The following is a 57,671-nucleotide window of genomic DNA, read 5'->3' on the forward strand; positions in this document are numbered from 1 at the left end:
AACAAAACACACAAAACAATCAAGAAGACAATACAATCATTACAAGCTCAAATCAAGATAAAAACCCTCTAAATGAGTCAAGTATTTCTAATAAAAACAAGACTATTTCTAATAAACCCAAATCCAGCATAGCTCAAAATACCAACAGTAATTCTTTGTCAAACAAGGCTAACAAAAACATTATCAGCAAAACACAACAAGATGAAAGGAAAAATAAATCTTTAAAAGCCAATAGCACTTCAACTGATGAAGCTTTAGCATATTCAAATTTTTCTTCCAAAGGTTCTATTCAAAAATCTACTACTATTGATGCTTCAACAATTCAAAATCCAATCATTAAAAAAGTGGCATCTCCAAAAAAATCTTTGGTAGAAGTCGCTGAAAACCTCAATAATGAAGATGAATTAAAAATTTCAAACTCAGAAAAAAACGCTTGGTTTATTAAACCACAAATCTCCCCTATTTTTTATGGTAATTTAGGCAGTGGAAGTGCCGTTGACCCCAATTTTGCCCAAAACAACGGTCAAGGCGAAGTCAATATGTCTTACGGTATAAATGTGGCCTATCAAATTAACGATAAAATAAAACTCCGAACTGGTGTTAATCGTGTCAATCTTAACTATACCACAAACGACGTGTTTTTAGTGCCAAACCAAGGCACAGCCAATTTAAACAACGTCAAGACTAACCCCAACTTTACAGCATCGGTTTTGAATAGGCAACAATTGCAAAACCTCTCAACAAACGGTAATTTTAACAGGTCTGAAACTGTGCCGTCTGAACTTCAACAAGAATTAGGTTATATTGAATTTCCTATGGAGATAGAATATAAAGTCTTAGACCGTAAAATCGATATCAATCTCATTGGCGGTGCAAGCACACTTTTGTTAAACAATAACAACCTTGATGTAAAAAACCAAAACGGAACAACTTCATTAGGTGAAGCCAACAATATCAACAATCTAAGTTTTTCAACCAACTTTGCTATCGGTTTAGAATACAACTTCACAGAGCGATTTATGTTTAATTTTGAACCGACTTTCAAATATCAAATCAATACTTTTCAAAGCGGAACAACCGATTTTCAACCCTATTTTTTAGGCGTCTATTCTGGAATTGTATTTAAGTTTTAAACTCGCCCTCGTCATAATATATGTTGTTAGTCGAACTCACGTTAAATTATATACGCATAGCAACCTCTCTTACAGAAAAAGATTTAATTATGAAAATCTAATAATTATAAAGGATAAATTATCGTTTAACGAAAAAGTTGCATATGCAACTTAAATCCAGCTTTGAAATAAAAATTTAAAATGTATTTTTAATTTTTATTTCAAAAATCAGAATTTATATGAGCAAAAACAATATTAAAGTCTCCCCACAACAATTTGATGCTATAGTTGTAGGTACAGGTATATCAGGCGGTTGGGCGGCTAAAGAATTATGTGAAAATGGTTTAAAAACTTTAGTATTAGATCGCGGTAGAAATATAGAACATATCACAGACTACAAAACCGCTCATATGGATCCTTGGGACTTTCCTAACGGTATAGCAACAACGCGAAAAACAAAAGAAAGAAAATTTAAACAACACCGAACAGGCTATACGACTCAAGAACCTCACCAACATTTTTTTGTTGATGATATCAAACATCCTTACAACGAAAAGAGACGATTTGACTGGATTCGCGGTTATCACGTAGGTGGCCGATCTTTGGTTTGGGGTCGGCAAAGCTATCGTTTAAGCGATATAGATTTTGAAGCCAACAAAAAGGAAAACATTGGCATAGATTGGCCTGTGCGATACAAAGATATTGAACCTTGGTATGATAAAGTTGAAGAATTTATTGGCATTAGTGGCGAAAATTTAGGATTAAAGCAGTTGCCAGACCAAAAACTGCTCAAGCCTATGAATTTGAATTGTGTAGAACAACATTTAAAGAAAAAAATAAAAGAAAGCTTTGATGATGGTCGATTGCTAACTATTGGTAGAGTTGCACATATCACCGAAGGCACAAAACCTGGAGCTGGACGAACCACGTGTCAATATCGAGACCGATGTATGCGTGGTTGCCCCTATGGTGCTTATTTTAGTAGCAATGCATCAACCTTACCAACAGCAGAAGCAACAGGTAATATGACGTTAAGACCACACTCTATTGTCTATGAAGTTGTTTATGATGAACTTACTCAAAAAGCTTCTGGTGTGAGAATTATAGATGCACAAACTCATGAAAAAATTGAGTATAAAGCCAAAGTTATCTTCCTTTGTGCTTCTGCAATGGCTTCTAATTCTATTTTACTTCAATCAAAATCAAAACGATTTCCAAACGGTTTAGGTAACGATAATGATTTGGTTGGTCGAAACCTTATGGATCATCATTTTTGGGTTGGTGCTACGGCAATTGCTGATGGGTTTGATGATAAATACTACAAAGGACGCCGTGCTAATGGAGTTTTTATTCCACGGTTTAGAAATATTGGGGGCAAAACCAACTCCAAAGATTTTGTTCGTGGTTACAACTACCAAGGCGGTGCTACACGATCAAATATTTCTGAAATGGTAGCCGAACTAAAATATGGACCTAAACTGAAAGAGGTAATTCTCAAACCAGGTGAGTGGAAGATAGATCTCATTGGTTTTGGAGAAACTTTACCTAATCATAATAACAGGTTATTTATGAATTATGATAAAAAAGACGAATGGGGCTTGCCTACTATAACTTTCGATGCTGATTTTGGAGAAAACGAACTGGCTATGCGAAAAGACATGAAAGACCAAGCCGTCAAAATGCTGAAAGCTGCTGGTTTTAAAAATGTAAAAGGCTATGATGTTAAAGAAAACAGAGCAATGGGCTTAGGTATTCATGAAATGGGTGGTGCACAAATGGGACGTGACCCAAAAACATCTGTCCTCAATGCCTACAATCAAGTGCATACTTGTAAAAACGTTTATGTTACCGACGGTGCATTTATGACCTCATCAGGAAGCCAAAACCCTTCGTTGACCTATATGGCTTTTACAGCAAGAGCGACCAATCATGCGGCTAAACAACTTAAAAAGAATTCAATTTAAAGAACCTATTACTCATGAATCGTAGAGAAGTTTTAAAACGTATAGGTATTGCATCAGCGACCGTGGTTGCTACACCAACAGTGTTGAGTATATTAAATAGTTGTACTACAGAACCTCAACTGTGGACACCAAAATTCTTAAGCATTCCACAAGGACAATTTCTCACAAAAATAGTCAATGTGTTTTTACCTAAAACCGATTTACCATCTGCTACAGAATTAAATGTCCCAGAGTTTATTGACCGTTATATAAATGAAGTGTTTAAAATTAAAGACCAGCAACGCTTTAAACTGGCTTTTGACAAAGTGTTATTAAAATTTGAAGATGAATCAAAAAAAGAAATCAATAAAATTGATGCTAAAGATATTCAATTGTTTTTAGATCAACATTTAAAAGTAAAAGGAGAAACAGACACAGAAAGAGAGAACAACCCTGACTTTAAAGGCTTAACCACTTCTGAATGCTTAGACGTCTTGAAAAACTTTAGTATATTAGCCTATTTAACAACCGAAAAAATTGGAGAAGAAGTCTTAGCCTATGACCCTATTCCAGGAACTTATTATTGTGGCAACTTACAAGAATTAACACAAGGCAAATCTTGGTCTTTAGAGTATTCTAATTTTCCTTACACTGATTTGAAATAAACGAAAATTTTAAGAATTGTGAAAAAATTTATTAAAACCTTAAAATGGATTCTTGTCAGCATATTAATTTTAGTCGTAGGACTTTATATTTTAGGTTACGGCTATATATTTAAAGGGATTCAAGTGGTTTATCTCACTGGGCACACCACAGCTTTTATAGATGATTATCCTTATTTTGACAACCGCACTATAGAAACATCAACACCACAACCGTGGAAATTGTCTGACCAATACAATTCGGTTTCTGCATCTAAAAAACTTGAAGAAATCAATGATGAACTAGGAACTGTAGCTTTTCTTATCATAAAAGACGGAAAAATTTGGTATGAAAACTACGCTGAAAACTATAGCAAAACTTCAAAAACCAATTCTTTTTCTGTAGCTAAAAGCTTTACAGTCAGCCTTCTTTTTAAAGCCATTCAAGAGGGTTACATTACAAGTATAGATCAACCCATAACAGATTTCTTTCCAGAATTTAAAGGCAAATTTGCTTCACAATGCACAGTTGGCGATTTGGCTTCAATGTCAAGCGGTTTGAATTGGAATGAGCAATATTACAGTCCATTTTCTATGACGGCAAAGTCCTATTATGACAATAACATCAGAACATTGATAAAAAGCTTAGCTATTGAAGACCAACCAGGTCAATCTTTTAAATATTTAAGCGGGAATACGCAACTTCTCGGAATGATTATAGAAAAAGCAACTCATAAATCTTTATCTGAATATTTGAGCCAAAGTTTTTGGCGTCCACTTGGCATGAATGACTTTGGTTTATGGCAACTCGATAGTGCAGAAAGCGGTATGGAAAAAAGCTATTGTTGCATTGCAACAAACGCTAGAAATTTTGCAAAGCTGGGTCAGCTTTATTTACAAAATGGGTGGTGGAATGGTCAGCAACTTATAGAAGATAAATTTGTAAAAAAAGCAACTCATCCAAGGTTTGAAGAGTCTCCTCAGTATGGTTATGGTTTTTGGTTGAGTGATTATAAAGACAAACACATTTTTGCAATGCGAGGAATTTTAGGCCAATACGTGATAGGCATTCCTAAAGATGATTTGCTTATCGTTCGATTAGGTCACCATAGAAGTCCAAATAGAATCAACTATTTTCCTAAAGATTTTTATGTTTATATAGATGAAGCATATGGGATGTTAGCCTCAGAATTTACAGACAGCACATTTTCTTTTATCAAATAAGAGAAAGTTTAGAGTTAATACGTTAAACACCGCTTTGAAAAAACCCGACGGATAAAATTTAAAAAGGTATTAATCAACAAGGTTTTATTATTAAATGCTGTGAACAACCCAAAACATTGTCTTTAACTGCAGGTGAGTTAGATTTATGGAAAGCTGTAAATCAGATGATTACATCTTTTTGTGAGCAAATTTTGCCATTTCGAACGAAGAATGAGGAGAAATCTCATCCTACTGAGATGTCTCATCACTCATGCTTCGCTCTGTCAACATGACAAATGATTAAATATCTGTATTTTATATGAATATATTTTATTGGAATTTATATCGAATTCACGCTAACTGCTATAACTGACCGTTTACTCGAAGGTTTTTCTTCTAAAAATTGAATATTAAATTATCATAAGTTCGACTATCAAAATTTATGTCAGTCAGATTGCTATGACAAGTAAATTTTTTGAACAAAACTCTAATTCGCTCACATGCTTTAAGACAAAAAGTCATTCATAAATTCAAAAAAACAGCCAAAACGTCACATGTTTTGGCTTGGTATAAGAATTGAATATTTGTTTTTGAAATTAAAAAAAAGTTTAACCTTAAAAAATTTAATTATTATGGGACTAATGACAAGAACAAGTAACGGATGGTTGCCAAATTTATTAGAAGACATTTTTGATGACAGGCTAACCGAAAATGGCTTTAGTGCCTTGAAATCCTTACCAGCTGTAAATATCGAAGAAAAAGAAGATAAATACAGTTTGGAATTGGTCGCTCCTGGTAAATCTAAAAAAGATTTTAACATTGAATTAGACAATGATTTATTGATTATTTCATCTGAAACTAAAGATGAAAAGGAAACAGAAGACAAAAACTTTACTAGAAGAGAGTTTAGTTATGAAAGCTTTAAACGTAGCTTTACATTACCAGATACTGTTGACGCTAACAAAATAAAAGCTAATTACAAAAATGGTATTTTGTATTTAGATTTACCAAAACGCGAGGAAGCTAAAACACAACCTAAGCGTTTGATTGATATAAGCTAAAATTTGAAACGCTTATTAAAAATTCCTACAACCCTGAAGTTTTGAACTTCAGGGTTTTTTGATATAACCTGAAAAAGATTCTATCTATGTAAAGCTAAGACTAAAAATAAATTTGTTGAGCCAACCTGAATGTATTAGCATGTGCCTCGATGATAATTTTAATGTCTTTAGAATAACCACCGCCCATACTAATTTCAACAGGTATATGCTTTTGATGAAGCGTTTCTAAAACAAATTCATCTCTAGCTTTACAGCCTTCAACTGTACAGCTCAATCGGCCTAACTTATCCGTTTTTATAATATCAACGCCGCTCAAATAAAATGCAAAGTCAGGCTTTACTTTGTCAATGAGCTTTGGTAATATAGATTTTAGGGTTTTTAAATACTCATCATCTCCTGTTTTATCATCTAAAGCAATATCAAGATTAGATTTTTCTTTTTGAAAAGGATAGTTGTTTTTGCCATGCATAGAAAAGGTATAAACTTTTGACTCATTTTTGAAAATATCAGCGGTGCCATTTCCCTGATGAACATCCAAATCTATAATTAATACAGAATGTGCCAGATTGTTTTGGAGCAAATAATAAGCACAAATCGCCTGATCATTGAGCATACAAAAGGCTTCGCCTCTCTGCCTAAAAGCGTGGTGAGTTCCTCCTGCTATATTCATTGCAACACCGTTTTTTAAAGCATAATTGCATGCTTCTATACTTCCATTGGCAATAAGTCTTTCGCGTTTAACCAACTGAGCCGTAAGAGGAAATCCTATTTTTTTTGCTTCTTTTCGCTCTAAATCACAATTATAAAGTGTTTTTAAATAGAATTTATCATGAGCGAGTTTAATATAATTTTCATTTTTTAAATCAATTTCTGGTTTAAAAAAATTCTCCGCTTCACAAGTTCCTTCATACAATAATTGTTTGGGCAATAATTCGTATTTTTCCATAGGAAACCTATGTCCTTCAGGAAGTGGGTGTTGGTATATAGAATCAAAAGCAATCTTTAGCATCTAATCGATTCTATCAAAACCCGTATAAGGTTTAAGAACATCAGGGATTTCTATTCCATCTTTGGTTTGAAAGTTTTCAAGTAAACCTGCAATAACGCGAGGTAATGCTAATGAACTTCCGTTTAAAGTGTGAATAAGCTTATTTTTATTAGCCTTATCTTTATACCTGATTTTTAAACGATTGGCTTGATAGGTTTCAAAATTAGAAACAGACGATATTTCTAACCATTTTTTTTGAGCAGTAGAATACACTTCAAAATCGTAGGTTAAAGCTGAGGTAAAGCCCAAATCGCCACCGCATAGTTTAAGAATTCTATAAGGTAAATGAAGTTCTTTAAGAATGTCTTTCACATGCTCTACCATTTGATCTAAAACTTTATATGACAATTCTGGCTTCACAAAATTGACAATTTCAACTTTGTCAAACTGATGTAACCGATTTAAGCCTCTTACGTGAGCACCATAGTCGCCAGCTTCACGTCTAAAACATGGTGTATAGCCTGTTAATTTGATCGGTAAATCAGACTCGTTGATAATGTCGCCCCTGTATATATTAGTGATAGGAACTTCTGCCGTTGGGATTAAATACAAATTATCTTCACCCACATAATACATTTGACCTTCTTTGTCTGGTAGTTGACCTGTACCATAACCAGAAGCTTCATTGATAACAAGTGGCACCTGTACTTCTTGATATCCTCCTGCGATATTTTTATCTAAAAAATATTGTATCAATGCCCGCTGTAGTTTAGCACCTTTATTTTTATACACAGGGAATCCAGCACCTGTGATTTTATTCCCAAGTTCAAAATCTATGATATCATATTTTTTAGCAATTTCCCAATGTGGCAAAGCCTCGTTATGTAGTTTTGGAATATCACCTTCGGCATAAACCTCTACATTATCTTCTTCACTTTGTCCATTAGGGACGCTATCATGAGGCACATTAGGAATTTGATACAATAGCTGTTCAATTTCTGATTCTAATGTATCTTTTTGTTCAGACAGAGATTTACTTTTTTCTTTTAGTTTGCCAGTCTCTTTTTTAAGCTCATTGGCTTCTTGAGTCTGCTTGTTTTTAAAAAGTAGCCCAATTTGTTTTGAAATACTGTTAGATTTGGCTAAAATTTCATCAAGTTCAACTTGAGTAGATCGTCTTTTATTGTCTAATTCAAGCAGTTTGTCAAAAAGTGATTTGGCGTCAAAAGCTCTTTTTGCCAAAGCTTTTTCGTATCTATCACGATGGGTTCTAATATTTTTAATATCTAACATAAAATGAGAAATAGATGAGAATTAATTATTTGCAAATCTAATAAATGCCATACTTATTTTTGACATTACTATTAAAACTTATGTTTAAAATTTTCCGTGATGGTTTAAAGGCTAAAATGAAAATGATAAAACATTAATAATTTTTTCATCAAACCGCTTACAAGGTTAAACCTAAAAATGTAATTTAGTCCAAAATTTTTCGTTAAGACATAAAACTATATCTAATGATGTTTATAAGCCTTTTACAAGAGGTTACTGACCAAGCCAATCCAGTTGCAGAGGTTTCAGAAGAGAAATCTATTTCCCTACTCGAATTGCTGTTTAGTGGTGGTTTAGGCGGTACCATAATTATTATCATCCTTGCCGTTTTGCTTTTTGTCGCGATTTATATTTATTTCGAGCGTTTGTTTGCCATAAAAGCAAGATCCAAAACCGATAAAAACTTTATGTCTCAGATTAAAGATAATGTGAGCAACGGCAATATTGAAGGTGCCAAAGTGCGATGTGCCCAAGAAAATTCGCCAGTAGCAAGGTTAACTGCTAAAGGCATTTCAAGAATTGGCACTCCACTTGAAGATATCAATACTGCCATTGAAAATGCTGGACGACTTGAAGTCTATAAGCTTGAAAAAAACGTCAGTATTCTCGCAACTATTGCTGGTGCAGCTCCTATGATTGGGTTTCTTGGAACGGTTATCGGTATGGTTTTAGCCTTTCATGAGTTAGCAACAAGTAGCGGTCAAGCTGAAATGGGCTTGTTGGCTGAAGGAATTTATACCGCTATGACAACTACTGTTGCTGGACTTATTGTTGGTATCATCGCTTATATTGGTTATAACCATTTGGTGGTTAAAACCGATAAAGTGGTGCATCAAATGGAAGCCACAGCCGTTGATTTCTTAGACTTATTAAACGAACCGACTTGATATGAATTTAAGAGGACGAAATAAAATCAGTGCTGACTTCAGCATGTCGTCTATGACCGACATTGTTTTTCTATTGCTCATCTTTTTTATGTTGACTTCGCCTGTGATTACACCCGAAGCTTTAGATTTAATTTTGCCAAAAGCCAAAGGCAAAACGACTAACAAACACAACATATCGGTAAGCATAAACAAAAACTTAGAAATTTATATCAATCAAGATAAAGTCAGCGAAAGCGGTTTGGAACAAAATTTGATTAATCGTTTAAAAGATATAGAAAATCCAACCATTATTTTAAGAGCTGAGGAAGGCGTTCCTATAGAAAAAGCTGTTAAAGTAATGGATATTGCAAATAGAAACCGATTTAAAGTCGTTTTGGCCGTGAAACCAAATTAGTGTCAGCCTTGAGCCTGCTAACGTTGCATGAATGCTCTGACCGTTTACAGTCAGGATGTATCGAGATGAATTAAACCTATGAAATGTCTTTTTTAGAAACCAAATACGAAAAAAAATCATTTGTCATCACAAGCATTTTGTATGTGATGTTGATTTTGTTATTGTTGCTATTAGGCTTAAAATATTTTGACCCACCAAAAGAAAAAGGTATTCTCGTCAATTTCGGAACCACAGAAATGGGGCAAGGCAATACACAGCCCACCAAGCCCGTAAAAACGACTCCTGAACAAAATATACCTGAACCTACGCCACAGCCACAAACTCAACCTACAAGCTCTGAAGTCAAAGAAGAAGTGGCAACTCAAGAGACCGAAGAAGCTCCAGTGATAAAAGAAGAAGAGCAGAAAAAAGAAATCACACCCGAAAAAAACGAACCTAAAAAAGAAGAGCCTGAAGAAGAAGTCCCAAAAGAGGAAACCAAACCCGTAGAGAAAAAACCCGAAGAAGTTCCAGAAAAAAAACCAGACCCCAAACCTGATAAAGCCGTAACCGATGCTATGGACAACTTACTAAATGGTCCAGAAAATAACGGCGAATCTAAAAACAGCGAAGGCAACGACCAAACCGCAGGCGACAAAGGCGATCCTGACGGTGACCCCGAGGTTAAATCTTATTACGGCACGGGCAAAGGTCTTGACGGCGATGGCAATTATAGGCTTGGTGGTAGAAAAGCTTTAACCAAAACAAAATACACCCAAGACTGCAACGAATCTGGAACCGTGGTTGTGAAAATAGAAGTGGATCAAAATGGGAATGTCATCAAAGCTACACCAGGTGAAAAAGGCACAACCAACAGCGATCCGTGTTTATTAAAACCCGCTCAACGTCTTGCATTAGATACCAAATTCAACAAAGACAGCAACGCTCCTTCAAGGCAGGTTGGCTATATCACTTATGTGTTTAAGTTGTCGGATTAGTTGTGTATTAAAAAACGGACTTAAAACCAAGCATCAAAAATATCTTCTTCATTTAATTTTTCATCTACAGATTTCAAAAACTCCTTAGTGGTTTTTTGGGTTTTGAGTTTTGAGATATTATTGTTTATTTCTTTAGACTCTTTTTTTAATTGCTTCTTGAAGTTTTCAATGTGAAGCAAAATTTTTCTTTCTGATCTACCAAAAAAGTTTTTATAATAAAATTCATTTTCAGGATGTTTTTTGTACACAAATCGTTCTTGCTCTAACTCTTTGGTTTTTTCTAAAAGATTATCAGCAATCTGCTGGAGTTGAGATTTGTTAAGTTCTATGCTTGTATCATTGTTTGGCTCTATTTGAGATTGCAATACCAACAATTGATATAAATCTCGATTTTTCCAAACCATAGACAATTCTTTCATTAATTCTTCACGGCGTTTTCTTTCTGTTTCATCAGTTGTGAGATCTGGATGAACTTTTTTAACTAAGGTTTTATACAGCTTTGTAAATTCTTTGTCTGTAGTAATTACTTGCTGTTTTTTTTCTTCATGTTTTTCAGTTTCTTGTTGCTTTTCTTTGTATTCAAAAAACCGTGCTTTAAATTTATCTTGGAAATTTGGGTCGTTTAAATCTATATCTTTAAAAAATTCATCCTCCAAATCTACGCCCATATTTTCTAACATATGTTTGATCATTTCTTTCTCTATCGACTTTGCAAAACTATCTCCAAATTCATCGTCGTCATTTTCTTCATAGATGCTATCATCTTCATCAAAGCCATAATACTTTTCTTTATATTCATTATATTCATCAATTAAAGAGTCCAAAGTTTCGCTGGTATATTTTTTAAATAAGAGTTGATCAAAATTATCTTCTATCAAATATTCTAAAAGTCGTCTTTGGTGTTCAGAAAAGCTTTTTTGTTTATAGCGTTTTACAAGTTTTTCGGTAAATCGTTCAATATCTTTACATAAGCCATTTAAATCGTCTGGTAGGTTTTTGTGGTAAAGTGTTTTTATTTTATTTAATAATTTTCTGTCTTCCTCTAAAAGAGATTTTTGTTTTTCAATTTTCTTTAGCCTAGAACTGATAAGTTGTTTTAACTTGCTTTCTTTTTTGGTGTCTTCTTCTGAAATTTGAAGCTTATCCAACATTTCGGGAACTTTTATTTTTTCATCATTATTTATTGATTTATGATTAGCTTCTTCTTCAAAGAGACGATATTGTTTGGTTTGGTTTAAAGACATTTAGACTGAGATTTACAATTTAAATTGACCGTAAAATTAAATATTAATATTGGTATAAAAAGTTTTTTTTAATCAATTTTACAGTTTAAAATACGCTGACTATTTAATAGAAATGACTCAGGTAAAAATAATTAGTGATAGAAAGAATTAGAAAACCTGTTTTGTGATTCTATCTCAACCAATATGGATAACTATATTAATCAAAATTGGTATAACATGATGGTATTATGATTTACTTTGTCGAAAAATTGAATGAGTAACATATTAGAAAACCAAAAAACCACTCAGTGAAGAAAACTAAATTTATTTTGCGATTTTAAAAACAAAGATAATTTTATGGAATGCCTAAAAGTGTAAAACATCTCTTGACCTATTCAGAAACCATAAACTGGCTTTTTTCTCAACTTCCTATGTATCAACGTGTGGGACAAGTCGCTTATCGCAAAGACTTACATAACATCAAAGCACTTTCTGCTCATTTGAATCATCCCGAACAGAAATTCAAAAGTATTCACGTTGGTGGTACTAATGGCAAAGGTTCATGTAGCCACATGCTGGCATCTGTTTTGCAAGAATCGGGTTATAAAGTTGGGCTTTATACGTCACCACATTTAAAAGATTTTAGAGAACGAATTCGTGTCAATGGACAAATGATTTCAAAAGAAAATGTTGTTGATTTTATAAGCCAACACAAAGCATTTTTTGAAAAAGAAAATTTGTCTTTTTTTGAAATGACAGTCGGTTTGGCATTTCAAATCTTTGCAGACAAAAAAGTTGACATAGCTATTATTGAAGTAGGAATGGGCGGTCGTTTGGACGCTACCAATATCATTAAACCCGAATTGGCTGTCATCACCAATATCGGTTTAGATCACACCAAATTTCTCGGCGATAATTTGAAACAAATCGCCAAAGAAAAAGCTGGCATCATCAAACCAAAAACCCCTGTTGTGATTGGCGAAAAGCGACCTGAAACCGAACCCGTTTTTAGGCAAACGGCACAAAACACTTCATCCGAAATTTATTTTGCAGAAGACCACAATTTTAAGAGGTTTGTGTCTGATTTAAAAGGTTTGTATCAAACTAAAAATCAACAAACGGTTTTAAAGGCTATTGATATTTTAAAAACCCAAGGCTGGCAAATTTCAGAAGAACAAATCGCTAAAGGTTTATCCAATGTCATAAAAAACACAGGTTTTCAAGGACGTTGGCAGGTTTTAAGTCAAAATCCACTTTGTGTAGCAGACACAGCTCATAATTTGGAAGGCATAAAATATGTTGCCAAACAACTTCAAACTTTAAACTATAAAACCTTACACATGGTTATGGGTTTTGTGAATGATAAAGATGTGAAAAGCACTTTAAAAATATTGCCACAAGATGCCGTTTATTATTTTTCAGCACCAAAAATTCCAAGAGCCAAACGTGTAGAAGACTTAAAAGATGAACTCCAAAATACGTCTTTACAAAAGCAGTTTTTTTTAACTTTAGAAGAAGCCTTTGAAAGTGCAAAATCAGAAGCTCAACTCAAAGATGTTATATTTGTAGGTGGCAGTATTTTTACTGTTGCGGAACTTTTAACTGAGGAAAAGTAATTACCTTTATATAAACGCTAAATTTCATTCGAATTTAAGTTTTAAAAAATTACTTTTTTATATTGCAATGAAAACTAAGATTTAAAAAAAATGTTGAAGAAGACAACTACTTTTGAAAATGTCGATAATCTGAAATTTAAGATTAATATATACGATCCCGATAATACCAAGCAAGCTTCATTTACTCATTTTTTACAAAATCAAGAAAATGTTCACTCAAGCACTTATAAAAATTCTGCTGTTGAATATGTAAAAGAAATTTTAGAAGGCAAATCTACTACCGAAAAAATATCTGATAAAGTAGCAGAAGATGCTCTACAGTATTTATTATTCAATAATACAGAAGATATACCTTATCCAGCACCAAAAAGACCATACTTCAGTTTTATTGATTTATTTGCTGGTGTCGGAGGTTTTCGTATTGCACTACAAAATGTTGGAGGAAAATGTGTTTATACAAGTGAATGGGATGAAAACGCTCAAAAGACTTATTATAAAAATTTTGGTGATATTCCTTTTGGTGATATTACTAAAAAAAGGGTAAAAGAGTTTATCCCACATAAATTTGATATTTTGTGTGCGGGTTTCCCTTGTCAGGCATTTTCTATAGCTGGATACAGAAAAGGATTTTCAGATACTAGAGGAACTTTGTTTTTTGATGTTGAACAAGTCATAGAAAAGCATAACCCAAAAGTTGTTTTTTTAGAAAATGTAAAGAATCTGATTTCTCATGATAAAGGAAAAACATTCAAGGTAATTCTTGAAATATTAGAAAAAAAATTAGGGTATAAAGTTTTTTATGAGGTGCTTAATTCAATGACTCACGCTAATATACCACAAAATAGAGAACGTATTTTTATAGTAGCTTTTGACCCTAAGCAAGTTAAAGATTATAATAAATTCAAATTTCCAAAACAAATTAAACTCACTAAAACCATACATAATATCTTAGAAAAAGATAAAAAAGATGATAAATTTTACTACCCAAATAATCATAAATACTATCCAGAATTAGAAAAAACAATGACCAGTAAAGATACAGTTTACCAATGGCGAAGAGTTTATGTAAGAGAAAACAAAAGTCAAGTTTGCCCAACTTTAACTGCGAATATGGGAACAGGTGGTCATAATGTTCCATTAATTAAAGACGATTTTGGAATAAGAAAACTTACGCCAAAAGAATGTTTTGCTTTTCAAGGCTATCAAGTGGATAAATTTATCCTACCTGATTTGTCTAATAGTAAACTTTACAAACAAGCTGGAAACTCAGTAACAACTACTTTAGTTGAAAGGATTAGTCAAGAAATTATGAAAGTATTATGATATGAAATCATTTCCTAATAAAGATTTCAATAATTACATCACCTTACTATCTGCTATTGCAAAACTATCAGGTTTGTTCAGTGAAAGTTCAATTCCATTTATTAATTATAGAGTTGCAGAAAATATTTTTTGTAAGGCATTTAACGCTGAAAACCTTTCTAAATCAGATACAGCATATGATGCTAAAATGAAAAACACAGGAATTGGTCTCAAGACATTTACTTGTCAATCCAACAACAGTTTGGAAAAAATAGCTGAATTTAACTCAAAAGCTAATGAATTATTAGATATTAAGAATGATGAATTAGCATATAAACTTTCGGAATTTCGAAATGAAAGAATACTTTTAGCAAATAGGCTTTATGATATTAAAGACTCTCTTTATCATATTGTTGCTAGAAAAAACAAACAACTTGTTTTATTTGATACTGATTATGCTGAGATTGATTTAGATAGAATAAGACTTATTAAGGAAACTAAAGCAGGAATTAAATTTTCTGATGGTATTAATGAGTATTCTTTTAATCGATCAAAAAGCACTTTATACAGAAGATTTTATATATCTAAGGATGCTTACTTCAAAGATATAGATATATTAAAAGACCCTTTCGAGTTGATATTAAAACTATTTAAACACGAAAATGAATATTTAGAAGTAGAAAAACAAGTCCCTGGTGTCGATTACGTAGTATTGCCACCATATGGTTATAATAATGGAGATAAATTTGTTTTTCCGAGAAGTGGCTTAAATCAGTGGAATGCTCGTGGTAGAAAAAGAGATTTTAATGAAGTTTATATTCCTGTTTCAGCAATAATTCATCATAAGTTTCCAAATTTTTTCCCCCCTATATTAAAAAATAAAAAATTATATTTTGATTTACATTTACCAAATGGCAAAACTTATAAAGCTAAAATGTGTCAAACTGCAAAGATTAAAATAGATGGAGAATTATTGAACAAAGGAAAAGGTTTAATGACATCATCAAATAAAGGCTTAGGAGAGTGGATACTTAGAAAAGCTCTACAATTAAAGGAAAATGAATTAGTAAAATATAGAATGTTAGAAGTTATTGGTTATGATAGTGTAATTATTGAAAAAGTTGATGAGGATAATTACAAGATAGATGTTTTGCCGTTAGATTCATATGAGGACTTTATTGACAATACATAACGTTCAATAAGGATATCAATATTGGATAACAATTTTTTATGACCTGGCACCAAGCTTTAGACGACTTTAAAATGTATTTGAAAATAGAATGCGGTTTGACTGCAAATTCTGTGCTCAACTACGAGTTTGATATCAAAAAATTGATCAGGTATCTCGACGAGTTTGATATAAAATCTTCACCTGAAACTATCAATGAAGAGGAACTCAAAACCTTTATTTATACGATGTCTAAAGTCATTAATGCCCGAAGCCAAGCCCGATTAATTTCAGGATTAAAACGCTTTTTTAATTATTTAATCTTTGAAAACCAAAGAGCAGACAATCCTATGGCACTGATAGAATCGCCTAAAATTGGTCAAAAATTACCCGAAGTGCTCAGCACCGCAGAAATCGACAAGCTTATCAGCAGTATAGACTTAACACATCCACAAGGCGAACGCAACCGTGCGATTATTGAAACGCTTTACGCCTGTAGCCTACGTGTGAGTGAGTTGACCCATCTAAAATTATCAGACTTATTTTTTGACGAAGGCTTTATCAAAGTCCACGGCAAAGGTCAAAAAGATCGTTTTGTGCCGATTAATTCAAGTGCCATCAAATATATCAACCTTTATAAAAATGACGTCCGCATTCATCAAGAACCCAAACCTGGCGAAACAGATATTTTATTTCTCAATCGACGGGGCAAACGCTTAACTAGAGCTATGGTTTTTACCATTATAAAACAACTGACTAAAGCCATAAACCTTCAAAAGACCGTCAGTCCTCATACGTTTAGACATTCTTTTGCCACACACTTGCTAGAAAATGGGGCAGATTTAAGAGCCATTCAACAAATGCTAGGGCACGAAAGCATCATCACGACTGAAATTTACACACATTTAGACAAAACGCATTTAAAAAATGTCATTGATAAATTTCATCCTATGGCAAAATTTTAGGAAAAACTCTCTAATGATAAAATAATGGTATGCCAACGACAGAAGCTTGAAATTGTTGAAAATAAATTGTCAGCTTAAATCAAACTCACGTTAAATTAAGATGTTTGCTAAAATGAGCTTTGAATAGCGTTAGTAATTCTATAACTTTAAATTCTGACTTTCTGAGGAAACCCTATTTAGAGAGTAACACTTTAATGTGTTGAATATCATCATGTTACATAACAAAAACGAAATTATTTTGTTGATTTGTAAGTGTTTAAACCTTTTTTTTTCGAATCACAATATCTCTATCGTCCTTTTCTGAACCTCAGCTTCGCTCTAATATTCAAATAAAACATCGCAGGTACAACGATTAAAGTTAAGAAAGTGGCGAAAATCAATCCAAAAATAACTGTCCATGCCAAAGGTCCCAAAAACATAACGTTGTCACCACCGATATAAATTTGTGGGTCAAGGTCTGCGATTAGCGTGTAAAAGTTGATGTTTAAACCGATAGCTAAGGGAATCAAACCTAAAACTGTTGTGATGGCGGTTAGTAACACTGGTCTTAATCTAGATTTTCCACCAGCGACAATGCTCACAAAATAATCGTGTTTGCTGAGGATATCATCTTTTTCAAGACCTAATGCTTGTTTTTTACGGTCGATTAAAATTTGGGTATAATCAATCAAAACAATGGCGTTGTTGACAACAATTCCCGCCAAAGCAATCACGCCCATCATAGTCATAACTACAATAAAATCCATCTTAAAGCTAACTAAACCAAACAACACACCGATTAAGCTCAAAATCACCGCCATAATGATAATCAAAGGTTTTGAAATCGAGTTGAACTGAGCCACCATAATTATTGCTATGCCTGCAACAGCTAACAATAAAGCTTTAATTAAAAACGCTAAATTTTCAGCTTGTTTTTCTTGTTGACCTGTAAAAGCATAATTCATTCCTTCTTTAATTTGATAACCTGATTCTAAAGCAGTTTTGATTTGGTTGACCGTTTCTGTAGGATTATAACCTTCCAAAACATTAGAGTAAAGTGTGATGACCCGTTTTAAGTCTTTTCGTTTTATGGCGTTAAAAGTCGCTGTAGGTTTGACGTTGATTAAACTTGAAATCGGCACTTGTCTTAACTGCCCGCGGTTGTTTCTAAACGTGATGGGTTGGTTAAAAATAGCACTTTCATCATAACGATATTTATCATTAAAACGCACATTGATTTGATAATCATCATCGCCATCTTTATAGGTTGAGGCTTCTTGACCAAAGACCGATTGTCTGATAGTTTGTCCAACCAGTCCTGTTGAAATTCCTAGTTGTCCAACTTTTTCTCGGTCAACTCTAATTTCCATTTCGGGTTTAGACTTGTTGATATCAATTTTGAGTTCTTCAATGCCTGCAATTTCTTGATTTTCTATATATTGTCGCATTTGTTGTGCTTCATTAAGCATTTCTTCATAGTCTTCGCCTTTGATTTCTATACTGATTTCATAACCTTGTGGTGGTCCTAATTGGTCTTTTTCTACAGTAACAACCACACCTGAAAAGTCTTTAACAGATTGGCGTATTTCACTCAAAACTTGGCTACTTTTTACGCCACGTCTCAATTTGAATTCTCGCATTGATAAAGTGACTTTGCCTTTGTGTGGCATTTCACTAACTATACCACCATCAGTTTGAGGATTGCCCGCACCTACGCCAACTTGGCTCACTGCAGATTCTACCATAAAGTTATAACCATTTTCATCTTCATATTTTTTAATCACATTATAAATGCGTTGCTCTATCTGTTTGGTCATGGCATTGGTTTTTTCAATCGCCGTACCTTCAGGATATTCAATATAGGCTATGGTTTGGTTGGGCTGATTTTCTGGAAAAAACAAAACTTGGGGTTTTGCTATAGCTAAAACTAAAAAAGCTATAATCAGCAAACTAAGTGTACCAAAAAAAACAAGATAAGCTCTTCTTCCTTTAATAAAAGTGGCTAATAGTCTTTGATAAAAATTCTCAAGACGTTGTAAAAAATCGAATTGAAAATAAAATATAGCTCTCACTAAAAACATCTTGAACAGCCACAATATTATAACACTAAGTAAAGCTAAGTTTCCGATAGCTCTCAAAACACGTGAGTCTTGAAATATTCCTAGTGTTAAAATCAACGTGCCAATAACACTCAAAATTAAAGTCCAACGTATGGTTTTTTGTCTGGTGAGTTGTTTCTCTTTGATTTTCATAAACCTGGACGTTAGCATGGCGTTGATGAGTAAAGCCACAAATAGTGATGACACGAGAACAATTGAAAGTGTAATAGGAAAATAAATAATAAACTTTCCTATGGTTCCTTACCAAAGTCCAAGCGGAAAAAATGCAGCAAGAGTGGTTGCCGTAGATGCAATAATTGGTAAAGCTATTTCGCCAATACCTTGTTTAGCAGCTTCAATACGAGAATAGCCTTGACTCATTAAGCTATAAACATTTTCTACAACCACTATACCATTATCAACCAACATACCAAGCCCCATGACCAAACCAAATAAAACTATTGTATTCAGCGTAAAGCCTAAACTAGATATAATTATCAAAGACATCAACATGGATAAAGGGATAGCCACACCGACAAAAAGAGCGTTTCTAAAGCCGAGAAAAAACATCAAGACCAAAACCACTAAAATAACTCCAAACACTATGTTGTTGACCAAATCGTTGACTTGATTGATGGTTTTAATGGATTGGTCATTTGATAAAGTGATGTCTAAACTTTGTGGGTAATAATTTTCTTTTTCGTGTTCAACAATGGTTTTGATTTGATCTACTGCTTCTACCATATTTTTGCCTGCTCGCTTTTTCACATCAAGCATAACAACGGGTTTACCCCATTCTCTGGCAAAAGTAGTTGGGTCTTTTTCTTTAAAATTGACTTCTGCAACATCTTTTAAATAAACAATACCGTCATCTTTTTTAACAACAATGTCTTCAAGCTCTGAAGGTTCTGAAATTTCACCAATCACACGAATGCTTTTTTGCAAACCTTCATTTTTGATGTTTCCACCTGAAACGGTACTATTTTCGGATCGTATAGCATTAAAAATATCATTAAAACTGACTTGAGATGCAGTCATTTTATAGATGTCAACCGCTACTTCAACTTCTTTTTCATCAACACCACGAATGGAGGCTTCTTTGATTTGTGGCAATAATTCTATCTTGTCTTGAAGATGTTCTGCAAAATCTTTGAGTTGTTGACTTTTATAATCACCCGTAAAATTGATATTTAAAATGGGCATTTCTTCAGATATATTCAAATCGAAAACATTGGGTTCAACTTTGGCACCATTATCTAAAGTTGGCCAAGTGGTTTCAGATTTAACGATATCTACTTTATCCTTAATGAGTTGTTTGGCTGTTTCTACTTCGATATCTTCTTCAAATTCAACAATAACCATTGAGAAATCTTCTGCGTGGTCGAGGTTATTTCTTTTACGCCTTTGACATTATTGAACTCTTCTTCGAGCGGTTCTGTAATAAATTTTTCGATGTCTTTGACCGAATTTCCAGGATTGATAGAGTTGACGTAGATTTTGGTTTCTACAACTTCAGGAAAATTTTCTCTTGGCATATTGACATAAGCCATAATACCACCAACCAAAATAATAAGCATAATGACGTAAACCGTCATTTTGTTATCTATGGACCAAGAGGATATTTTAAATTCTTTATCAATTTTTGACTTTGTCATAATTTAATCTTCTAATTGTGTGATTTTGACCTTTTCTTTATCTCTAAGATTTCGCCCACCTTCTTGAGCAATGATGTCACCAACGGCAATACCTTCTAAAACTTCTACTAGACCATTATAGTGTTTTCCCGTTTTAAGTGGAATTCGTACGGCTTGACCTAAGCTGTCGTTATCCATTTTTATTTTGAAACAAATTTGAGTGCCGTCTGCCGTTTCTTGCAAAATATTTTCAGATACAACAATTGCTTCGTTGTTCTGATAATCATTGATTAAAACATTAGCAATCAGATTAGGTTTTACGCCTTTGATATTGTTAGGAATATTGATTTTAACCTTAAATTTTCGATTGTTGGGATTGATAAAGCTACCCATATGGTCAATTTGAGCTTGAAAGGTTTTGCCAATAGCATTTAAACGAACTTGAACTGGTGTTCCGATAGAAATATCATTGAGATAGTTTTCAGGAACTTCGGTTTCGATATACATTTCGGAAAGGTTAACTAATCTAAACACCGCCATTCCACCTGGAGAAACAACTTGACCTTCTTCGGTAATAATGTCGTCAATTTTGCCATTAAATGGGGCTTTAATCTCAGTTTTATCCAATTTTTTTTGAAGGCTTTTTAAACTGTTTTGAGAAGATTCGAAGTTAGTTTTGGCTTGTAAATACTGAATTTCTGACCCTATGCTGTCTTGCCAAAGGCGTTTTTGGCGTTCAAAAGTGGTTTGTGCTAAATCTACACGAGATTGTAATTCGCTTATCTGATCGCGTAAACCACCATCGTCTATTTTGGCTAAAACTTGCCCCTTTTTAACTTCATCACCTTCTTTGACAAATATTTTTTCTAATTCACCACAGTATTCTGGATAAATCAAAATGTTTTGATCGGTTTTGACGTTGCCTTGAAGATTGAAAAAATGCTTAAACGTGTCTGTTTTGATTTGTCGTGCAGTGATCAACGTATAGTTGGTTTGATGGGCTTGTTTAGAAGCCAATTCCTTTTGAATTTTACCTTCTAAGCTTTTCAATTGCTCTTGTTGGGTTTTGATTTCTTTCTTTAAGTCCGTCAAAGCTTTTTGGTCATTAGATTCTAATGCTTTATCCACTCGACTTTCTAAGTTTTCTTTCCCACAGGAAATTAGAAGTAGTGAGATGAATGTTATTTTGATTATATTTTTCATAGTTTGGTGTTTTTTTTTACCGCAAGGCTCGCTATGGTTTCGCAAGGTTCGCCAAGTGTTTTGTTGATTTTAGTTTTAAACATATTTATTCTTTATTTTCCTTGCGTCACTTGCGTATTCTTGGCGTCCCTTGCGGTTAAAATTTTACCGCTAAGTTCGCTAAGGTCTCGCCAGGTTCGCTATAGATTGTTTACTACTCTTTTAATACCATTTTTTATAAGTGAAACGTTGAAATTTATAAGCATACCTAATTTACAGTCAGATAATTTTAAATATGTAATAACCTGAGCCATATGGACATCGTTCAGGGCTTCTACGGACTTGACCTCAATCACTACTTTATTTTCAATTAAAACATCTACCCGATAGCCTACTTCTAATTTTACATCTTCATACACTAAAGGCAATGGCTTTTGTTTGTCAACTTTAAGTTTATGTTTTCTCAATTCGTGAATCAAACACTCTTCATAAGCACTTTCTAAAAGACCTGGTCCTAAGGTTTTATGAACCTTTAAAGCTGAATCAAATACTATTTTAGAAATCTCGCTTTCAGTCATTTTATATCATTTTTTATTAATATTCTAAACAACTCGACGTTAATTGAGGTGAAGTTTTTACCGCAAGGCTCGCTATGGTTTCGCAAGGTTCGCCAAGTGTTTTGTTGATTTTAGTTTTAAACATATTTATTCTTTATTTTCTTTGCGTCACTTGCGTATTCTTGGCGTTCCTTGCGGTTAAAATTTTAATTTTTTCAGACCTTTAAACTCATAAATCTTATACGCTTTACCATAATCTCAATTAATATCTGGTTCATTTAATATGGTTTCTAAACTGGTTTTAGAATTGATAAGTTGCAACATAGATTGTAAATATTGATTTTGTGCATCGTAAAGTTGTAATTGTGCTTGACGTAATTCAAAACTTGTGCTGATGCCTTCTTTGTATTTTATAATGTTTTTGTATTCAATGCGTTCTGCTAAATTTAAGTTGGCTTTAGCGGTTTGATAATTTTCTAAAGCAAATTTATAATCGCTTTTAGCTTGGTTAAAGTTTAGTTTGATCTGTTCAACCGATTGTTTAAAATCTGTTTTGGCTTGTAGCATAGCAATTTCGGCACGCTGTGTGCGTTTGGCTCGTTTTAAAGAACTAAAAATAGGAATGTTTAGGCTGACACCAATCGTTGAAAATTGAAACCATTGTGTATCAGACTCTAAAAACACAAAATCATCTCCAAAAGCGGTTGTGCCATAATTGGCAAAAGCTGATAAAGTCGGTAATGCTTTACTCCTTTCGAGTTGCCATTCTAAAGTGCGTTGTTGAACCAAATTATCAGCAATTTTGTAATCAACATTTTGTTCGAGTTGAAGTTGAGATTCTAACAAATCAAAGTCTGCAAGTTGTTGTTGAGCCAAGGTTTGTAAATCGTCTGTGAGCTCAATGTCAGCATTGACAGGTAATCCCAAAACCATTTTTAGGGTTTGCTTAGACAGGTCTAAATTGCGTTGTGCATTTCTAAGCTGATTGTTCACTTGCTGATAAGTGATTTGTAGCTGTTCGACTTCTTCTTGCTCTGCTAAACCGTTTTCAAATATCTTTTGGGTTTCGTCTAAATTCTTTTTAGCGGTTGTAGCATTATTTTTAATGATATTGACATTAGATTCTACCAACAAAGCACTAGCGTAAGCACTCACTACGTTTTGCCGAACTTGCAGACGTGTTTTTTCGTTTGAATTTTTAGAATACTCTAAAAAAGTTTTGGTCGCTTTTAATCCAACAATATAAGAACCGTCAAAAATTAATTGATTAAGCGAAGCTGTAGCACGCATATTTTGTTTTTGACCAAAACTAACAGGCACTGTTGTGCCAGGTTCACCACCGATGATTTCGGCGGGAAGCGGTGTAACGATGAGTTTAGGATTATACTCATAGTCAACAGCGGCGTTGATTTGTGGCAAACCATCGGCTGTAGTTTCCCATTTTTGTTTTAGAGCTTTAGCTTGGTCACGTTTTGCATTTAAAGAAACGTAGCTACTATCAAGAGCTCTTTCTATGGCTTCTTCTAAAGAAAACTTATAGAGATTTTGTTCTTGAGAGTTTGCCAAAAAACTCGTTAATAAACAAGCTATAGAAAGTATGTATTTCATAATTTTGATTGTTGTGCGAGTAATTCTTCTAAACGATTTAGCCCTTTTTCAGAAACAATTCCACGTAGGTGATATTCTAAAAAATGATCTTGTATGTCTTGGTTTGAAAATTCTTGAACAGGAAAAACCTTTTGATCTTTCAGTAAATTCATTCCATAATAATATAACCTAAAAATAACTTCAATATCAATATTTGGTCTGTAGAATCCTTCTTTAATACCACGTCTAAAATTTTCAATACAATAGTCATACATTTTATGCCAAATTTTGTTTTTGAGGGTTTTAAAAATTTGCGGATAATATTTTTGAAGTTGATATTGAGGTGATGACTTTTCATTTTTAAGATGACGCATAACTTGATTTTTTATGGCTAAAGTTTCTTCGATTGGATCGTATTTTTCAGCTCTTAATTTATCGATAGTAGATGAAATATTATCAAAAACATAAGTTGTTGTAACTTTAACAAGGTTAGTTTTAGAGTCAAAATGGTCATAAAGTGTTTTTTTGGATATCCCGAGTTGCTCCGAAATCTCATCCATAGTCACGCTCTTAAAACCGTATTCTAAAAACAGACTCATCGCTTTCTGAATTATTTTCTTTTTCATGGCAGCAAATTTAGTTAGGAAACTTTAAGAACAATAAAAGTTTTTAAAGTTTTACAGGAACTTAACAAAACAATATCATATTAGCCTGAGCTCAATTAATCCAAAATGAGTCAGTTTGATTTCTATGACATGATCAAACAACTTTGAAATAAGGTTTGATTTTTTACTAAAGCAAAAACAATATTAGTCGAATCTATACAATATATTACATTGTTTTTTAATTATACAGATTTTTTTTGCACTTTTGAGAGAATACTTTAATTAAATCCATTTTTTAATGAAATCAATAATTTTAAACCTAGTAATTTCTTGTTTTTTAGTATTTACAGTAAGCTGTAAAAATGAGACTAAAAAACCTTCTGAAAATGAAACCAAGTCAGTAACTAAAACAGAAAATGAAGCCACATTTTTTAAGTTATCTTTAGCTCAATGGTCATTGCACCGCACTTTTAACGATGATGGTGTTGACCCATTCAAGTTTGCTGAAATAGCAAAAGAGATGGGTTTTGAAGGCTTAGAATATGTCAACCATATTTACACTCAACAAATTGAAGATTTGGGATTTGACACCGTTATTGACTCACTTAACACACTGAGTCAAAAACACGGCATGCAAAATGTGCTAATTATGGTTGATGGCGAAGGCGATTTAGCTAGCCCAAACATTGATGAAAGAAATCAGGCTGTAGAAAATCACAAAAAGTGGATAGATGCGGCACAAAAATTAGGTTGTCATTCTATTCGAGTGAATACTTTTGGCACTAATAATCCCAAAGAATGGTTACCTGCGGTAGTTGATGGTCTCAAAAAACTATCTACTTATGCGGCAACAAAAAACATCAATGTGCTTTGTGAAAATCATGGATGGTTGTCTTCTGATGCACCATTGCTTATAGAAGCCATTGACAAAGTTAATATGGATAATTGTGGTACATTACCCGACTTTGGGAATTGGTGTGTAAAACGAAAAGATGGCGAACAATGGGGCGAATGCATAGAAGAATATCCAGACAAGTACCAAGGTATAGAACTGTTGCTGACCAAAGCTAAAGCTGTAAGTGCAAAAGCTTATGATTTTGATAAAAACGGCAATGAAACAACATTAGATTTTCCTAGAATTATAAAATTAGTTAAAGAATCTGGTTATACAGGCTATATTGGTGTTGAATATGAAGGCGATCGATTATCTGAAAAAGAAGGGATTTTAGCCATCAAAAATTTATTACTAAAATCAGCTAAGTCTATCAATTGATAAGCTTTAGAAAACTTTTTACTGTGATTTTAACCTTAACTTATGTCCAATAAAATCAGACTAGGCTTTCTCGGCGGTGGTGAAAATTCGCTTATTGGTATTTTACATCGTGTTGCTTCAAAAATGTACGACAAATACGAACTTGTTGGCGGTGTTTTTAATACCGATATTAGTAAAAGTCTTGCGTTTGCAAAATCTATTAGTATATCAACACATAGAGTTTATAATGATTTAGATAACTTAATTGAAGAAGAATTAAAGTTGCCAAAAAATGAACGTATGCAAGTCCTGTCTGTGCTTACGCCAAATTACCTGCACTTTAGTATGGCTAAAAAGCTTTTGGAAAATGGGTTTCATGTGATTTGTGAAAAACCTATGACCACAACTTTTGAAGAAGCTAAAATTTTATATCAAACTTTAAAAGATAGCGAACTTATTTTTGCGGTAACCTACACCTATACGGGTTATCCTATGATTCGGCAAATGCGTGAAATGATAAAAAATGGGGTTTTAGGTAAAGTTCAAAAAATAGATGCACAATATTACCAAGGTTGGATAAACCCTATTATTCACAGTGAAGCTGAGCGTTCTTCAACGTGGCGTTTAAATCCTGAAAAATCTGGCATTAGTTGCTGCTTAGGCGATATTGGAATACATGCTTTTGACATGTTGGAATACGTGAGCGGACTTAAAATAGAATCTGTTTTATCTGATCTCAATTTTGTGTATTCAGACAATAAAATGGATGTAGATGCTACAGTTTTATTACGACTCAATAATAAAGCTAAGGGCGTGATTTATCCCAGCCAAATAGCTACAGGTTAAGAAAACAGTTTTATCATAAAAATTTATGGCGACAAAGCAGGTTTAAAATGGGAGCAAGAAAATCCTAACTTTCTGTATTTAATGGAAGAGGGAAAACCTTTACAAGTTTTGAAGCCAGGTCACGGTTACAACTCAGGTGTTTCTTTAGACGGCACCAAGTTGCCACCAGGTCATCCAGAAGGCATTTTTGATGCTATGGGAAACATTTATAAAGGCATTGCTAAAGCCATAAATAAAGAACCTTACAACCAAGGCGAGTTTCCGACAATTATTGACGGCGTCAGAGGAATGAGTTTTGTAGAAAAAGCTGTGGAATCTCATCAAAAAGGAAATGTTTGGGTTAAAGTTGAAGATAAGTTATAGATGAAAATCTTATCAAAAATAAAGACTTTGAGGGTTTGAGAAATACTTAGGTTACGAAATTTTGACACATAATTTTTACTATTTACTTTCTGTATAAAATTGTTAAAATGAAATATATTTATCTATATATTTTAATAATTCATAAATATTTTGTTTATTTATTGTCAAATTAAAGTATTATGGGCATTAAGAGTTTTCAAGGTAATCACATTGGTGAAGTCAACGCCAAAGCAGAAAAGATAACGGTAAGAGATTGTATGTCAAAAAACATGATTCTTTTCACCAAGGATCAAAACGTGATAGAGGTTGTAGAAAAATTGATAAAACACCGTATTTCTGGCGGTCCTGTTGTGGATGAATATAGACATGTTATAGGCATAATTTCTGAAGGCGATTGTATCAAGCAAATTTCTGAAAGTCGTTATTACAATATGCCCATGGAAGATACAAGCATAGAAAAATATATGTCAACACAAGTTGATACTATGTCGCCAGATATCAATTTATTTGATCTTGCAAATCAGTTTTTAGTTTCCAAAAGACGACGTTTTCCTGTGGTTGAAAACAATAAAATTATAGGCATTGTCAGTCAAAAAGATATTTTAAGAACTGCTCTTTATCTCAAGGGCAGTAGTTGGAAATATGGGGTTTAATTTTACTTTGGCATAAAACAGATTATACTAATTGAGAAATTTATCATTCTATTTTATCTAACCTTCTTAGTCTTTTTCTAACAAGTTGATATTAAACCCAAATTATACATTAGAGCATAATCTTCCATAATAGCCGACGAAAACACAGTTTTGCTATGGTTTGTGAATAATTTGAGTTAAAAACAATATTTAGAATTATATTTGCCTAAGAATTATTCTCTCAAAAATTTTTAACATATGGGAAGAGCTTTTGAGTTTAGAAAAGCTAGAAAAATGAAGCGTTGGGCGACGATGAGCAAAGCCTTTACACGTATAGGCAAAGACATTGTAATGGCTGTAAAAGAAGGCGGTCCAGATCCAGACACCAACGCCAAACTACGAGCTGTTATCCAAAATGCCAAGTCGGTCAATATGCCTAAAGATAATATTGAACGGGCTATTAAACGGGCTTCAGACAAAAATCAAGGTGATTACAAAGAAGTGCTTTTTGAAGGTTATGCTCCGCACGGCATTGCTGTTCTGATAGAAACCGCTACCGATAACAACACGAGAACAAGAGCCAATATCCGTAGTTATTTTAATAAATGCGATGGTAATTTAGGCACTGCTGGTTCTGTGTCTTTTATGTTTGACCATACTTGCAATTTTAGAGTCAATGCTGATGGAGTTGACGTAGAAGAACTCGAATTAGAAATGATAGATTTTGGTGCAGAAGAAGTCTTTGAAGATGAAGACGGTATTTTAATTTACGCCCCTTTTGAAAGTTTTGGAGCCATACAATCCGAACTTGAATCCAGAAATATAGAAATTTTATCCTCAGGGTTTGAGCGTATTCCACAAGTCACAAAATCACTCTCTCCTGAACAAGTTGAAGATGTTGAAAAGCTTTTAGAAAAAATAGAGGAAGACGATGATGTGCAAAATGTATATCATACGATGGAAGAGTAAATTTTTATTACAATCAAATCAATTTACAAATGTTAATCATTCTACTTTAGTAAAAATCATTTCACTATCAACAGAATTTTCAACATCGAAATTGAAATCAGGAAAATCTTCAAAGCCTGGTATACTACTAAAGTCTAAATCTAATAATTCATCAAAACCAGGTAAAGTTTCGTTTTGACTCATTGTCATTTGTTGAGAATTAAAAGACGTGATAGTAGATTGTGTTTCCCCATTACTGTTAGTTAATGTTAATACACCATTACTGATTGACCACGTACCAGATTCTGGTACAAAGCTATCTTGAATTTCCTCTGTTTGTGGTGGAAGTCCTTCTTGAGTCACAGTTAAGTTATAAGTCGCAGTACCAGAAGTTATATAATCACCATTTTCTTCAAAAACAATAGTTAAGTCACCCTCAACATAATTTCCCTCAGTTGTCTGGTTAAAAGGTATAGTTTGACCATCAAAGGTTACATTACCAGTTTGAGATACTGAAAAGTTGTGGCTTGTCATCATCCATTCTCCAGTCAATTCATTTTCTTCAACATTAACTCCTTCTAAAGGGATATTTTCGTTTAATTCAAAATCTTCTGGAAGCGGTTCATCGTCACAAGCTGTAAAGCTGAAAACGAATAATATTAATAATCCACAAATCTTTATTGTATTTGACATATCTTAAAATTTTTAGCAAGTTAATAAAAAAGAAACTCTACCAAAAAATTATTTTTATGTAAAGTTTGCTTTACATTATAATTTTATTATATATTTGTAAAGTTTTATTTACATAATGTATAACTTTAATTACTTTTATTATGACAACACAAAAACAACAAACCATTAAATTAGCCCTTTGGACGTGGAGTTGGGTCGCTACATTAGCGATTGCTACTTTTGGACCAAAATTTATTTGGGATAATCATCAATTGTTGACCACTTTAGCTATTGCTGTTAATTTATCTAACGGAGTAATGATGATTATTGCCAATCGAAATTACTTTAATAAGATGGATGAACTGCAACGAAAAATTCATATTGAAGCCTTGGCAATTACATTAGGTTTAGCGGTAATTGTCGGTTTAAGTTTTTCTTTATTAGATCAAACTAACCTAATAACCTTTGATGCAGAAATTGGTTTTTTGGTGGGTTTTATTGGAATAACCTATATGATCGCTTTACTCATTAATAGAAGTAGATACTTATGAAAAATAAGCTAAAAGTTCTACGCGCAGAACACGATATGACACAACAGGATTTAGCCAAAGCTGTAGAAGTTTCTCGACAAACCATTAACGCTATTGAAAAAGGCAAATTTGATCCGAGTTTAGTTTTAGCAATGAAATTGAGTCGCTTATTTAAACAGGATATTGAGGAGATGTTTATTTATGAAGAGTGATTTGTCTAATTCAATTAGAAAATAATGCCACGAATGCACTAATTTATGAATAAAATTTAAAACAAGGTAATGGTCGTGGTGGCTTAGGGATTCACGAATGCACTAATTTGTAAAAGATATTTGTCGGGACAGGCACAACGGAATCTTTTTTGAGGTTTGTCTTAGCGAAGTTTGGTATTGAGTATGCTGCCAATAAGTGGCATACTCAAAACCTTTACTGAGACTTGGCAAACCCCAAAAAAATATAGTGGATAGCCCGGCTCGAAGCCTATAAAAAATCTAAACCATCTCAAAATCTAAATTCCGTTTTATTAAATCGGCTTTTTTGACTTTCACGTCTATTTCATCACCAAGGCGGTAGCTTTGACCTGTTTTTTTACCTACAACTTCGTAGGTTTCGGGGTCAAAGGTGTAGTAATCGCCTGGTAAGTCTTTAAGGCGAATCATGCCTTCACATTTATTCTCGATAAGTTCGACAAAAATACCGAAGTCTGTAACGCCAGAAATCACGCCTGTAAAAATTTCGCCTTCGTGTTTTTGCATAAATTTGACTTGCATAAACTTGATAGAGTCACGCTCAGCGTTGGTCGATAAATTTTCCATCGCACTGCAGTGCTTACATTTGTCTTCGTAAAGGGCTTCGCTTTGGCTGGATTTGCCATCGAGGTAATGTTGCAGTAAACGATGTGCCATCACGTCAGGATAACGGCGAATAGGCGAAGTAAAGTGAGAATAATAAGGAAACGCCAAACCGTAATGACCAATGTTTTGCGTAGAATAATATGCCTTACTCATACTTCGAATAGCCAAGGTATCTACCAAATTTTGTTCGTTTTTGCCTTCTACATCTTTCAAGAGTTTATTGATAGACTGACTCAACGATTTTGGGTTTTTATAATTTAATTTATACCCAAACTGGCTGATGATTTTATCCAAAGCTTCAAGTCTATCTTCGCTTGGTTCAGCGTGACAGCGGTAAACAAAGGTTTTTGGTGGTTTCTGTTTTCCTATAAATTCAGATACTTTTTTGTTGGCTAAAAGCATAAACTCTTCTATGAGTTTGTTGGCTTCTTTTGAGGTTTTAAAATAAACGCTTTCTGGTTCATTATCGTCGCTTAGGTTGAAATTAACTTCTACTTTATCAAAAGAAATTGCCCCTTTTTGAAAGCGCTGATTCCGCATTTGTTCAGCTAAGGTGTTTAGTTTTAGGATGGCTTCTTTTATGTCTTCTGAAACTTCATAGGATTTTCCAGTCAAAGACACGGATTGATCAACTGTAGTATCTTGGGTATCTAAAATATATTGGGCTTCTTCGTAGGCTAATCTTTGGTCGGAATGCGTGACTGTTCTTCCAAACCATTGTTGAATAACTTGTCCGTTATTGCCTAATTCAAAAACGGCTGAAAAGGTTAATTTGTCTTCATTTGGTCTTAATGAACAAGCATCGTTTGATAATATTTCAGGTAACATCGGCACAACGCGGTCAACCAAATAAATGGAAGTTGCACGGTTGTAAGCTTCTTCATCAAGAATGGTATCAGGTTGTAGATAATGCGACACATCAGCAATGTGAATACCAACTTCGTAATTGCCGTTTTTTAAGGTTCTAAAACTCAACGCATCGTCAAAATCTTTGGCAGTGGCGGGATCTATGGTAAAGGTTAAAACCTCTCGCATATCTCGACGCGATTTTATGTCTTTTGGTGTAATGTTAGTATCGAGTTGATTGGCAAAATTTTCAACTTCTTTCGGAAATGCTTCTGGCAAATCATATTGTGCCAGAATAGCGTGCATTTCAGTGTTGTGGTCGCCTGGCGTGCCGAGAACTTCAAGCACTTTTCCGTTTGGGGAATCTTTGTTGTCTTGCCATTTGGTCATTTCTACAACAACTAATTCGCCATCTTTTGCGTTGTTGTAATCTGATTTGTCGATGAAAAAGTCTGTGTACATTTTAGGGTCTTGCACAATGACAAATGCAAAACGTTCGTTGATTTCTATTTTACCGACAAATTTGGTTTTGAAGCGTTCAATAATTTTAGTGATTTCACCTTCAGATTTTCTACCGTGTGGCTTAAGGTTGGCGACATAAACTTCTACTATGTCTTTGTGAAAAGCGGTGTTGAGTTTTTTGGCTGGTACGTAAATATCAGTTTCTAAATCTTCAACTTTTATGTAGGCATCACCACGATTGGTCATATCGACAACACCTTCAAAAACATTTGAAGTATCGTTAAATTGAAATTGACCAGATTGGGTTTGCACTAATTTTTTCTTTGCCGTCAATTCACCTAAAGTCCTGATAATTCTATTTCGGGTTTTGGTGTCTTTGGCGTTGAGTTTTTCAGCAATTTGTGGAAATTTAAATCCTTTAGTAGGTTGTTTTCTAAGGATATTAAGGATTTTTTGAGAGAATTTTTCCGAAGGTTTATTGCTTTTGTGGTGTTTTTGTTTTTGCATAAAAATATTAAAATCGGTCAAATTTACGTTTTATAAACTAAGAAATTATAAATATGTGTGTAATAATTTGTTAAGAGCTACAAATGTTGTTTTATTTTCTTAACGATTTGGTAAACTTTGAACACTCAAAATATTTGTCAAACACTTAAATAAATGTTAAATTTGTAATCTAAATAACTTCTATTTTATGTCTAAATCTCTAAAAATAATCTTGTGGTTTGTCTCAATTTTTATTGTTGGGGTAATTGCGACTTGGATTTACTTAGAGATTTTGATTGAGCAGTCGCTTTAGTTTTCTGTTGTGTATAAGTTAGAGTGCTTGGTTCATATCGCTCAATTTAATTAACGTGAGTTCGATATAAATTCATATAAAATACAGATATTTAATCATTTGTCATGTCGATAGAGCGAAGCATGAGCGACGAGACATCTCAGTAGGGTGAGATTTCTCCTTATTCTTCGTTCGAAATGACAAAATTTGCTTACAAAATATGTAATCATCTGATTTACAGATTTCAATAAATCGAACTTACGTTAATTATCTTCAATTAGAATTTTATTCTGTCTATACATTTTATGTTCAATAACCTGAGAAGGCATTTCTATGTTGTTTTTATCTAAAATAGTTTTGATGTCTGTTATCACTTTACTCCTGATGCTATGACCTAAATATTCATCGGGTAAATTTTTAACTGAGAGAATATTTATCCAAAAGAAAACTTGAATATCTGTTGTGTATTCTCCTAATTCTTGAACAACTACATTATGCTCTGGATTTTTTAAAATATTTTTATTTGTTTTTAGGTAATCTAAAATGAGTTTTCTCGTTTTTTCAATATCGCATTCTGGTGCAATACCTATCATAAAATTAATTCTTAACAACCCATCTTTTGTGTAATTGGTAAGTGTGTTTTTTATGATTGTTGAATTGGGAATGTAAATGTCTTTTCCTTCTGGATTTCTGATATGTGTGAGTCTTAAATCAAGGGCTTTTACCGTGCCTTTGTCACCTTGAATTTCGATGATATCACCAATTTCAAAAGGTCTTTTTAAAGCTAAAATAATTCCTGACAAAAAATTTTCTCCAATATCTTTAAAAGCAAAACCTATCACGATAGCACTCACGCCTGCTCCAGCAAATAATGTGTTTGCTATGCCTGTAAAACCTAAAAAATTTAAAGCTATTACGACCCCAAAAAGATAGAATGTCCATTTTATTATTTGTGCTAAAAAACTTGAAATTATACTGTCCTTCCATTTTTTATTTGTGGCTTTCTCAATTATTTTAAAAACGACTTTTCCTGCTATAATTGCTATAATTAAAACCACTATTGCACTTATTATATTTGGTAATAGAAGGCTTATTTTATAGAAAAAATCACTAAATATGTCTTGAAAATCTATGTTCATTAATCGATGGATTTAAAATGTGTTTATAAAAATTGATGTTGCTTAATTTAAAGCCATTTTTTCTTTTTAAAAAATAAAAGCATACCTATGACAATAACTATCATTATGAACCACATTATAAAATAGCTATATTTATATGAAAGCTCAGGGATATTTTCAAAGTTAGTGCCGTATATACCTGCTATAAAGGTTAAAGGAATAAAAATGACTGAAAACACCGTGAGAAATTTTATGATATCATTCAGTTTACTGCTGATTGTGGTGTGATAGATGTTTAGCTGGTCTGACAGAATTTCTCGGTAATTGTCCGAAGCATCGTTGGCTTGACTAATATTATCTTCAAGTTCTTTAAAATGAACATAAGTGCTTTCTGAGATAAAGTCAGAATCGGTTTTAGCTAATGAAAAAATCATTTCTTTAGCAGGTTTGATGCTTTTTCTTAAAAAATTTAATTCTCTTTTATAATTGTTGATTTCGTTAACAACATCTTGATTAGGGTCGATTAAAAGATTTTCTTCTAAGGTTTCAATTTTTTCGCCTAAAATACCAATTACATATAGGTAATTATCAATAACAATATCTAATAAAGCATAGGTTAAATAATCGATGCCACCATTGCGAATTCGTTTTTTTTGCTTTCTTATCCGTTCTCTTACAGGTTCAAACACATCGCCTTTTTGCTCTTGAAATGAAATTAAAACGGTTTTGGTGAGAATCAAACTCAAGTTTTCTACAATAATTCTATTGCTGGTCTCATTCAGTCTTAACATCTTGATTGTTATCAAGGTGCAGTTATCATATTCAACAATTCTCGGTCTGGCATCTGTATTTAAAACTTCTGCCATCACTAAGGTATCAAAGTTGAATGATGTTGAAATTTCTTGCATTATTGAAGTATTGTGCAAGCCATCAATGTTTAGCCAAGTGATGGTGTCTTGTTTTTGAAATTCAGAGATTTCCTTAACCGATTTCAGATTGTTTTCTATTAAATTTTCAGGATCAAAATCAATAAGCCTAAGCAAAACATCTTCTTGTTTTTTTTGACCCCTAAATATGAGTGCATCAGGTGATAGACCAATTTCGCTTTTATTTCTCTTTTTTAAAATTCTGTTCATTGTTTTATAAATTTCAACTAACTGCTCAATAAAAATAGTTTTAGTTAAAATTAGTATTTATTTTTTGATAAACATCAGTAATGGTTATTTTTAAATCATAATTTAGATGAAGCTATTGCGTTGTAAAAGTGAAATTAGCTTAAATTTAATCATCTATTTTATAGTATTTTTACAAATAACACTAAAAAGTAATATTTAAATAAAATATTTTGCAAACCTATACCACAATAGCACGTTTTTCTTACACTTTTGAATATGTAATTCTAAAGCTTTTATTAGACAAAGCTGACATTCGGTATTTTTTTAAAAATGAACAATTTGCCAGTATTATGCCTATGAATGCAATTGGTAACAATGGAATTTTACTGATGGTTCATCAAGCTGACGAAGTTGAAGCCAAGCAAATTTTAAAAGATTTTAAAGCCTCAGATTCGCCTTTGAAGTTGGTTTGACAATCGTTCAACTGTCTGACTTTCGATAATATTAAATTTCATATTGTGGTTATTTTTTTCAATAGAAAATTTAAAAATAATGACAATGAAGTTATCAACACTATATACCATATCATTTATTTTATTTAAAAATTTTAAAACAAAATGATGCTTATTATGGTGTGTTAATAAGCGTTATAACTTTTTGAAGTAAAAGTTGATTTTTAAGTTCTTAAAATTTCATTTATGGTTATCAACATCTTTTTGAATTTTAAAGTTTTGAATTTCAATTTGTATTCAATTTTATCAACATCTGTTTATAACTTCAGTTTTTAATAAAAAGGAATTTTCATCTCCTAAATTTTATGTTTATAAAGTTGTTTTTTGTGCTGATAAATTTGTTTTAAAAAATGAATAAAAAATTTGCTTACTAAATTGGTTTATCTATCTGAATATTTTTTCCTAAAAAACAAATCTATTTTTCATTTTCTGCTTAAAACATATCAACAGAATTGTTAATTACTTAAATACTGAAAATCAAATATTTACAAAATTTAATTAACAATGCCTTAACTTTAGGTTAACATTAAGAGAAACAGTATTTTAGGTCAATATCATTAAAAATATTACTCTTTGATTGCACTTTTTTTACTAAATAAATCATTTCTATAAATCTAAACTTATAAGTCTTTGTTAAAACCTAATTGAGTTTGTGAGTTCTTTTCAACTTTTCTTTTATTTGAAAATTAATTTTAAAAAATAGATTCATGTTAAAAACAATCACAAGTTTAATTTTGTGCTTTACCACAACAGTGTTCGTTGCACAAAATCAAGACATTTCAGACCAAGAACTGAAACAATTTGCAGATGCATTTCAGCAAGTGAGAATGTTGAACCAATCTTCACAACAGAAAATGATAAAAGCTGTTCAAGATGAAGATTTAACCGTAGAACGTTTTAATCTCATCAACCAAGCGGAGCAAAATCCAAACAAAAAAGTTGAAGCTACAGATGATGAGCTTAAAAAATATAAATTAGCTATGCAATCAGTTGAAGCTATTCAAACAGAAGTTCAGAAGCAATTAGAGACTAAAATTCAAGACGCGGGTTTAACACTTGAGCGTTTTCAAAAGATTTCAGCTTTACTTCAAAATAATAAAGAACTACAACAACGCCTTACTTCTTTAATGCAAGGTTAATTCCTTTATATATTTTCTAATTATCAATAAGAGATTTGCAGAGTTTATGTAATTTTGTTTAAAATTATATTATGCAAATCTCAATTGGTAATGACCACGCTGGAACCGAGTATAAACAAGCCATTATTAAGCATTTAGAAGAAAATGGTCATCAAATTATCAATCACGGCACAGATCAAGAAGATGCTGTAGATTATCCAGATTTTGTACATCCTGTTGCTGAAGATGTTGAAAACCAAAAAGCTCAATTTGGCATTGTTATTTGTGGCAGTGGCAACGGTGCTAACATGACGGCCAACAAACATCAAGGTGTGCGTTCCGCTTTATGTTGGAATAATGAAATTGTAGCCTTAGCTAGACAGCATAATAATGCAAATATATTAAGCATTCCTGCAAGATTTGTGTCACTTCAACAAGCCATCAAATTTGTAGATATTTTTCTCGATACTCCATTTGATGGCGGTCGTCACCAAAGACGAGTTGAAAAAATAGCTTGTTTATAAATTAGAATTTGGATCATTTTCACAATCATATTAAAAATTCGCATTCCAGAAAAATTCTGATTACCATCTTTCTCAATATTGGGATTACCGTGGCACAAGTCATTGGTGGTTTAATTAGTGGTAGTTTAGCCTTACTTTCTGATGCTTTACACAACTTTACTGATGTTGTTTCCTTAATCATCAGCTATATTGCTTCTGTATTTGCGTCAAAAGACGCTTCTACACAACGCACTTTTGGATATAAACGTGCCGAAATTTTAGCGGCATTTGTTAATGCCGCTACTTTAGTGGTAATAGCTATTATATTAATTATAGAAGCAATTGAGCGTTTTTTTTCACCACAAGAGATCGAATCTGATTTAGTTATTATCTTATCCTTAGTTGCTATACTAGGCAATGGCTTTAGTGTGTTATTGCTTAAAAAAGAAAGCGGTAAAAATATGAATATGCGTTCGGCATATCTGCATTTGTTGACCGATATGTTGGCCTCAGTTGCTGTTTTGATAGGCGGTTTGCTAATGAAATATTATGAATTTTTTTGGATTGACAGTTTACTTACCTTAGCAATTGCCATTTATCTTATTGTCGTGAGTATAGATTTACTCGTAAAATCTTATAGGGTCTTGATGTTGTTTACTCCAAAAGAAACTGATGTTGAAGAAATTGTTGAGCACGTCAATAAGATTCAAGGCGTGGCTTTACTTCATCACGTTCACGTATGGCAACTCAATGAAGATGAAGTTCATCTCGAAGCTCATTTAGATTTTGAAAACAATTTAAAAATCTCTGAATTTGATCATATTTTAATTGAAATAGAAGATTTACTCAATTCCAAATACAATATCAATCACGTGACTATTCAACCTGAATATAATAAACCCGACCCAAAAGACATTATTGTCCAAGATTAAGTTATGATATTTCAAACTTCCAGCTTTTCAGAATTAAAAAAACAACAGCTTTATGACATTTTACAACTGCGTTCAGAAGTTTTTGTTGTTGAACAAGATTGTGTCTATCAAGATATTGACGGTTACGATCAAATAGCTACTCATGTTTTAGCTTATGATGAGAAAGCTTTAGTCGCCTATGCGAGAATTTTACCACCTAAAACCTATTTTGAAGAGTTAAGTATAGGGCGAATTATTGTTAAAGAAACACATCGTGGACAAGCTTTAGGCTATAAATTAATGACCTTTTGCATAGATTTTATTTCAACACAATTCAAGCCTCAAACCATAAAACTTTCAGCCCAAGAACATTTGAAATCATTCTATCAACAACACGGATTTCAACAACAAGGCGATGGCTATCTTGAAGATGGTATTCCCCATGTGGCGATGTATCGCCACGCAACCCTTAATTAAGACTTCACTATCACTCACCGCCCACCTAATTAAGACTTCACCCTATTAAGACTTCACTATCACTCACACCGCCCACCTAATTAAGACTTCACTATCACCACACTGTTTATAGTGAAGTCTTAATTATCCACAGCGTTGTCTTAATTAACAGGCAGTGATAGTGAAGTCTTAATTGTTGCTGATAGGAGTCTTAATTGTAAAAAAATATTATCTTAGCCCTGTAAATCAAGCATTTTAACTCAATATGCAATTTGAAAAAGGGCATTTATATCACATTTACAATCAAGGTAATAATAGGCGTCGCATTTTCTTTTCAAGACAAAATTATTATTACTTTGTCAAAAAACTTAAAATTTACGTTAAACCCTATGCAGATGTCTTAGCTTGGTGTTTGATGCCTAATCACTTTCATTTAATGGTTTATGTTAAACATCTTGAATTACTAAATTCACAACAAAAGTCAAGATCGTTTAATGATTCTATTGGCATTTTACTAAGGTCATATACCAGAGCTATTAATAAACAAGAAAACACTTCGGGTTCTTTATTCAGACAAGAAACCAAAGCCATTTGTATTACTTGTCACAAAGGATTAACACCAAACTCAGTGAATACGATTTATGGAAAAAGTTTAAATATCAAACATCCAAAATCTCAATATCCACAAATATGCTTTGATTATATTCATAACAATCCTTATAAAGCGGGCTTAGTCATAACCACAACTGATTGGGATTATTCTTCAGCTAAAGATTATTATGAAAATAGAAACGGAAGTTTAATCAATAAAGAATTAGCACTTGAGTATGTTAGGGTTTCTTCTGCTTAGGGTTTTCATTCATCGCTCCTAACTATATAGGGGTTCACTATCATCACAGCGTATTAGTGAACCCCTATATTAAAACCCTAAAAACCCTAAGCAGAAGAAACCCTTAAAAAGGTTAAACTTTAGCAACACCTTTTTCAAGCTTACCAAATAAATCTTACATTTGAGTTTCAAGAAACGATAGCAATGCAGAATTATAAAACCATAGAACAAAAAATCAATCAATATATACGCAAGTATTATATCAATGAATTGATAAAAGGTCTGATATTGTTCTTTTCTGCAACCTTGCTCTACTTTATCATCACAACCGCACTGGAATATGTATTATGGCTAAGTTCAACGGGGCGAGCGATTTTATTTTGGAGTTTTGTTTTGTTTTCATCGGTATTGTTTGCTAAATTTATTTTTTGGTCTATCGCCAAACTGATGCGTTGGTTTAAAGGCATTGACTATAGCGACGCTTCTAATCAAATCGGCAAACATTTTCCTGAAGTGAGTGATAAGCTGACCAACTTGCTTCAACTTAAAGCTCAAGGTGCACATGATGAGTTGGTTATTGCTGGTATAGAGCAAAAAGCTAAAGACTTAAAACCTGTTCCTTTTCAATTGGCAATCGACCTCACTTCAAATCTCAAGTATTTGAAATTCGCCATTATTCCTATAAGCATTATCATCATTGTGATTGCTTTTGGGAAAATCGATTTTTTTACTGATTCTTATAAACGTGTCGTGAATTACCAAACCTATTACGAACCGCCAGCACCGTTTTATTTTCAACTCAATAACTCAAGTCTAAAAGTAGAAGAAGGCGAAAGCTTAAAGCTTAAAGTTACAACCGCAGGAGAAGTTTTGCCCAATCAAGCTAAAATCAATATTAATAACCAATCTTATTTCTTAAAACCCATTGGCGATGGACAATTTGAATATCAATTCAATCAAATTAATGATGATCTAAATTTTAACTTTTCAGCCAACGGTATTAAGTCCAAAAACTACCAAATTGAGGTTATTAAAGTGCCTAAAATTTTAGACTTTAAAATGCTTTTAGATTATCCAAACTATACACAAAACCAAAACAAAATCATTCAAGGTCAAGGCAGTATCAATATTCCCGAAGGCACTAAAATAGAATGGCAATTAAAAACACAAACTACAAACCACGTTAAGTTTTTAAGCGAATCTCAAATTGATACATTTCAAAATCAAAACAATCTTTTTCTATTCAATAAAAAAATCACTAAAAACTTAGATTACAGCATTTCAACTTCAAATCAAAACCTTAAAGATTACGAAACGCTTTCCTATAAAATCAAGGTCATCAAAGATCAATTTCCTAAAATTAGTGTTCAACAAAAAGCGGATTCTATCAGCCAAAAAACCTTTTATTACCAAGTTAATTTGACAGATGATTATGGCTTAAAACGCAGTCAATTAGTATATTACGAATCTGATAATCCTAAGGAGACGTTTAAAGTTGACATTCCTATAAAACCTTTAACTTACGAACAATTTTTCTATGTATTTCCAAATGAAAACCTTGATTTAAAAGAAGGAACATCGTATCAATATTACTTTCAAGTTTTTGATAATGATGCGGTTAACGGTTCAAAATCAAGTCAATCTCAGGTGTTTGGCTATCGCCAAAAAACCCAATCAGAAGTTGATGATGCTTTGCTGAACCAACAAAATCGAAGTTTAGATAGCTTAGATTCTGGTTTAGAAAATTTAAAGAAACAAAAGAAAGACCTCAAGGCTATTGAACAATTACAAAAAGAAAAACAAAAGTTCAACTATTCAGATAAACAGAAGATTTCAAACTTCATTGAACGCCAAAAGCGACAACGCCAAATGATGAAAGAGTATATGAAATCTTTAGAAAAATCGCTTTCCGAATTTCAACCCGAACAAAACAATGAAGAAAAAAAGGCACTTCAAGAGCGGATTAAAAACAACGAAAAAATGCTTCAACAAAATGAAGATTTGTTGAAAGAATTAGAAAAATACCAAAATAAATTAGACAACGAACAGCTTAAAGAAAAACTCGATAAATTTTCAAAATCATCTAAAAAGCAGGAGAGAAGTTTAGAACAATTATTAGAACTAACCAAACGATATTACGTAGAGCAAAAAACTCAAAAACTCGCCGAAGACTTAAATAAATTGGCTGAAAAACAAGAAGAACTTTCAAAGCAAGAAAGCGACAAGGAAAGTGAAAAGCAAGAGCAACTCAACAAAGAATTTGATGATCTACAAAAACAACTTGACGAACTTGACAAAGAAAATGAAAAGTTGAAAACACCGATGTCCATTGAGCGAGATGAATTAGCTGAAAAACAGGTGGAACAAGCTCAAAAAGAAGCTCAAGACAATTTAGAGAAAAGCGAATCTGAGGAAAGCTCTCAAAGTCAAAAACAACAACAGCAACAAAAAGCCAATCAACAGCAGAAAAAAGCCAGCGAACAGATGCAACAAATGGCTCAACAAATGTCGCAATCTATGATGAGTATGTCTGCTCAACAACAAAGTGAAGACGCTGAAATGCTCAAGCAGATTTTAGATAATCTAATCACGTTTTCTAAAGAACAAGAAGCCTTGATGGATGACTTTAAAGCTATCAATGCTACCAATCCAAGTTTTGCCAAAAAATTACGACGTCAAGGTCAGCTTCGAGAAAATTTTGAACATATAGATGATAGTTTGTTTGCTCTCGCTTTAAGAAACCCGATAATTTCAGAAAGTATTACGTCAAAACTTACTGATATTCAGTTTGATATAGAAAAATCTATAGAACGATTAGCCGAAACAGAGATGCGTCTTGGCACAACAAGCCAACAATACGTTATGGTTAACGCTAATGAATTAGCTAATATGCTTGATTTATCTTTAGATCAAATGCAAATGCAGATGCAAGGCTCAGGTCAAGACCAATCAGGAAAAGGAAAACAAGGCGAATCGCAAGGGCAAGGTTTTCAGTTGTCTGATATTATTCAATCCCACGAAGAATTGCAAAAGCAAATGAGTCAAAAAGGTCAAGGTCAAAAACTTGGTCATAAACCTGGTCAAAATGGAAATCAAGGTCAACAGCAAGGCGGACAACAGCAAGGTGGTCAGCATTCAGGTCAACAAGACCAAAATGCTAATGAGGGAAAAAGTGGAAATTCAAACCAACAAGGCAAAGGAGAAAACGGTCAACAACATGGTTTATCTGAAGAAATGAGTGCTGAGATATTTGAAATCTATAAACAACAACAAGACTTAAGAAATCAACTTGAAGACAAAATTAAAGAACTGGGTTTAGAATCTGAATCTCAAAACCTTGAACGCAGTCTTGACCAATTGGAAGAAGATATGTTGATGCAAGGTTTTTCATCTGATGTGTTAAAACAAATGCAAAATATCAAACATCAATTATTAAAATTAGAAAAGGCGGCTCAACAACAAGGTCAAGACAACAGACGCCAAGCTACTACCAATTATAAGGAGTATAAAAATAATGTCAATTCACAGCCTTTAGATAAAGCAAAAGAATATTTTGAAAGTTTTGAAATATTAAATCGCCAACAATTACCTTTGCAAAACAAATACAAAAACTTAATTAAAAAGTATTTTGATGAAAGCACAAATCAACTTTAATCATTTAGAAAAATTCAATCTCGCTTTAGATATTGAGGTTAAAAATTGGCTTTCAGATTTTATTTATAAAAAAGATTTTGTATATACTGAAATCAACTACAACTTTTATACTGATGATGAGTTGTTAAAAATCAATAATACCCATTTAAATCATAATTTTTATACAGATATCATCACTTTTGATAATACCATACAAAATGCCATATCAGCAGATATCGCCATCAGTATAGATAGAGTAAAAGAAAATGCAAATCGAAACAATGTAGATTTTGAAACCGAACTCAAACGTGTGATGGTTCACGGTATTTTACATTGTATGGGTTATAATGATAAAGACGAGAAACAAAAACAGATAATGCGTTCAGAAGAAGAAAAAGCACTTAATATGTTCCACGTGGAACATAAAAAATCTTGAAGAAATGTTTAATACGGAATATGATGTTATTGTTGTAGGAGCAGGACACGCTGGAAGTGAAGTACGCGTCTCTCGCCAATATGGGTTGTTCTACTTTGTTGATCACGATGAATTTACAAAACATTGCTCAAATGTCTTGTAATCCAGCTATGGGCGGTATTGCTAAAGGCCAAATTATACGTGAGATTGATGCATTAGGCGGTTATTCTGGAATTGTTTCTGATGAATCTGCCATACAATTCAAAATGCTTAACCGTTCTAAAGGACCAGCCATGTGGAGCCCAAGAGTGCAATCTGACCGTATGATGTTTTCACAGCGTTGGAGAGAATTACTTGAAGCTACACCAAATCTTGATTTTTATCAAGAAATGGTTTCTGGATTAATCGTTAATAACAATAAAATTCAAGGCGTTAAAACCTCTTTAGGACTTGAAATTAGGTCTAAAACTGTTGTGCTTACCAATGGCACATTTTTAAATGGTTTAATTCATATTGGGGATAAAAATTTTGGTGGCGGTAGAGCAGGTGAGCGAGCATCAACTGGAATCACAGCAGAGCTTGAAGAATTGGGTTTTGAAGCTGGTCGAATGAAAACAGGAACACCACCAAGAGTTGATGGTCGTTCTTTAGACTTTTCTAAAATGATTGAACAACCAGGAGACGACAATATTGGTAAATTTTCTTTCCTTAAAAATGTAAAAACCATCAACAAACAGCGTTCTTGTTATATGACCTATACTTCTCCTGAAGTTCACGATTTACTCAGAGAAGGTTTTGACCGTTCACCAATGTTTAATGGACGAATACAAAGCATAGGTCCAAGATATTGCCCAAGTATAGAAGATAAAATAGACCGTTTTGCCGATAAAGATCGTCATCAAATGTTTATTGAGCCCGAAGGTTGGACAACCATTGAATATTACGTGAATGGGTTTTCAACTTCTCTTCCTGAAGATGTGCAATACAAAGCTCTAAAATCAGTCAAAGGTTTTGAAAACGTCAAATTTTTCAGACCGGGTTATGCTATTGAATACGATTATTTTCCACCAACTCAACTACAACATTCTTTAGAAACCAAATTAGTTTCTGGACTGTATTTTGCTGGTCAAATCAATGGCACAACGGGTTATGAAGAAGCAGGCTCGCAAGGTTTAATGGCTGGAATAAATGCGGCTCTTAAAGTCAAAGCTCAAGACCCGTTTATCCTTAGAAGAGACGAAGCTTATATCGGAGTTTTAATAGATGATTTAATCACTAAAGGCACTGAAGAACCCTACAGAATGTTCACTTCCCGTGCTGAATATAGAACGCTTTTACGTCAAGATAATGCTGATATCAGATTGACAGAGCGTTCCTATCGTCTTGGCTTAGCTTCGGAAGAAAGAATGAAACAAGTCGATAAAAAGATAGAAAAAACCAAAAAGTTTGTTCAGTTTTTTAAAGACACCAGTGTTACAACTTCTGAAATTAATCCGATTTTAGAATCAAAAGGTTCAAATCCTGTTGACCAACAAGGCAAATTGTTTAAAATTTTTGCCCGTCCAAATGTTACGCTTTCAGATTTAAAACAAATCAAAAAAGTTGATGCATTTATCAAAGTAAACAATCTTGATAAAGACGTGCAAGAACAAACCGAAATACAGATCAAATACGCAGGCTATATTGAAAAAGAAAAATTAAATGCCGATAAGCTACATCGTTTAGAAAACATCAAAATACCACAAAATTTTGATTATTCTCAGTTAAAATCGATGTCTTATGAAGCCAGAGAAAAATTGTCTCAAATACAACCTCAAAGTATTTCTCAAGCTTCTAGAGTTAGTGGCGTCAACCCAAGCGACATCTCAGTGTTATTAGTGCATTTAGGTCGATAAGTTCCACGTGGAACATTTTAGTATGAAAATCAAAGATTATTTTTTAAGTCAAGAAACTTTTGAAGTTAAACCTTCAAAACATAAGGGAATTCTTCAAACTTTTCCGCAACCTTCCGAAAAAGATTTACCTAAATATTACGATTCGCCCAAATATATTTCGCATCAAACTCAAGCCAAATCATTTAAAGATAAAATTTACCAAAAGGTCAAATCTTTTATGATTGATAAGAAAAAAAAGATGGTGTTAAAACATCATCAACAAGGAAATATTTTGGATATTGGTGCTGGAACAGGAGAATTTTTGGATGCTTTTGATCATTCACTTTGGACAAAATTTAGCATTGAACCTTCTAAAAAATTACAGTCAAATTTATCTAAAAAAGGAATCAACTTAGTAAATGATCTTGAGCAATTTGATGGCCAATCTTTTGAAGTCATTACATTATGGCATAGCCTTGAACATATTCCTGATCTTGAATTAACTGTCAAACAACTCAGAAGAATTTTAAAACCTAATGGCGTTTTATTTATAGCTGTACCAAATCACAAAAGCTATGATGCTCAATATTACGATAAATATTGGGTAGCTTGGGATGTGCCTCGGCATTTGTGGCATTTTTCTAAGTTAGGAATGACGTCTATTTTTTCTAAGCATAATTTTAATTGTATAAAAGATAGAGGAATGTTTTTTGATGCCTTTTATGTGTCTATGTTATCAACACAATATCAACCTAAGAGTAATTTATTAACTGCTTTTTGGGTTGCAAGTTTATCAAACTTAAAAGCTTGGTTCAACAAAGAGTATTCATCCATTATTTACGTTTTTAAACCATCATCAAACCTAAACGACATTTGATACATATTTTTTAAGAAGTGGCTTTAATCGCTTTAAAACAAATTTAATTTTAATAGTTTATGAATATTTAAAACTTTAATTTAATAAATAATATTTATAGTAAAAATTTTAGGTCAATCTTTTATTCTTATTTACATTCGCATTTACATTCGTACCAAAATAAATCAAATATGAAAAAATTAGCAATTCTATTCATTTTAAGTGTTGGCGTTTATAGTTGCCAACAAAACAAAACCGCTTACGTAAACAATACCAAAATAATGGAAGGTTTTGACAAACTTACCCAAACTGAAGAACAATTCACGCAAGAAGAAGAAGCTTTAAAAGCAAAAATCGATGCGATGGTTGCCGAAAGCGGTTATCAAGATTTGGTAAAAGAATACCAAAGTAAACAAGGTCAAATGTCTAAAACGGAAGAAGAAAAACTGTATAACAAAATTATGCAAATTCAACAGCGTTTAGGTCAGCAACAACAAATGAATAATCAGCAATTTCAACAACGCAAAAACGCTGAAATGGATTCATTAGTGACTTTGGTAAAAGATTTTATCAAAGATTATGGCAAAAAAAATGGCTATACTTATATCTATGGTGCCAACGAATCTGGTAATATTTTATATGGCAAAGAAGACTTAGACATCACAGAAAAAGTAATTAAAGCTTTAAATGAAAAATATAGCGTAAAAGAAGAAAGTTCAGATGAATCTGCCGAAGCTGAACCTAAAAATGATTCGGTTCAGTAAAGTTTAAAATTCACTTTATAATCATTAAGCCCGAGTTTTTGCTTGGGTTTTTTATGCTTTCATGTGAATAAACCGCGATAATTTTATAGACGTATCTGTGATAACCATTTTAGAATTGACGTTTCTATCAATATGAAAAATAGCTTCTTGTATAGTGGTATAAATGTGTTCGATATTGTTACCGTGAATAAAAGGGGCAAATTTATCTAACGAAAATTTAGTCTGAGTTTTTAAATAAACCAAGTCGTTTGCTTGATAATTTTGAAGTAAAGCTTGTCTAAAAAAATGCAAGCAATATTTTAAAAATCGAATTTGTTTATCGCGCGTATTTTCGCTAATAGTTTGACTCCATTCTACCAATTTCATCACAACTTGTTTATTCTTTTTTGCCTGAAAGACCAATCGAACCCAATCGATAAACCATTGTTCAAACTCGAGTTCTTCTTGATTATTTTGAGCTAAATTATAGGCTATTGAAAAATTGCCATCAGCTTGTTGAGCCACAAAATCGGCTTGAGATGAGTCGAGAGATAAGCGATTAACCAATGCTTCTCGAATAGCCTCTTGACTTAATCGTGGAAAATATAAGCGTTGACACCTCGATTTTATAGTATCTAAAAGAAGTTCTTCTTTATCTGTTGTTAAAATCAAAAACGTCTTTTCTGGTGGTTCTTCAATGAGTTTTAATAGTTTGTTAGCGGCTTGAGTATTAAGCTTGTCCGCACACCAAATGACTATAACTTTAGCCACTCCAGAATGTGGTTTTAAAGCGAGTTCATTTGCAATACGATCAGCCTCGTGAACTGACATCAAGCCTTTTTTCTTTTCAATACCTATTTCAGCATACCAAGTTTTCAAATCCATATACGGATTAGATTTTGCTAAATTCAACCAAGTTTTAATAAAGTCAGAAGTTGTAGGTTTACTTGGCTTTCCTTTATTATTATTAACAGGCACTGCAATATGAAAATCAGGATGTTGTAAAACCGATGAATAAGTTTGTCTGGACGGATCAGAATTTAAAATTAAGTTAGCACAAGCCAAAGCCATAGGCAAAGTGCCATAACCCGTTTCGCCAACATAGAGTTGAGCGTGTGGCATTCTGTTGTTAGAATAACAGACTTTAAGGTGTTTTTTCAGGTGATCTTGCCCGATGATATCATCAAATGTCATAACACGCAAAATTAAGATAAATAAAATTGGCAGTAAAGATTTGCGTAAACAAAAGAATGTTTTAAATTTGCAAATCCATTTTGGCCTATGGTGTAACTGGCAACACATCTGGTTTTGGTCCAGAAGAGTCTAGGTTCGAGCCCTAGTAGGCTAACAAAAATCAACCTGAATTGCTAAGGTAGTTCAGGTTTTTTTTATGGAGTTTAAAGCATAATATGGCGAGAAGTTTATCCCGAGCGTAGCCGAGGGAAGCCCTAGTAGACTAACAAAAATTATGTTTTTTTAAAAAACACTATCTGCTAGTATTGTAGAGGGACTTTAATTTTAATCAAATGCTTCACTGAAAAAATAAGATTTTGAACTTCTATCATTTTTATTTCCAAACTTTATAACTATTTCAAATTTAGGGTATTTCAATTCGTTTATTGTTATAATTTCAGGATTTAAAACACCTTCTATTTTAAATAATTTACTCCACGAATAATAATCACCGTCTGGTTTTACAGAAATAAAAAGGCTTTGTAAAATGTAAAATGCCGTCATAGCCATCAAAATAATTTTCTGGCGTTGCTTTGGCGTCATCTACGGTATAAACATTTACAAACATTGCTCTTGAAAAAAGACTATGGTTTTTTACGTTGACTTGTGAGATATTTGAAAAATAATAATTCAAATCAGTATTATCAGCCATTTCTATCAAATCACCTTGAGCTTTACAATTCAAAATTTGAATCGTAAAACACACAAACATAAGTATTTTTAAAACGTTTTTGTTCATGACTTAAAAATAATACTTTTTTTAAAAAACACCCTCTACTTGGGGTTGTAGAGGGTGGTTGATTTATGTTAGTCTGATACCTTAGTTAAAATAATATCTGTAGGCACATTAAAATCTGGCGAAACAGAGCTAAAAGTAAGATGCCGCCCTTCACTTTCCTGAACTGTCCATCTGGCAGTAACCGTATTGGTAAGTTGATTGTTAGATATAATTTCAATTTTGACTTGACCTCTTTTTATTCTATCGTACAAATTTGGGTTTATTGTATTATCAATAAAGGGACCGATGAGGTAATTTGACGTGACATCAACATTAATAGCGCTAGGCACCCAACCTTTACTGTCGCCTGGTATTTTTCCTTTTTCTGAGGTATAAATATAGTTTTGTATAATGCCATTATCATCTACGACAAACTTTTCAAAATGACCTACAATTACATCGGGAGCTTCATTGTATTCCCATAATATTACTCTAAAAACTTCATTGTTTTCTTGATATTCCCAAGTTCCTGTAAATAAATCCATAGGAGTTGTTTGGGAGTAAAGAGCATTTGAAATTATTAAACTGGCACTAAATATTAAAATTTTTGAGTTTAGGTTCATTAACTTTTTTTTTAAACCACCCTCTAATTGAGATTTAGAGGGTGGTTGATTTATGTTAGTCGGATACCTTAGTTAAAATAATATCCGTAGGTACATTAAAATCTGGAGATTGTGTTGATAATCTAATATGTTGTCCTATTCTTTCTTTCACAGTCCATCGGGCAGTAACGGTATTGGTAAGCTGATTATTGGATAAAATTTCAATTTTCACTTCACCCGTTTTTATTCTATCGTACAAATTTGGGTTAATCGTATTGTCTTCAAAAATACCTTTTATAAAATCTGTTGAAACGCCTGCATAAATAGCAAAGGGAATCCATCCTTTACTGTCGCCTGGTATTTTTCCTTTTTCAGAGGTATAAATATAGTTTTGTATAATGCCATTATCATCTACGACAAACTTTTCAAAATGACCTACAATTACATCGGGAGCTTCATTGTATTCCCATAATATTACTCTAAAAACTTCATTGTTTTCTTGATATTCCCAAGTTCCTGTAAACAAATCCATAGGAGTTGTTTGGGAATAAATACTCATTGATAGTAAAAGACTTATGTTTAATAATATATGTTTTATGGTTTTCATGGTTTTGTTTTTTAGTTGTTACAATTTGTTCTTTTAAGGTTATCGCTTTGAGAGTTATCAAAACTTACTTTAGTGAAAGTATCAAAATTTTCATTTGTTTCAAATAGTGTAATGCCTAAATCGGCTCTACTCATAAAAAGTGAAAATCGTTGTAAAATTAATTCTGAATTTGTTTCGCTCGATTTTATTAGAGGATCATCGCCAGTGAAGTATATTTTTGTGAGATCAAAATAATTTTTTGCAGATTCCCTGTATTTATCTTGTTCATCGCTACTAGCTGTGTTTATATCAAAGTCTTTTTTATTAATAAGGTAATGAAAAAAGTCTCTAAATTTTGATTTACTATGTATAGTAAAAGCATAGTGCTTAACTTCATTTCCTTTCTTTGTTATTAAAAAAGAAACGAAATTATTAATATCGATATTGTTCTCTTTGTCTATAAGTGCAATTGCTTCTAAATCTGCTAAGGAAAATATAGAATAGGTCCCTTCTGTATCATTAGGATGCGTATGTGCTAAGGCAACATATTTGTTTGAGGGAAATACATCAAGAGCTATTTGAGCATCATTTATTGTTCCTTGATGTTCTATAATATTATCTTGATTATTATGTTTACTTATCCCTTTTTCAAATTCAATATCCAAATTTTCATCATAATTATCAGGACTAGCTAGTTCTAACAATTTATTTTTAAAATCTTCATTTTCTTCATCTGATAAAAAATCAAAAATTTTATCACATTCTTTTATGGTTCCTAAAGTATCGTCTAAAGGCACTAAAGGTGTGTTATTTTGATTAGTATCATCATTATCATTATTTGTTGAAGAACCACCTCCAATTGGTGGTGTTGGAGGGTCAGTTTGAGTACCGTCGGGTGGCTTGTAACCACCCATGCAATCCACCACTACCCATTCTGAAATACATTGGGTTGAAGGACCGTTAGGTTCTTCGTAATCACATGCACTACTCTGTTCAGCTCCGGAGTGTTGACCAGAAGCACAATCAAAATCAACACATGTTGTAACATAATCTACAACTTCTATAAACTCTGGCATACAGCTGGTTTTAGTGTCTACTAGATTATCACCATCTACAATTTCAATACTACTCAAATCTGCATTATAACTTAAATTAGGGTCATTTATACTTACACCATATTTAATTATGAAACTATAGTAAGTGCTGTCTGCAAAATAGCTAACTACATAGTTTTCGATAGAATCTTGGGCAATTGCATTAGATCTACTCACTTTAAATGTATAACTTTCAAAGTAGTCTGAACTTATTTTTTGAACTGTAGAAGTGTCAATATAAATATCATACTCTTGATTATATAGTGCAGTAGATTTTGACTTAATGTTATTTTTAAAAGGTTTTAAAATCTTTTTTTGCTGTGACTTTGATACTAATTTTTTAAAGGTATTTTTATCTCCTTTAAGTGTAATTATGTTCTGAAAATTAGGTGCTTCTTTATAGAAATCATCCTCACAACTTATCACAAAAACTAACCCTAAACAAAAAATAAGGGCTTTTATTAATTTATAAAATTTCATAATTGGGTTTAATTTTTAGGTTTTTAATTAAGTTTTTAAGTTTTCGATGTCATCAACTTTATAACCTAAGTAAACCCAAAAATCCAATCAGAATTTAGCCAATGCCTTGTGCTGAACAAAGCCGAAAGCCAACTGCCAACTGCCAACTGCCAACTGTGTAATAATCTTTCATAAAACCAAATTTACAAAAAATATGTTAATTTATGTTATGATAGTGTTAAAATATAAAAGAAATCAAAACAATATGCCTGTATCCGATAAAAACTTTTACAATCATATAAAAAACAAAAGTATGTTTTTATAATTCAAAACCCTTAAATTTGAACAATTGGGATGAGAATATGATTAACAAACGACTTTTGATTAAAAACCTGTTGGCGCATAATGATGAAAATAGTTTTTATGATAAAAAACTCAAACTCGATTTTAGCAATCGTGAAGGCAAAGCTAAGTTTTTAAAACACGTTTGTGCCATGAGTAATTCCAACCCCAAAAACAACTCTTATCTTGTTATTGGCGTAAAAGACGATGATAACAGTATTGTTGGTGTAGATTTTTTTGACGACTCTAAAATTCAAAATCTGATTAATGCTTACTTGGATAATCCACCACTGGTAAATTATGAAAATATTCCTTTCCCACATTTGCCTGCTGACAAAGTTGTAGGCTTGGTAAGCATTAGACCGCGTAACGACGACAGCATTTGTGCCTTGAGACGCAATATTTGGAAATATTATGGCGGTTCAGTTTTTATGCGCGAAGGAAGCATCAGCAAACCCAAAGTTTTTGATATCGAAATTAAAGACATCAATTCTGAAATGGTCAAAGCTATTGAAAACCACTCTCAGAACAATATCAAAATGACTTTAGACAGTGTATTTGAATTTATGCAAAACAGCAAAGATTTCAATCCAACTTATAAAGTGTTTAAAGAATATTTTGTGTTGTGTTGGGCTGGAAAAACACAAAAAGTCAACAACAAAACCTACTACTCAAGAGTCAATATCGAGTTGATTAACGAGCAAGTCAAATTGTTTTATTCCGACCAAGATGAAGTTGAAATTGAAATCAGTGAAAACGAGTTTAAGATTTTAGAATACATTCATCTCGGTTTACAAGGCGAGTATTATTATTATCCTTTAGAAAAAACTTCTATTCGCTTTAAAGACAATATGAGTTACGATATTGAAAGCGAATTGGTGTTTCAACCGCCAAAGTTTGATCAAAAAACCTTGCACCATTATATGAATTCCAACGATCATTTATTAAAAAAGTTAAATAAAAATCAGGGTCTGAACAAACAAGAAACCATCGAACTTCGATATTTGCCATCCGTTTATTTGATAGGTTATTTAAATGGTTTTGAAAATAGCATTGAAAAATTAGAATCGGCTAAATCCTTTTTAAAAGCTAAAAGTCGTAAAGCTTATAGAAAATACAAAGAAGCCATGCGGGTTTTAAGAAAAATAAAATACAATTAATTATGGCTAGAACATTAGTTATAGGAGACATTCATGGAGCTTTAAAAGCTTTAAAAGAAATTCTCGAAAAGGCAAAAGTTACAAAAGATGACAAACTCATTTTTCTAGGCGATTATGTTGACGGTTGGAGCGATAGTGCTAAGACTTTAGATTTTTTGATTTCGCTTCAACAAACTCATAATTGTATTATGCTTAAAGGCAATCACGATGAACTCCTACTCGATTGGCTCATCCATCAAACCGAAAACGAAAAGTGGTTAATGCACGGTGGCAAAAGCACTTTAGAAGCCTATAAAAATTTGGATGAAACCCATAAAAAAATTCATCAGAAATTCATCAAAAATTTGTCCACTTACCACGTTGATAACCAAAATCGTTTATTTGTTCATGCAGGTTTTGCCAATATGCACGGTCCAGATTATGAGTATTATGACAATACGGTATATTGGGACAGAACACTTTGGGAAACGGCTGTAGCAACTGATAGAAATTTGAGCAAAAATGATGTGAAATATCCTAAACGCTTCAAACTCTTTAAAGAAATTTATATCGGTCACACGCCAGTAAATCGATATGGGCAACTCACGCCAATGCAAGCTCAAAATGTAATAAATGTTGATACTGATGCGGCTTTTAAAGGACCTCTAACTATTTTAGATATAGAAACTAAAAACTATTGGCAAAGCACACCAGTTTACAAATTGTATCCTGATGAAAATGGTAGAAATTAAAGTTATTTCAAACGATTAAAATCGCCCTCTAATCCTTAAATTAAAAACCCGTGGACTTAAAAAATCGGGAATAGCAAACTGATTTTTGCTTTCAGCATCTCTCACAAAAGTGTTGGTAATGGAATTTAAGCGGTCAAAAAGATTAAAAATTTCAAAACCAACCTCTAAGTGCTTAAAAGGATTTAGCCAATGCCCTTTTTTTAAAACATCGCCTTCTTCTTTTAAAGTGTAGAAAAATCCAGCATCAACTCGTGTATAATCGGGCAAACGGTTTTGAAAATCAAAAGGATCTTCAAATTGCGGTTGACCACCTGGTAAACCCGTGTTATAAACCAAATTCAAATACAGCTTCATTTTCGGGATGTTGGGAATATAGTCTTGAAACAAAGTCGCGAATTTTAAACGTTGATCGGTAGGTCGAGCGATGTAACCGCGTTCGTCAAATTTTTCTTCAGTCTTTAAATATCCAAAGCTGAACCAGCTTTCTGTGCCAGGTACAAATTCGCCATTCAGTCGCATATCAAGCCCATAAGCATAGGCTTCAGCATTGTTGTTGGCTTGATAGCGTATTCTTACGTTTTCTACCGTAAATCGGTTGACATCGGTAAGGCTTTTGTAATAGACTTCAGACACAAGCTTAAACGGTCTATCCCAAAGTTTAAAACTATAATCGTGTCCTGCAACAATATGAAACGATTCTTGGGCTTTGACCTTTTCGTTTACACTTCCATCAGGACGACGCAACTCCCGATAAAACGGCGGTTGATGATACAATCCTGTCGCTACTCTAAAAATCATGTCTTTATCCCAATCGGGTTTTATGGCAAATTGGGCACGTGGACTGACTACCGTTTGGGTGTTATTTTCAATATCATCACCGCTCACATTCCACGTATGAGATCGAATTCCCACATTATACCAAGCTTTGGCATTGCCTATTTCACTTTGATAGCTCCATTGCAAATAATTGGTAAACCGATTGATTTGCATATCATTGAACGACCGAATTCTAATAAACGGTTCTATCGGTTCGTCAAAAGGAGCGTATGGCTGGTCATTGGCAAAATCTGGCAAAGGTGGTCTGACATTAAAACCAGCCGAGTCCACAACTTCAAACTCTTGAAGTCTGTCTCTAATGTCTTCGTGTGTGAATTTTATGCCGTACTTGATTAAATGTTCATCTATTTTGATATCGCCTTGGTGATCAAAGTTAAAAATTAGAGCATCCAAATCATTTCTGGCGTGTTTAAATTGGCTTCCAGCACCTTGGCTAAATTCTACATCGCCAAAGTTTTCATCACCAATACTTGAATTTACAGAGCCTAATCGGTATTGAGCTAAAATATCAAAGTGTTCTTGCTCTTGGGTGTGATAGGTTGAGGCAATAAATTTTGCCGTATAATTTTCTGACACATCATAAGTGGCTTTTAAAGCACCGAAGTAAGTTTCGTATTTATCATCTTCTTGACCTTCGTAAAACACCAACAAAGCTCTTGGGTCTTGAAGTGTTCCAAAATTAGTTTGTCGTGTAAAAGGTTCAAATTCATAATTATTGATAGAGATATTGCCTAGAAATCCTAATTCAAATTTATCGTTAAATTTATAGGTGATATAGCTTTGCACATCAAAAAAACGCGGTTTAAAATTGGCTTCGGTATCTTTGGCATTGACAAAAAGCGAATTGTCTCGATACCTTATGCCTGTAATAGCAGACAGTTTTTTGTCTTTAGAAATGCCACCAACCATAGCCGAACCGCCGAGAAAACTACCATCAAAACTCGCCATAAAATCAACTGGTCTTTCGTAAGTGATGTCTAAAACCGATGACATTTTATCGCCATATTGAGCTTTAAAACCTCCAGCAGAAAATTTGATATTTCGCACCATATCAGGATTGACAAAACTCAAACCTTCTTGTTGACCACTTCTAATCAAGAATGGACGATATACCTGAATATCATTGACATAAACTAAGTTTTCATCAAAATTACCACCACGAACGTTGTATTGGGTGCTCAACTCATTGTTTGAACTCACGCCTGGCAAAGATGTTAGTAAATTTTCAACGCCAGGATTGGCACCAGGAATACGTCTTACCGTTGCTGGCTCAAGCGTGACGATACCTTCAACTCGTGTTTGCTTATCGCTGGTTATATTAACTTCACCTATTTGTTCTACATTGGTTTTTAAAACAAAATTCAATTCTCTACTTTGGTTCACGCCTAACTCAATTGTAGCGGTTATGGTTTTAAAACCTGTATAACTTATCACCACTTTTACTTTTTGATTAGCAGGAATTCTTAGCTCGTAAAATCCGTTTTCATTTGATGTCGTTCCCGAGCTTTGCGAAGTGATATTTGCAAAAGGCAATGGGTTTTGGTTTTCGTCAAAAATTATACCTTTGATAGAAGCGGTTTGTGTATATCCACAGGTAAGCAAAAAGCTGACTAAAAGAAAATAGACGTATTTGTTCAAAAAATAGATTTTAATTTTTTCTAAAAAACTTGGATTCAAATATAGTAGTATTTCCCACTTTATCTGTAACTACCAACTTAAAATTATTTTCGGTTTCGTTGACCACGCCATCATTAAAATCGTGCACAAGTGTATTGGTTTTGTAATCGTATTCCATCAAAATAAACTTACCATTCACCGTTGCTCTGTAGCTATCAATCCCCGTCAAATCATCTTCTATTTTTAATTTGAGATAGCGAAACCTCGACAACCATTGTTTATTACGAAAATTGAGCGGTTTTATTGTAGGTGGCGTGGTATCTTTTGTTAGAATATATTCTCCAAATTCTTTAACACCAGCCGTAAAGCGGTTTTTTTTCTTGGTGGTATTCACATAATAAATTTTCCCCCAAGGCATTTTTTTTCCTATAAATAAATGTTGTTTATCTTCATCCGTATATTGAGAAACATCAAAACCAATCGTTATACCTTTATGAACAGGTGTTCTGTAATCGTGTAGTTTTACGCTTTCGCCTTCAACTTCTAAATCCAAATAAGTGTCATTATACAAAGCGTGTTTTGGGATATAAATATCTACTAATCCTTTGTCGTAAGCAAAAGCGTAGTCGTGTTTGACAAAATAATTGGTTTTAGCAATACTATCTTTTATGTTTTCATTTAAAGGTTCGTAGCTTATCGGTATATGAATTTGAGTGGTATTGCCTTTAAAATCTTTAATTTTAATATCGTATTTATAATTTATAGTATCTTCAATTCTTAAAATACCGTTATTGACAGGATTACCATTAATTTCTAAACGTTGATAATCGTAACTTCTCAACTTGTGGATTTTGCGTTTGTATTCTTTATAATAACCATAATCAATGAGTCTATTGATATATCGGGATTCACTGAAAGCAAACCGGTTGAAAGTTGACGTAAAAAAAGGTAACCCATTGAGTTTGACATCAACTTCATAATATCCATTTCTGTTAAAAGCATAATCTAATTGGTCATAGGCTTCTATTCCAAAATAAATATCGCCAGCAGCTTGAATTTCAGGTAATTTGAAATTCCCGTTTTGGTCTCTTATAGGTTTTAGTTTTATGCGACCACGTTTAAAATTAATATGGGCATCCTTAGAGGCGGTAAAGGCATAAATATTTTTCAATCTCGGTGGCTTTGTGTCTTTAACTTCCTTAAAACCAAAAAGAAAAGGATTCATTGGTCTAGATTGGCTGTCTCTGATTTCAAAGTGCAAATGCGGACCATCACTTGAGCCAAGATTGCCACTATAAGCAATCACTTCTTGAGCTTTTACGGGTAATTTATCAGGCGAAGGAAAAAGCTGAACTTCGTAGCTTTCTTTATCGTATTGGTAAGCTTTGACATATTTTTCAATTTTTGGAGCAAATTTATTTAAATGTGCGTAAACCGTTTGATAACCATTGGGATGTGTAATATAAATTGCCTTGCCATAACCAAATCTCTGTATCTTGATTCGGCTGATATAACCTTCTGCACTCGCTTTGACTTCCAATCCAATGTGCCCTTGTGTTTTAATATCTAAA

48 protein-coding genes, 1 tRNA gene and 3 pseudogenes (2 of these 52 cut by a window edge) are annotated in these 57,671 nt (G+C 33.0%); 32 read left to right on the forward strand and 20 right to left on the reverse strand.

What is annotated here, in order from left to right:
• From IGB25_RS11185 to IGB25_RS11205, 5 genes are all read left to right on the forward strand, one after another.
• Nucleotides 1–1,133: the 3' portion of a hypothetical protein gene (locus IGB25_RS11185; RefSeq protein ID WP_211065068.1), read on the forward strand. 100 nt of this gene lie to the left of the window's left edge; 1,133 of the gene's 1,233 nt are visible here — the last part of the coding sequence; its start codon lies beyond the left edge, outside the window; the stop codon is at nucleotides 1,131–1,133.
• Nucleotides 1,134–1,351: 218 nt separating this feature from the next.
• Nucleotides 1,352–3,076, forward strand: coding sequence for a GMC oxidoreductase (locus IGB25_RS11190; protein ID WP_211065069.1), 1,725 nt, complete (start codon nucleotides 1,352–1,354; stop codon nucleotides 3,074–3,076).
• A 14-nt stretch (nucleotides 3,077–3,090) separates the two neighbouring features.
• Nucleotides 3,091–3,720, forward strand: coding sequence for a gluconate 2-dehydrogenase subunit 3 family protein (locus IGB25_RS11195; protein WP_211065070.1), 630 nt, complete (start codon nucleotides 3,091–3,093; stop codon nucleotides 3,718–3,720).
• A gap of 18 nt (nucleotides 3,721–3,738) precedes the next feature.
• Nucleotides 3,739–4,920 carry a serine hydrolase gene (locus IGB25_RS11200; protein ID WP_211065071.1) on the forward strand — a complete coding sequence of 394 codons (1,182 nt, stop codon included), beginning with the start codon at nucleotides 3,739–3,741 and terminating at the stop codon, nucleotides 4,918–4,920.
• Nucleotides 4,921–5,531: 611 nt separating this feature from the next.
• Nucleotides 5,532–5,960, forward strand: a complete 429-nt coding sequence (locus tag IGB25_RS11205) for an Hsp20/alpha crystallin family protein (protein ID WP_211065072.1) — start codon at nucleotides 5,532–5,534, stop codon at nucleotides 5,958–5,960.
• 100 nt (nucleotides 5,961–6,060) lie between these two features.
• Here the strand turns inward: IGB25_RS11205 and IGB25_RS11210 are convergent, their stop codons facing one another.
• Nucleotides 6,061–6,969 carry a histone deacetylase gene (locus IGB25_RS11210; protein ID WP_211065073.1) on the reverse strand — a complete coding sequence of 303 codons (909 nt, stop codon included), beginning with the start codon at nucleotides 6,967–6,969 and terminating at the stop codon, nucleotides 6,061–6,063.
• Nucleotides 6,970–8,241 (reverse strand): serine--tRNA ligase, encoded by a 1,272-nt coding sequence (gene serS, locus IGB25_RS11215; RefSeq protein WP_211065074.1) that lies wholly within the window; start codon nucleotides 8,239–8,241, stop codon nucleotides 6,970–6,972. It lies immediately after the preceding gene.
• Between the two features lie 227 nt (nucleotides 8,242–8,468).
• Between serS and IGB25_RS11220 the strand changes: the two genes are divergently transcribed.
• The 3 genes from IGB25_RS11220 to IGB25_RS11230 all read left to right on the forward strand — a co-directional run bounded on the left by IGB25_RS11220 (nucleotide 8,469) and on the right by IGB25_RS11230 (nucleotide 10,538).
• Nucleotides 8,469–9,167 (forward strand): MotA/TolQ/ExbB proton channel family protein, encoded by a 699-nt coding sequence (locus tag IGB25_RS11220; RefSeq protein WP_247653750.1) that lies wholly within the window; start codon nucleotides 8,469–8,471, stop codon nucleotides 9,165–9,167.
• Nucleotide 9,168: 1 nt separating this feature from the next.
• Nucleotides 9,169–9,561, forward strand: a complete 393-nt coding sequence (locus tag IGB25_RS11225) for a biopolymer transporter ExbD (RefSeq protein ID WP_211065076.1) — start codon at nucleotides 9,169–9,171, stop codon at nucleotides 9,559–9,561.
• An 83-nt stretch (nucleotides 9,562–9,644) separates the two neighbouring features.
• Nucleotides 9,645–10,538, forward strand: coding sequence for an energy transducer TonB (locus IGB25_RS11230; RefSeq protein WP_211065077.1), 894 nt, complete (start codon nucleotides 9,645–9,647; stop codon nucleotides 10,536–10,538).
• A 20-nt stretch (nucleotides 10,539–10,558) separates the two neighbouring features.
• Here the strand turns inward: IGB25_RS11230 and IGB25_RS11235 are convergent, their stop codons facing one another.
• Nucleotides 10,559–11,782, reverse strand: a complete 1,224-nt coding sequence (locus tag IGB25_RS11235) for a hypothetical protein (RefSeq protein WP_211065078.1) — start codon at nucleotides 11,780–11,782, stop codon at nucleotides 10,559–10,561.
• 341 nt (nucleotides 11,783–12,123) lie between these two features.
• Between IGB25_RS11235 and IGB25_RS11240 the strand changes: the two genes are divergently transcribed.
• The 4 genes from IGB25_RS11240 (at nucleotide 12,124) to IGB25_RS11255 (ending at nucleotide 16,812) form a co-directional block, all read left to right on the forward strand.
• The gene (locus IGB25_RS11240; RefSeq protein WP_247653503.1) at nucleotides 12,124–13,377 is read left to right on the forward strand and encodes a folylpolyglutamate synthase/dihydrofolate synthase family protein; all 1,254 of its coding nucleotides are present in this window, start codon (nucleotides 12,124–12,126) and stop codon (nucleotides 13,375–13,377) included.
• A 90-nt stretch (nucleotides 13,378–13,467) separates the two neighbouring features.
• Nucleotides 13,468–14,700 (forward strand): DNA cytosine methyltransferase, encoded by a 1,233-nt coding sequence (locus IGB25_RS11245; RefSeq protein WP_211065079.1) that lies wholly within the window; start codon nucleotides 13,468–13,470, stop codon nucleotides 14,698–14,700.
• A gap of 1 nt (nucleotide 14,701) precedes the next feature.
• Nucleotides 14,702–15,871 carry a restriction endonuclease gene (locus IGB25_RS11250; protein WP_211065080.1) on the forward strand — a complete coding sequence of 390 codons (1,170 nt, stop codon included), beginning with the start codon at nucleotides 14,702–14,704 and terminating at the stop codon, nucleotides 15,869–15,871.
• Between the two features lie 38 nt (nucleotides 15,872–15,909).
• On the forward strand, nucleotides 15,910–16,812 hold the full coding sequence (locus IGB25_RS11255) for a site-specific tyrosine recombinase (protein WP_211065081.1): 903 nt from the start codon (nucleotides 15,910–15,912) through the stop codon (nucleotides 16,810–16,812).
• Between the two features lie 287 nt (nucleotides 16,813–17,099).
• On the opposite strand, the pseudogene IGB25_RS11260 reads toward IGB25_RS11255, so the two are convergent.
• The 5 genes and pseudogenes from IGB25_RS11260 to IGB25_RS11280 form a co-directional block, all read right to left on the reverse strand.
• Nucleotides 17,100–20,545 (reverse strand): annotated as a pseudogene (locus tag IGB25_RS11260) (efflux RND transporter permease subunit).
• Nucleotides 20,546–20,548: 3 nt separating this feature from the next.
• On the reverse strand, nucleotides 20,549–21,727 hold the full coding sequence (locus IGB25_RS11265) for an efflux RND transporter periplasmic adaptor subunit (protein WP_211065082.1): 1,179 nt from the start codon (nucleotides 21,725–21,727) through the stop codon (nucleotides 20,549–20,551).
• Nucleotides 21,728–21,906: 179 nt separating this feature from the next.
• Entirely contained in the window at nucleotides 21,907–22,284 is a 378-nt protein-coding gene (locus IGB25_RS11270) for a GxxExxY protein (protein ID WP_211065083.1), read from the reverse strand.
• 237 nt (nucleotides 22,285–22,521) lie between these two features.
• Nucleotides 22,522–23,871 carry a TolC family protein gene (locus IGB25_RS11275; RefSeq protein ID WP_211065084.1) on the reverse strand — a complete coding sequence of 450 codons (1,350 nt, stop codon included), beginning with the start codon at nucleotides 23,869–23,871 and terminating at the stop codon, nucleotides 22,522–22,524.
• Entirely contained in the window at nucleotides 23,868–24,476 is a 609-nt protein-coding gene (locus tag IGB25_RS11280; protein ID WP_211065085.1) for a TetR/AcrR family transcriptional regulator, read from the reverse strand. The genes IGB25_RS11275 and IGB25_RS11280 overlap by 4 nt, the downstream gene beginning before the upstream one ends.
• 277 nt (nucleotides 24,477–24,753) lie before the next feature.
• Here IGB25_RS11280 and IGB25_RS11285 point away from each other — a divergent pair, with 277 nt between their 5' ends.
• The 4 genes and pseudogenes from IGB25_RS11285 (at nucleotide 24,754) to IGB25_RS11300 (ending at nucleotide 28,517) form a co-directional block, all read left to right on the forward strand.
• Complete coding sequence (locus tag IGB25_RS11285) at nucleotides 24,754–25,728, forward strand: sugar phosphate isomerase/epimerase (RefSeq protein WP_211065086.1); 975 nt, start codon at nucleotides 24,754–24,756, stop codon at nucleotides 25,726–25,728.
• 42 nt (nucleotides 25,729–25,770) lie between these two features.
• Nucleotides 25,771–26,916, forward strand: a pseudogene (locus IGB25_RS11290) (Gfo/Idh/MocA family protein).
• Between the two features lie 179 nt (nucleotides 26,917–27,095).
• Complete coding sequence (locus tag IGB25_RS11295) at nucleotides 27,096–27,569, forward strand: CBS domain-containing protein (protein WP_211065087.1); 474 nt, start codon at nucleotides 27,096–27,098, stop codon at nucleotides 27,567–27,569.
• Nucleotides 27,570–27,806: 237 nt separating this feature from the next.
• Nucleotides 27,807–28,517, forward strand: coding sequence for a YebC/PmpR family DNA-binding transcriptional regulator (locus IGB25_RS11300; protein WP_211065088.1), 711 nt, complete (start codon nucleotides 27,807–27,809; stop codon nucleotides 28,515–28,517).
• A 36-nt stretch (nucleotides 28,518–28,553) separates the two neighbouring features.
• Here the strand turns inward: IGB25_RS11300 and IGB25_RS11305 are convergent, their stop codons facing one another.
• Nucleotides 28,554–29,189: a lipocalin family protein gene (locus IGB25_RS11305; protein ID WP_211065089.1), complete on the reverse strand. Its 636-nt coding sequence runs from the start codon at nucleotides 29,187–29,189 to the stop codon at nucleotides 28,554–28,556.
• A gap of 140 nt (nucleotides 29,190–29,329) precedes the next feature.
• Here IGB25_RS11305 and IGB25_RS11310 point away from each other — a divergent pair, with 140 nt between their 5' ends.
• Both IGB25_RS11310 and IGB25_RS11315 read left to right on the forward strand, forming a co-directional pair.
• Nucleotides 29,330–29,719: a hypothetical protein gene (locus tag IGB25_RS11310; RefSeq protein ID WP_211065090.1), complete on the forward strand. Its 390-nt coding sequence runs from the start codon at nucleotides 29,330–29,332 to the stop codon at nucleotides 29,717–29,719.
• Entirely contained in the window at nucleotides 29,716–29,910 is a 195-nt protein-coding gene (locus IGB25_RS11315; protein WP_211065091.1) for a helix-turn-helix transcriptional regulator, read from the forward strand. The genes IGB25_RS11310 and IGB25_RS11315 overlap by 4 nt, the downstream gene beginning before the upstream one ends.
• Nucleotides 29,911–30,189: 279 nt before the next feature.
• Here IGB25_RS11315 and rnr read toward each other — a convergent pair whose 3' ends face one another.
• From rnr to corA, 3 genes are all read right to left on the reverse strand, one after another.
• Nucleotides 30,190–32,367 carry a ribonuclease R gene (rnr, locus tag IGB25_RS11320; protein ID WP_211066906.1) on the reverse strand — a complete coding sequence of 726 codons (2,178 nt, stop codon included), beginning with the start codon at nucleotides 32,365–32,367 and terminating at the stop codon, nucleotides 30,190–30,192.
• A gap of 534 nt (nucleotides 32,368–32,901) precedes the next feature.
• Nucleotides 32,902–33,777 (reverse strand): mechanosensitive ion channel family protein, encoded by an 876-nt coding sequence (locus IGB25_RS11325; protein WP_211065092.1) that lies wholly within the window; start codon nucleotides 33,775–33,777, stop codon nucleotides 32,902–32,904.
• A gap of 47 nt (nucleotides 33,778–33,824) precedes the next feature.
• The gene (gene corA / locus IGB25_RS11330) at nucleotides 33,825–34,892 is read right to left on the reverse strand and encodes a magnesium/cobalt transporter CorA (protein WP_211065093.1); all 1,068 of its coding nucleotides are present in this window, start codon (nucleotides 34,890–34,892) and stop codon (nucleotides 33,825–33,827) included.
• A gap of 209 nt (nucleotides 34,893–35,101) precedes the next feature.
• On the opposite strand from corA, the gene IGB25_RS11335 reads away from it, so the two are divergent.
• The 11 genes and pseudogenes from IGB25_RS11335 to IGB25_RS11385 all read left to right on the forward strand — a co-directional run bounded on the left by IGB25_RS11335 (nucleotide 35,102) and on the right by IGB25_RS11385 (nucleotide 46,742).
• Nucleotides 35,102–35,344 carry a putative signal transducing protein gene (locus IGB25_RS11335; protein WP_211065094.1) on the forward strand — a complete coding sequence of 81 codons (243 nt, stop codon included), beginning with the start codon at nucleotides 35,102–35,104 and terminating at the stop codon, nucleotides 35,342–35,344.
• Between the two features lie 746 nt (nucleotides 35,345–36,090).
• Nucleotides 36,091–36,522, forward strand: a complete 432-nt coding sequence (locus tag IGB25_RS11340; protein WP_211065095.1) for a DUF4168 domain-containing protein — start codon at nucleotides 36,091–36,093, stop codon at nucleotides 36,520–36,522.
• 71 nt (nucleotides 36,523–36,593) lie between these two features.
• On the forward strand, nucleotides 36,594–37,025 hold the full coding sequence (gene rpiB / locus IGB25_RS11345) for a ribose 5-phosphate isomerase B (RefSeq protein ID WP_211065096.1): 432 nt from the start codon (nucleotides 36,594–36,596) through the stop codon (nucleotides 37,023–37,025).
• A gap of 8 nt (nucleotides 37,026–37,033) precedes the next feature.
• Nucleotides 37,034–37,936, forward strand: coding sequence for a cation diffusion facilitator family transporter (locus tag IGB25_RS11350; RefSeq protein WP_211065097.1), 903 nt, complete (start codon nucleotides 37,034–37,036; stop codon nucleotides 37,934–37,936).
• A 3-nt stretch (nucleotides 37,937–37,939) separates the two neighbouring features.
• Entirely contained in the window at nucleotides 37,940–38,392 is a 453-nt protein-coding gene (locus IGB25_RS11355; RefSeq protein ID WP_211065098.1) for a GNAT family N-acetyltransferase, read from the forward strand.
• A gap of 244 nt (nucleotides 38,393–38,636) precedes the next feature.
• Nucleotides 38,637–39,221, forward strand: a complete 585-nt coding sequence (locus IGB25_RS11360) for a hypothetical protein (RefSeq protein ID WP_211065099.1) — start codon at nucleotides 38,637–38,639, stop codon at nucleotides 39,219–39,221.
• Between the two features lie 183 nt (nucleotides 39,222–39,404).
• On the forward strand, nucleotides 39,405–42,854 hold the full coding sequence (locus IGB25_RS11365; protein ID WP_211065100.1) for a DUF4175 family protein: 3,450 nt from the start codon (nucleotides 39,405–39,407) through the stop codon (nucleotides 42,852–42,854).
• On the forward strand, nucleotides 42,832–43,269 hold the full coding sequence (ybeY, locus tag IGB25_RS11370; RefSeq protein WP_211065101.1) for an rRNA maturation RNase YbeY: 438 nt from the start codon (nucleotides 42,832–42,834) through the stop codon (nucleotides 43,267–43,269). Before IGB25_RS11365 ends, ybeY begins: the two co-directional genes overlap by 23 nt.
• Nucleotides 43,270–43,273: 4 nt before the next feature.
• A pseudogene (mnmG, locus tag IGB25_RS11375) lies at nucleotides 43,274–45,143 on the forward strand (tRNA uridine-5-carboxymethylaminomethyl(34) synthesis enzyme MnmG).
• A gap of 22 nt (nucleotides 45,144–45,165) precedes the next feature.
• A complete protein-coding gene (locus tag IGB25_RS11380) occupies nucleotides 45,166–45,999 on the forward strand; it encodes a class I SAM-dependent methyltransferase (RefSeq protein WP_211065102.1) in 834 nt (277 codons plus the stop codon).
• A 170-nt stretch (nucleotides 46,000–46,169) separates the two neighbouring features.
• Complete coding sequence (locus IGB25_RS11385) at nucleotides 46,170–46,742, forward strand: OmpH family outer membrane protein (RefSeq protein WP_211065103.1); 573 nt, start codon at nucleotides 46,170–46,172, stop codon at nucleotides 46,740–46,742.
• 51 nt (nucleotides 46,743–46,793) lie between these two features.
• Here the strand turns inward: IGB25_RS11385 and IGB25_RS11390 are convergent, their stop codons facing one another.
• Entirely contained in the window at nucleotides 46,794–47,915 is a 1,122-nt protein-coding gene (locus tag IGB25_RS11390) for a DNA polymerase III subunit delta' (RefSeq protein ID WP_211065104.1), read from the reverse strand.
• Nucleotides 47,916–47,996: 81 nt separating this feature from the next.
• Between IGB25_RS11390 and IGB25_RS11395 the strand changes: the two genes are divergently transcribed.
• Nucleotides 47,997–48,069 (forward strand) — tRNA-Gln (locus IGB25_RS11395).
• A gap of 170 nt (nucleotides 48,070–48,239) precedes the next feature.
• On the opposite strand, the gene IGB25_RS11400 is transcribed toward IGB25_RS11395, so the two are convergent.
• The 5 genes from IGB25_RS11400 to IGB25_RS11420 all read right to left on the reverse strand — a co-directional run bounded on the left by IGB25_RS11400 (nucleotide 48,240) and on the right by IGB25_RS11420 (nucleotide 51,434).
• On the reverse strand, nucleotides 48,240–48,458 hold the full coding sequence (locus IGB25_RS11400) for a hypothetical protein (protein WP_211065105.1): 219 nt from the start codon (nucleotides 48,456–48,458) through the stop codon (nucleotides 48,240–48,242).
• Nucleotides 48,403–48,693, reverse strand: a complete 291-nt coding sequence (locus IGB25_RS11405; RefSeq protein WP_211065106.1) for a hypothetical protein — start codon at nucleotides 48,691–48,693, stop codon at nucleotides 48,403–48,405. The genes IGB25_RS11400 and IGB25_RS11405 overlap by 56 nt, the downstream gene beginning before the upstream one ends.
• A gap of 68 nt (nucleotides 48,694–48,761) precedes the next feature.
• Nucleotides 48,762–49,217 (reverse strand): DUF6705 family protein, encoded by a 456-nt coding sequence (locus IGB25_RS11410; RefSeq protein WP_211065107.1) that lies wholly within the window; start codon nucleotides 49,215–49,217, stop codon nucleotides 48,762–48,764.
• A gap of 133 nt (nucleotides 49,218–49,350) precedes the next feature.
• On the reverse strand, nucleotides 49,351–49,881 hold the full coding sequence (locus IGB25_RS11415; RefSeq protein ID WP_211065108.1) for a DUF6705 family protein: 531 nt from the start codon (nucleotides 49,879–49,881) through the stop codon (nucleotides 49,351–49,353).
• Between the two features lie 11 nt (nucleotides 49,882–49,892).
• Nucleotides 49,893–51,434 (reverse strand): hypothetical protein, encoded by a 1,542-nt coding sequence (locus tag IGB25_RS11420; protein WP_211065109.1) that lies wholly within the window; start codon nucleotides 51,432–51,434, stop codon nucleotides 49,893–49,895.
• A gap of 341 nt (nucleotides 51,435–51,775) precedes the next feature.
• On the opposite strand from IGB25_RS11420, the gene IGB25_RS11425 reads away from it, so the two are divergent.
• A complete protein-coding gene (locus IGB25_RS11425; RefSeq protein WP_211066907.1) occupies nucleotides 51,776–52,915 on the forward strand; it encodes an ATP-binding protein in 1,140 nt (379 codons plus the stop codon).
• A gap of 2 nt (nucleotides 52,916–52,917) precedes the next feature.
• Complete coding sequence (locus tag IGB25_RS11430) at nucleotides 52,918–53,646, forward strand: metallophosphoesterase family protein (RefSeq protein ID WP_211065110.1); 729 nt, start codon at nucleotides 52,918–52,920, stop codon at nucleotides 53,644–53,646.
• Nucleotides 53,647–53,661: 15 nt separating this feature from the next.
• Here IGB25_RS11430 and IGB25_RS11435 read toward each other — a convergent pair whose 3' ends face one another.
• The gene (locus tag IGB25_RS11435) at nucleotides 53,662–56,121 is read right to left on the reverse strand and encodes a TonB-dependent receptor (protein WP_211065111.1); all 2,460 of its coding nucleotides are present in this window, start codon (nucleotides 56,119–56,121) and stop codon (nucleotides 53,662–53,664) included.
• A 10-nt stretch (nucleotides 56,122–56,131) separates the two neighbouring features.
• Nucleotides 56,132–57,671 carry the 3' portion of a M23 family metallopeptidase gene (locus IGB25_RS11440; protein ID WP_211065112.1) on the reverse strand. Its footprint extends 152 nt past the window's final position, so only the last 1,540 of its 1,692 coding nucleotides appear in the window; its start codon lies beyond the right edge, outside the window; the stop codon is at nucleotides 56,132–56,134.

The organism is Flavobacterium sp. CS20 (assembly GCF_018080005.1).
GTDB lineage: Bacteria > Bacteroidota > Bacteroidia > Flavobacteriales > Flavobacteriaceae > Psychroflexus.

Coding starts and splice junctions, on each gene's coding strand:
- IGB25_RS11410 (WP_211065107.1), bottom strand. CDS start 49,217: ATGGATTTATTTACAGGAACTTGGGAATATCAAGAAAACAATGAAGTT.
- IGB25_RS11235 (WP_211065078.1), bottom strand. CDS start 11,782: ATGTCTTTAAACCAAACCAAACAATATCGTCTCTTTGAAGAAGAAGCT.
- IGB25_RS11210 (WP_211065073.1), bottom strand. CDS start 6,969: ATGCTAAAGATTGCTTTTGATTCTATATACCAACACCCACTTCCTGAA.
- IGB25_RS11275 (WP_211065084.1), bottom strand. CDS start 23,871: ATGAAATACATACTTTCTATAGCTTGTTTATTAACGAGTTTTTTGGCA.
- IGB25_RS11295 (WP_211065087.1), top strand. CDS start 27,096: ATGGGCATTAAGAGTTTTCAAGGTAATCACATTGGTGAAGTCAACGCC.
- IGB25_RS11230 (WP_211065077.1), top strand. CDS start 9,645: ATGTCTTTTTTAGAAACCAAATACGAAAAAAAATCATTTGTCATCACA.
- IGB25_RS11315 (WP_211065091.1), top strand. CDS start 29,716: ATGAAAAATAAGCTAAAAGTTCTACGCGCAGAACACGATATGACACAA.
- rpiB (WP_211065096.1), top strand. CDS start 36,594: ATGCAAATCTCAATTGGTAATGACCACGCTGGAACCGAGTATAAACAA.
- IGB25_RS11325 (WP_211065092.1), bottom strand. CDS start 33,777: ATGAACATAGATTTTCAAGACATATTTAGTGATTTTTTCTATAAAATA.
- IGB25_RS11425 (WP_211066907.1), top strand. CDS start 51,776: ATGATTAACAAACGACTTTTGATTAAAAACCTGTTGGCGCATAATGAT.
- IGB25_RS11355 (WP_211065098.1), top strand. CDS start 37,940: ATGATATTTCAAACTTCCAGCTTTTCAGAATTAAAAAAACAACAGCTT.
- IGB25_RS11205 (WP_211065072.1), top strand. CDS start 5,532: ATGGGACTAATGACAAGAACAAGTAACGGATGGTTGCCAAATTTATTA.
- IGB25_RS11240 (WP_247653503.1), top strand. CDS start 12,124: ATGCCTAAAAGTGTAAAACATCTCTTGACCTATTCAGAAACCATAAAC.
- IGB25_RS11390 (WP_211065104.1), bottom strand. CDS start 47,915: ATGACATTTGATGATATCATCGGGCAAGATCACCTGAAAAAACACCTT.
- IGB25_RS11360 (WP_211065099.1), top strand. CDS start 38,637: ATGCAATTTGAAAAAGGGCATTTATATCACATTTACAATCAAGGTAAT.
- IGB25_RS11280 (WP_211065085.1), bottom strand. CDS start 24,476: ATGAAAAAGAAAATAATTCAGAAAGCGATGAGTCTGTTTTTAGAATAC.
- IGB25_RS11255 (WP_211065081.1), top strand. CDS start 15,910: ATGACCTGGCACCAAGCTTTAGACGACTTTAAAATGTATTTGAAAATA.
- IGB25_RS11285 (WP_211065086.1), top strand. CDS start 24,754: ATGAAATCAATAATTTTAAACCTAGTAATTTCTTGTTTTTTAGTATTT.
- IGB25_RS11405 (WP_211065106.1), bottom strand. CDS start 48,693: ATGAACAAAAACGTTTTAAAAATACTTATGTTTGTGTGTTTTACGATT.
- rnr (WP_211066906.1), bottom strand. CDS start 32,367: ATGCAAAAACAAAAACACCACAAAAGCAATAAACCTTCGGAAAAATTC.
- IGB25_RS11300 (WP_211065088.1), top strand. CDS start 27,807: ATGGGAAGAGCTTTTGAGTTTAGAAAAGCTAGAAAAATGAAGCGTTGG.
- IGB25_RS11190 (WP_211065069.1), top strand. CDS start 1,352: ATGAGCAAAAACAATATTAAAGTCTCCCCACAACAATTTGATGCTATA.
- IGB25_RS11220 (WP_247653750.1), top strand. CDS start 8,469: ATGTTTATAAGCCTTTTACAAGAGGTTACTGACCAAGCCAATCCAGTT.
- IGB25_RS11265 (WP_211065082.1), bottom strand. CDS start 21,727: ATGAAAAATATAATCAAAATAACATTCATCTCACTACTTCTAATTTCC.
- IGB25_RS11400 (WP_211065105.1), bottom strand. CDS start 48,458: ATGACGGCATTTTACATTTTACAAAGCCTTTTTATTTCTGTAAAACCA.
- IGB25_RS11420 (WP_211065109.1), bottom strand. CDS start 51,434: ATGAAATTTTATAAATTAATAAAAGCCCTTATTTTTTGTTTAGGGTTA.
- IGB25_RS11380 (WP_211065102.1), top strand. CDS start 45,166: ATGAAAATCAAAGATTATTTTTTAAGTCAAGAAACTTTTGAAGTTAAA.
- IGB25_RS11310 (WP_211065090.1), top strand. CDS start 29,330: ATGACAACACAAAAACAACAAACCATTAAATTAGCCCTTTGGACGTGG.
- serS (WP_211065074.1), bottom strand. CDS start 8,241: ATGTTAGATATTAAAAATATTAGAACCCATCGTGATAGATACGAAAAA.
- IGB25_RS11270 (WP_211065083.1), bottom strand. CDS start 22,284: ATGACTGAAAGCGAGATTTCTAAAATAGTATTTGATTCAGCTTTAAAG.
- IGB25_RS11195 (WP_211065070.1), top strand. CDS start 3,091: ATGAATCGTAGAGAAGTTTTAAAACGTATAGGTATTGCATCAGCGACC.
- IGB25_RS11225 (WP_211065076.1), top strand. CDS start 9,169: ATGAATTTAAGAGGACGAAATAAAATCAGTGCTGACTTCAGCATGTCG.
- ybeY (WP_211065101.1), top strand. CDS start 42,832: ATGAAAGCACAAATCAACTTTAATCATTTAGAAAAATTCAATCTCGCT.
- IGB25_RS11305 (WP_211065089.1), bottom strand. CDS start 29,189: ATGTCAAATACAATAAAGATTTGTGGATTATTAATATTATTCGTTTTC.
- IGB25_RS11245 (WP_211065079.1), top strand. CDS start 13,468: ATGTTGAAGAAGACAACTACTTTTGAAAATGTCGATAATCTGAAATTT.
- IGB25_RS11365 (WP_211065100.1), top strand. CDS start 39,405: ATGCAGAATTATAAAACCATAGAACAAAAAATCAATCAATATATACGC.
- IGB25_RS11340 (WP_211065095.1), top strand. CDS start 36,091: ATGTTAAAAACAATCACAAGTTTAATTTTGTGCTTTACCACAACAGTG.
- IGB25_RS11415 (WP_211065108.1), bottom strand. CDS start 49,881: ATGAAAACCATAAAACATATATTATTAAACATAAGTCTTTTACTATCA.
- IGB25_RS11430 (WP_211065110.1), top strand. CDS start 52,918: ATGGCTAGAACATTAGTTATAGGAGACATTCATGGAGCTTTAAAAGCT.
- IGB25_RS11385 (WP_211065103.1), top strand. CDS start 46,170: ATGAAAAAATTAGCAATTCTATTCATTTTAAGTGTTGGCGTTTATAGT.
- corA (WP_211065093.1), bottom strand. CDS start 34,892: ATGAACAGAATTTTAAAAAAGAGAAATAAAAGCGAAATTGGTCTATCA.
- IGB25_RS11250 (WP_211065080.1), top strand. CDS start 14,702: ATGAAATCATTTCCTAATAAAGATTTCAATAATTACATCACCTTACTA.